At 40.9% G+C, this 56,126-nt stretch carries 71 protein-coding genes and 1 other annotated feature (1 of these 72 running past the window's edge); of the genes, 3 read left to right on the plus strand and 68 right to left on the minus strand.

Going from position 1 to position 56,126, the window contains the following annotated elements; translation table 11 throughout:
- Positions 1 to 401 precede the first annotated feature (401 nt).
- Both J2Z32_RS20055 and J2Z32_RS20060 read right to left on the minus strand, forming a co-directional pair.
- Positions 402 to 632: a hypothetical protein gene (locus tag J2Z32_RS20055; protein ID WP_210090983.1), complete on the minus strand. Its 231-nt coding sequence runs from the start codon at positions 630 to 632 to the stop codon at positions 402 to 404.
- Between the two features lie 248 nt (positions 633 to 880).
- Positions 881 to 1,492, minus strand: a complete 612-nt coding sequence (locus J2Z32_RS20060; protein ID WP_210090984.1) for a stage II sporulation protein M — start codon at positions 1,490 to 1,492, stop codon at positions 881 to 883.
- A 143-nt stretch (positions 1,493 to 1,635) separates the two neighbouring features.
- On the opposite strand from J2Z32_RS20060, the gene pdaB reads away from it, so the two are divergent.
- On the plus strand, positions 1,636 to 2,442 hold the full coding sequence (gene pdaB / locus J2Z32_RS20065) for a polysaccharide deacetylase family sporulation protein PdaB (protein ID WP_210090985.1): 807 nt from the start codon (positions 1,636 to 1,638) through the stop codon (positions 2,440 to 2,442).
- Positions 2,443 to 2,631: 189 nt separating this feature from the next.
- Positions 2,632 to 3,414: a spore germination lipoprotein GerD gene (gene gerD, locus J2Z32_RS20070; protein WP_210090986.1), complete on the plus strand. Its 783-nt coding sequence runs from the start codon at positions 2,632 to 2,634 to the stop codon at positions 3,412 to 3,414.
- Between the two features lie 98 nt (positions 3,415 to 3,512).
- Here gerD and J2Z32_RS20075 read toward each other — a convergent pair whose 3' ends face one another.
- From J2Z32_RS20075 to J2Z32_RS20380, 62 genes are all read right to left on the minus strand, one after another.
- A complete protein-coding gene (locus J2Z32_RS20075) occupies positions 3,513 to 4,604 on the minus strand; it encodes an Mrp/NBP35 family ATP-binding protein (RefSeq protein ID WP_280921166.1) in 1,092 nt (363 codons plus the stop codon).
- A gap of 99 nt (positions 4,605 to 4,703) precedes the next feature.
- Positions 4,704 to 5,507: an N-acetylmuramoyl-L-alanine amidase CwlD gene (cwlD, locus tag J2Z32_RS20080; RefSeq protein ID WP_245251651.1), complete on the minus strand. Its 804-nt coding sequence runs from the start codon at positions 5,505 to 5,507 to the stop codon at positions 4,704 to 4,706.
- Positions 5,508 to 5,647: 140 nt separating this feature from the next.
- On the minus strand, positions 5,648 to 6,040 hold the full coding sequence (gene rpsI, locus J2Z32_RS20085; RefSeq protein ID WP_210090987.1) for a 30S ribosomal protein S9: 393 nt from the start codon (positions 6,038 to 6,040) through the stop codon (positions 5,648 to 5,650).
- A 20-nt stretch (positions 6,041 to 6,060) separates the two neighbouring features.
- Complete coding sequence (gene rplM / locus J2Z32_RS20090) at positions 6,061 to 6,495, minus strand: 50S ribosomal protein L13 (protein ID WP_210090988.1); 435 nt, start codon at positions 6,493 to 6,495, stop codon at positions 6,061 to 6,063.
- A gap of 342 nt (positions 6,496 to 6,837) precedes the next feature.
- Positions 6,838 to 7,203, minus strand: coding sequence for a TFIIB-type zinc ribbon-containing protein (locus tag J2Z32_RS20095; protein WP_210090989.1), 366 nt, complete (start codon positions 7,201 to 7,203; stop codon positions 6,838 to 6,840).
- A gap of 169 nt (positions 7,204 to 7,372) precedes the next feature.
- Positions 7,373 to 8,149 (minus strand): tRNA pseudouridine(38-40) synthase TruA, encoded by a 777-nt coding sequence (gene truA, locus J2Z32_RS20100; RefSeq protein ID WP_210090990.1) that lies wholly within the window; start codon positions 8,147 to 8,149, stop codon positions 7,373 to 7,375.
- A 186-nt stretch (positions 8,150 to 8,335) separates the two neighbouring features.
- Positions 8,336 to 8,701, minus strand: a complete 366-nt coding sequence (gene rplQ, locus J2Z32_RS20105; RefSeq protein ID WP_210090991.1) for a 50S ribosomal protein L17 — start codon at positions 8,699 to 8,701, stop codon at positions 8,336 to 8,338.
- Positions 8,702 to 8,737: 36 nt separating this feature from the next.
- On the minus strand, positions 8,738 to 9,682 hold the full coding sequence (locus tag J2Z32_RS20110; protein ID WP_210090992.1) for a DNA-directed RNA polymerase subunit alpha: 945 nt from the start codon (positions 9,680 to 9,682) through the stop codon (positions 8,738 to 8,740).
- 130 nt (positions 9,683 to 9,812) lie between these two features.
- On the minus strand, positions 9,813 to 10,208 hold the full coding sequence (gene rpsK / locus J2Z32_RS20115; protein WP_210090993.1) for a 30S ribosomal protein S11: 396 nt from the start codon (positions 10,206 to 10,208) through the stop codon (positions 9,813 to 9,815).
- Positions 10,209 to 10,227: 19 nt separating this feature from the next.
- Positions 10,228 to 10,596, minus strand: coding sequence for a 30S ribosomal protein S13 (rpsM, locus tag J2Z32_RS20120; protein ID WP_210090994.1), 369 nt, complete (start codon positions 10,594 to 10,596; stop codon positions 10,228 to 10,230).
- Between the two features lie 20 nt (positions 10,597 to 10,616).
- Entirely contained in the window at positions 10,617 to 10,730 is a 114-nt protein-coding gene (gene rpmJ, locus J2Z32_RS20125) for a 50S ribosomal protein L36 (protein WP_003333770.1), read from the minus strand.
- Positions 10,731 to 10,864: 134 nt separating this feature from the next.
- On the minus strand, positions 10,865 to 11,080 hold the full coding sequence (gene infA, locus J2Z32_RS20130; protein WP_017692098.1) for a translation initiation factor IF-1: 216 nt from the start codon (positions 11,078 to 11,080) through the stop codon (positions 10,865 to 10,867).
- Positions 11,073 to 11,393: a KOW domain-containing RNA-binding protein gene (locus J2Z32_RS20135; protein WP_210090995.1), complete on the minus strand. Its 321-nt coding sequence runs from the start codon at positions 11,391 to 11,393 to the stop codon at positions 11,073 to 11,075. Before J2Z32_RS20135 ends, infA begins: the two co-directional genes overlap by 8 nt.
- Positions 11,394 to 11,409: 16 nt before the next feature.
- Positions 11,410 to 12,156, minus strand: coding sequence for a type I methionyl aminopeptidase (map, locus tag J2Z32_RS20140; protein WP_210090996.1), 747 nt, complete (start codon positions 12,154 to 12,156; stop codon positions 11,410 to 11,412).
- Positions 12,157 to 12,161: 5 nt separating this feature from the next.
- Complete coding sequence (locus J2Z32_RS20145) at positions 12,162 to 12,806, minus strand: adenylate kinase (RefSeq protein WP_210090997.1); 645 nt, start codon at positions 12,804 to 12,806, stop codon at positions 12,162 to 12,164.
- A 98-nt stretch (positions 12,807 to 12,904) separates the two neighbouring features.
- A complete protein-coding gene (gene secY, locus J2Z32_RS20150; RefSeq protein ID WP_210090998.1) occupies positions 12,905 to 14,203 on the minus strand; it encodes a preprotein translocase subunit SecY in 1,299 nt (432 codons plus the stop codon).
- Positions 14,203 to 14,643 (minus strand): 50S ribosomal protein L15, encoded by a 441-nt coding sequence (gene rplO / locus J2Z32_RS20155; RefSeq protein ID WP_210090999.1) that lies wholly within the window; start codon positions 14,641 to 14,643, stop codon positions 14,203 to 14,205. Before rplO ends, secY begins: the two co-directional genes overlap by 1 nt.
- 48 nt (positions 14,644 to 14,691) lie before the next feature.
- Complete coding sequence (gene rpmD / locus J2Z32_RS20160) at positions 14,692 to 14,877, minus strand: 50S ribosomal protein L30 (RefSeq protein WP_210091000.1); 186 nt, start codon at positions 14,875 to 14,877, stop codon at positions 14,692 to 14,694.
- Between the two features lie 12 nt (positions 14,878 to 14,889).
- Complete coding sequence (rpsE, locus tag J2Z32_RS20165) at positions 14,890 to 15,387, minus strand: 30S ribosomal protein S5 (RefSeq protein WP_210091001.1); 498 nt, start codon at positions 15,385 to 15,387, stop codon at positions 14,890 to 14,892.
- A 27-nt stretch (positions 15,388 to 15,414) separates the two neighbouring features.
- The gene (gene rplR / locus J2Z32_RS20170) at positions 15,415 to 15,780 is read right to left on the minus strand and encodes a 50S ribosomal protein L18 (RefSeq protein WP_210091002.1); all 366 of its coding nucleotides are present in this window, start codon (positions 15,778 to 15,780) and stop codon (positions 15,415 to 15,417) included.
- A 77-nt stretch (positions 15,781 to 15,857) separates the two neighbouring features.
- On the minus strand, positions 15,858 to 16,400 hold the full coding sequence (gene rplF / locus J2Z32_RS20175; RefSeq protein WP_210091003.1) for a 50S ribosomal protein L6: 543 nt from the start codon (positions 16,398 to 16,400) through the stop codon (positions 15,858 to 15,860).
- 29 nt (positions 16,401 to 16,429) lie between these two features.
- The gene (gene rpsH, locus J2Z32_RS20180) at positions 16,430 to 16,828 is read right to left on the minus strand and encodes a 30S ribosomal protein S8 (RefSeq protein ID WP_210091004.1); all 399 of its coding nucleotides are present in this window, start codon (positions 16,826 to 16,828) and stop codon (positions 16,430 to 16,432) included.
- A gap of 33 nt (positions 16,829 to 16,861) precedes the next feature.
- Positions 16,862 to 17,047: a type Z 30S ribosomal protein S14 gene (locus J2Z32_RS20185; protein ID WP_013312154.1), complete on the minus strand. Its 186-nt coding sequence runs from the start codon at positions 17,045 to 17,047 to the stop codon at positions 16,862 to 16,864.
- Between the two features lie 46 nt (positions 17,048 to 17,093).
- Positions 17,094 to 17,636 (minus strand): 50S ribosomal protein L5, encoded by a 543-nt coding sequence (gene rplE / locus J2Z32_RS20190; protein WP_210091005.1) that lies wholly within the window; start codon positions 17,634 to 17,636, stop codon positions 17,094 to 17,096.
- Between the two features lie 33 nt (positions 17,637 to 17,669).
- The gene (gene rplX, locus J2Z32_RS20195; RefSeq protein WP_210091006.1) at positions 17,670 to 18,023 is read right to left on the minus strand and encodes a 50S ribosomal protein L24; all 354 of its coding nucleotides are present in this window, start codon (positions 18,021 to 18,023) and stop codon (positions 17,670 to 17,672) included.
- Positions 18,024 to 18,082: 59 nt separating this feature from the next.
- Positions 18,083 to 18,451, minus strand: a complete 369-nt coding sequence (rplN, locus tag J2Z32_RS20200) for a 50S ribosomal protein L14 (protein WP_210091007.1) — start codon at positions 18,449 to 18,451, stop codon at positions 18,083 to 18,085.
- Between the two features lie 40 nt (positions 18,452 to 18,491).
- The gene (rpsQ, locus tag J2Z32_RS20205; RefSeq protein WP_210091008.1) at positions 18,492 to 18,755 is read right to left on the minus strand and encodes a 30S ribosomal protein S17; all 264 of its coding nucleotides are present in this window, start codon (positions 18,753 to 18,755) and stop codon (positions 18,492 to 18,494) included.
- Positions 18,756 to 18,816: 61 nt separating this feature from the next.
- Positions 18,817 to 19,017 (minus strand): 50S ribosomal protein L29, encoded by a 201-nt coding sequence (gene rpmC, locus J2Z32_RS20210; protein WP_210091009.1) that lies wholly within the window; start codon positions 19,015 to 19,017, stop codon positions 18,817 to 18,819.
- Positions 19,007 to 19,441: a 50S ribosomal protein L16 gene (gene rplP / locus J2Z32_RS20215; protein ID WP_210091010.1), complete on the minus strand. Its 435-nt coding sequence runs from the start codon at positions 19,439 to 19,441 to the stop codon at positions 19,007 to 19,009. The genes rpmC and rplP overlap by 11 nt, the downstream gene beginning before the upstream one ends.
- Before the next feature lie 2 nt (positions 19,442 to 19,443).
- Positions 19,444 to 20,112, minus strand: a complete 669-nt coding sequence (gene rpsC, locus J2Z32_RS20220) for a 30S ribosomal protein S3 (RefSeq protein ID WP_210091011.1) — start codon at positions 20,110 to 20,112, stop codon at positions 19,444 to 19,446.
- A gap of 13 nt (positions 20,113 to 20,125) precedes the next feature.
- Positions 20,126 to 20,458: a 50S ribosomal protein L22 gene (gene rplV / locus J2Z32_RS20225; protein WP_210091012.1), complete on the minus strand. Its 333-nt coding sequence runs from the start codon at positions 20,456 to 20,458 to the stop codon at positions 20,126 to 20,128.
- Between the two features lie 35 nt (positions 20,459 to 20,493).
- Positions 20,494 to 20,772, minus strand: coding sequence for a 30S ribosomal protein S19 (gene rpsS / locus J2Z32_RS20230; protein ID WP_210091013.1), 279 nt, complete (start codon positions 20,770 to 20,772; stop codon positions 20,494 to 20,496).
- A 74-nt stretch (positions 20,773 to 20,846) separates the two neighbouring features.
- Positions 20,847 to 21,677, minus strand: coding sequence for a 50S ribosomal protein L2 (rplB, locus tag J2Z32_RS20235; RefSeq protein WP_210091014.1), 831 nt, complete (start codon positions 21,675 to 21,677; stop codon positions 20,847 to 20,849).
- A 26-nt stretch (positions 21,678 to 21,703) separates the two neighbouring features.
- The gene (rplW, locus tag J2Z32_RS20240) at positions 21,704 to 21,994 is read right to left on the minus strand and encodes a 50S ribosomal protein L23 (RefSeq protein WP_210091015.1); all 291 of its coding nucleotides are present in this window, start codon (positions 21,992 to 21,994) and stop codon (positions 21,704 to 21,706) included.
- On the minus strand, positions 21,994 to 22,617 hold the full coding sequence (rplD, locus tag J2Z32_RS20245; protein ID WP_210091016.1) for a 50S ribosomal protein L4: 624 nt from the start codon (positions 22,615 to 22,617) through the stop codon (positions 21,994 to 21,996). Before rplD ends, rplW begins: the two co-directional genes overlap by 1 nt.
- Before the next feature lie 29 nt (positions 22,618 to 22,646).
- Entirely contained in the window at positions 22,647 to 23,267 is a 621-nt protein-coding gene (rplC, locus tag J2Z32_RS20250) for a 50S ribosomal protein L3 (protein ID WP_210091017.1), read from the minus strand.
- A 42-nt stretch (positions 23,268 to 23,309) separates the two neighbouring features.
- Positions 23,310 to 23,618, minus strand: coding sequence for a 30S ribosomal protein S10 (gene rpsJ, locus J2Z32_RS20255; protein WP_017692074.1), 309 nt, complete (start codon positions 23,616 to 23,618; stop codon positions 23,310 to 23,312).
- A 271-nt stretch (positions 23,619 to 23,889) separates the two neighbouring features.
- The gene (gene tuf / locus J2Z32_RS20260; RefSeq protein WP_210091018.1) at positions 23,890 to 25,080 is read right to left on the minus strand and encodes an elongation factor Tu; all 1,191 of its coding nucleotides are present in this window, start codon (positions 25,078 to 25,080) and stop codon (positions 23,890 to 23,892) included.
- 107 nt (positions 25,081 to 25,187) lie between these two features.
- Positions 25,188 to 27,263, minus strand: a complete 2,076-nt coding sequence (fusA, locus tag J2Z32_RS20265) for an elongation factor G (RefSeq protein WP_210091019.1) — start codon at positions 27,261 to 27,263, stop codon at positions 25,188 to 25,190.
- Positions 27,264 to 27,310: 47 nt separating this feature from the next.
- Positions 27,311 to 27,781, minus strand: coding sequence for a 30S ribosomal protein S7 (gene rpsG / locus J2Z32_RS20270; RefSeq protein WP_210091020.1), 471 nt, complete (start codon positions 27,779 to 27,781; stop codon positions 27,311 to 27,313).
- A gap of 48 nt (positions 27,782 to 27,829) precedes the next feature.
- Positions 27,830 to 28,252, minus strand: a complete 423-nt coding sequence (rpsL, locus tag J2Z32_RS20275; protein ID WP_210091021.1) for a 30S ribosomal protein S12 — start codon at positions 28,250 to 28,252, stop codon at positions 27,830 to 27,832.
- A gap of 136 nt (positions 28,253 to 28,388) precedes the next feature.
- Positions 28,389 to 28,640, minus strand: a complete 252-nt coding sequence (locus tag J2Z32_RS20280; RefSeq protein ID WP_210091022.1) for a ribosomal L7Ae/L30e/S12e/Gadd45 family protein — start codon at positions 28,638 to 28,640, stop codon at positions 28,389 to 28,391.
- A gap of 234 nt (positions 28,641 to 28,874) precedes the next feature.
- Entirely contained in the window at positions 28,875 to 32,489 is a 3,615-nt protein-coding gene (rpoC, locus tag J2Z32_RS20285; protein ID WP_210091023.1) for a DNA-directed RNA polymerase subunit beta', read from the minus strand.
- A gap of 118 nt (positions 32,490 to 32,607) precedes the next feature.
- Positions 32,608 to 36,153: a DNA-directed RNA polymerase subunit beta gene (gene rpoB, locus J2Z32_RS20290; protein WP_210091024.1), complete on the minus strand. Its 3,546-nt coding sequence runs from the start codon at positions 36,151 to 36,153 to the stop codon at positions 32,608 to 32,610.
- 392 nt (positions 36,154 to 36,545) lie between these two features.
- Complete coding sequence (locus tag J2Z32_RS20295; protein ID WP_210091025.1) at positions 36,546 to 37,145, minus strand: class I SAM-dependent methyltransferase; 600 nt, start codon at positions 37,143 to 37,145, stop codon at positions 36,546 to 36,548.
- Between the two features lie 90 nt (positions 37,146 to 37,235).
- Complete coding sequence (gene rplL / locus J2Z32_RS20300; protein ID WP_210091026.1) at positions 37,236 to 37,598, minus strand: 50S ribosomal protein L7/L12; 363 nt, start codon at positions 37,596 to 37,598, stop codon at positions 37,236 to 37,238.
- 54 nt (positions 37,599 to 37,652) lie between these two features.
- Entirely contained in the window at positions 37,653 to 38,156 is a 504-nt protein-coding gene (rplJ, locus tag J2Z32_RS20305) for a 50S ribosomal protein L10 (protein ID WP_210091027.1), read from the minus strand.
- 32 nt (positions 38,157 to 38,188) lie between these two features.
- Positions 38,189 to 38,338, minus strand: a sequence feature (ribosomal protein L10 leader region).
- An 80-nt stretch (positions 38,339 to 38,418) separates the two neighbouring features.
- Positions 38,419 to 39,111 carry a 50S ribosomal protein L1 gene (gene rplA / locus J2Z32_RS20310; protein WP_210091028.1) on the minus strand — a complete coding sequence of 231 codons (693 nt, stop codon included), beginning with the start codon at positions 39,109 to 39,111 and terminating at the stop codon, positions 38,419 to 38,421.
- Positions 39,112 to 39,208: 97 nt separating this feature from the next.
- Complete coding sequence (gene rplK / locus J2Z32_RS20315) at positions 39,209 to 39,634, minus strand: 50S ribosomal protein L11 (protein ID WP_210091029.1); 426 nt, start codon at positions 39,632 to 39,634, stop codon at positions 39,209 to 39,211.
- A gap of 68 nt (positions 39,635 to 39,702) precedes the next feature.
- Positions 39,703 to 40,236, minus strand: coding sequence for a transcription termination/antitermination protein NusG (nusG, locus tag J2Z32_RS20320; protein ID WP_210091030.1), 534 nt, complete (start codon positions 40,234 to 40,236; stop codon positions 39,703 to 39,705).
- Between the two features lie 23 nt (positions 40,237 to 40,259).
- Entirely contained in the window at positions 40,260 to 40,451 is a 192-nt protein-coding gene (secE, locus tag J2Z32_RS20325) for a preprotein translocase subunit SecE (RefSeq protein ID WP_210091031.1), read from the minus strand.
- Between the two features lie 21 nt (positions 40,452 to 40,472).
- Entirely contained in the window at positions 40,473 to 40,622 is a 150-nt protein-coding gene (gene rpmG, locus J2Z32_RS20330) for a 50S ribosomal protein L33 (RefSeq protein ID WP_071784256.1), read from the minus strand.
- A 277-nt stretch (positions 40,623 to 40,899) separates the two neighbouring features.
- On the minus strand, positions 40,900 to 41,550 hold the full coding sequence (sigH, locus tag J2Z32_RS20335) for an RNA polymerase sporulation sigma factor SigH (RefSeq protein ID WP_210091032.1): 651 nt from the start codon (positions 41,548 to 41,550) through the stop codon (positions 40,900 to 40,902).
- Between the two features lie 166 nt (positions 41,551 to 41,716).
- Complete coding sequence (locus J2Z32_RS20340) at positions 41,717 to 42,238, minus strand: NYN domain-containing protein (protein ID WP_210091033.1); 522 nt, start codon at positions 42,236 to 42,238, stop codon at positions 41,717 to 41,719.
- Between the two features lie 4 nt (positions 42,239 to 42,242).
- Complete coding sequence (rlmB, locus tag J2Z32_RS20345; protein ID WP_210091034.1) at positions 42,243 to 42,998, minus strand: 23S rRNA (guanosine(2251)-2'-O)-methyltransferase RlmB; 756 nt, start codon at positions 42,996 to 42,998, stop codon at positions 42,243 to 42,245.
- 88 nt (positions 42,999 to 43,086) lie between these two features.
- Positions 43,087 to 43,548, minus strand: coding sequence for a Mini-ribonuclease 3 (locus J2Z32_RS20350; protein ID WP_342453984.1), 462 nt, complete (start codon positions 43,546 to 43,548; stop codon positions 43,087 to 43,089).
- A gap of 26 nt (positions 43,549 to 43,574) precedes the next feature.
- On the minus strand, positions 43,575 to 44,978 hold the full coding sequence (gene cysS / locus J2Z32_RS20355; protein WP_210091035.1) for a cysteine--tRNA ligase: 1,404 nt from the start codon (positions 44,976 to 44,978) through the stop codon (positions 43,575 to 43,577).
- Between the two features lie 55 nt (positions 44,979 to 45,033).
- Positions 45,034 to 45,693, minus strand: a complete 660-nt coding sequence (gene cysE / locus J2Z32_RS20360; RefSeq protein ID WP_210091036.1) for a serine O-acetyltransferase — start codon at positions 45,691 to 45,693, stop codon at positions 45,034 to 45,036.
- Positions 45,694 to 46,180: 487 nt separating this feature from the next.
- The gene (gene gltX / locus J2Z32_RS20365) at positions 46,181 to 47,641 is read right to left on the minus strand and encodes a glutamate--tRNA ligase (RefSeq protein ID WP_210091037.1); all 1,461 of its coding nucleotides are present in this window, start codon (positions 47,639 to 47,641) and stop codon (positions 46,181 to 46,183) included.
- 96 nt (positions 47,642 to 47,737) lie between these two features.
- Positions 47,738 to 48,211, minus strand: coding sequence for a 2-C-methyl-D-erythritol 2,4-cyclodiphosphate synthase (gene ispF / locus J2Z32_RS20370; RefSeq protein ID WP_210091038.1), 474 nt, complete (start codon positions 48,209 to 48,211; stop codon positions 47,738 to 47,740).
- Positions 48,204 to 48,926: a 2-C-methyl-D-erythritol 4-phosphate cytidylyltransferase gene (gene ispD, locus J2Z32_RS20375; protein ID WP_210091039.1), complete on the minus strand. Its 723-nt coding sequence runs from the start codon at positions 48,924 to 48,926 to the stop codon at positions 48,204 to 48,206. Before ispD ends, ispF begins: the two co-directional genes overlap by 8 nt.
- A gap of 98 nt (positions 48,927 to 49,024) precedes the next feature.
- Positions 49,025 to 50,107 (minus strand): PIN/TRAM domain-containing protein, encoded by a 1,083-nt coding sequence (locus tag J2Z32_RS20380; RefSeq protein WP_210091040.1) that lies wholly within the window; start codon positions 50,105 to 50,107, stop codon positions 49,025 to 49,027.
- A gap of 173 nt (positions 50,108 to 50,280) precedes the next feature.
- Between J2Z32_RS20380 and J2Z32_RS20385 the strand changes: the two genes are divergently transcribed.
- Positions 50,281 to 50,676 (plus strand): nucleoside triphosphate pyrophosphohydrolase family protein, encoded by a 396-nt coding sequence (locus tag J2Z32_RS20385; RefSeq protein ID WP_210091041.1) that lies wholly within the window; start codon positions 50,281 to 50,283, stop codon positions 50,674 to 50,676.
- 87 nt (positions 50,677 to 50,763) lie between these two features.
- On the opposite strand, the gene pssA is transcribed toward J2Z32_RS20385, so the two are convergent.
- The 4 genes from pssA to clpC form a co-directional block, all read right to left on the minus strand.
- Complete coding sequence (gene pssA / locus J2Z32_RS20390; protein ID WP_210091052.1) at positions 50,764 to 51,492, minus strand: CDP-diacylglycerol--serine O-phosphatidyltransferase; 729 nt, start codon at positions 51,490 to 51,492, stop codon at positions 50,764 to 50,766.
- Positions 51,493 to 51,538: 46 nt separating this feature from the next.
- A complete protein-coding gene (gene disA, locus J2Z32_RS20395; protein ID WP_210091042.1) occupies positions 51,539 to 52,615 on the minus strand; it encodes a DNA integrity scanning diadenylate cyclase DisA in 1,077 nt (358 codons plus the stop codon).
- 14 nt (positions 52,616 to 52,629) lie between these two features.
- On the minus strand, positions 52,630 to 53,997 hold the full coding sequence (gene radA, locus J2Z32_RS20400; protein WP_210091043.1) for a DNA repair protein RadA: 1,368 nt from the start codon (positions 53,995 to 53,997) through the stop codon (positions 52,630 to 52,632).
- Positions 53,998 to 54,216: 219 nt separating this feature from the next.
- Positions 54,217 to 56,126: the 3' portion of an ATP-dependent protease ATP-binding subunit ClpC gene (gene clpC, locus J2Z32_RS20405; protein WP_210091044.1), read on the minus strand. The gene runs 535 nt beyond the window's last position; the window shows 1,910 of its 2,445 coding nt (coding positions 536-2,445); the start codon falls outside the window, past its right edge; its stop codon occupies positions 54,217 to 54,219.

The following is a 56,126-nucleotide window of genomic DNA, read 5'->3' on the forward strand; positions in this document are numbered from 1 at the left end:
AACTCTCCAATAAAGTTATTGAAAAGAGCGATAAGCTCATTTTGAATCTGACGAGATTAATTCGTTGAAATTAATCTACTTATTTTTGAATTTCACTTTCGTAAAATTCACTCACTCGTTGTTTAGTTTTCAAAGATCAACTTTGTTACTTTTTGTTGATTTGTTTAGTTAAAAACTTTGTTTCATCACCGTTTGTTTTCTCAGCGGCGACTCTTATAATATAACACACTTGTTAGCTTCTTTGCAAGAGTTTTTTTAAAAAGTTTTTTTCATCTTTTAATTTCTCTTGCTTGCTCAGCTTTTATCCTCAAAAGCGGAACGTTTAATACTATATCACATATTTAAAACAAGAGTCAACAACTTTTTCAATACTTTTTATAAATCACCCATCAATAATAAAGTCATTGCTTTATTTGCGGGACTTTGGCTTTACGAGCGTACTTAGATAACTCCTTAGAAGGTGCAAATCTAGCATACATCCGAAAAACTGTCTTATATCTTTTCGCAATCGCTTGTCTAATATCTAAATCAAGTCGATGGTCACTTAAATCAAATAACATTTCGTCTAACTCTTTACGAAGTACATAATCTAGCTCACTGCACTCTTTCTCACTAAATAACATTCCCAGCATCGTACATCTCTCCTTTGTCTACAGTCCAGTAAAACCCCCGCTATCTAATAAACGACAGATCGGCCTATGTTTTTAAACTAATGAATGTTGTCGAGTTATTATAAAATTTGGATTGGCACTCTAGGCACCAACCCTTTAATGAGGATTAACCCTTTTTATCGTAATATAAACTCTAATTTTGGTTTGCTTTACTGTTATGCACACATTTGGAGAAAATTATGATACCTCTTACTAACAAATTTAAATTTTTATTTCACCAGATAAAATGTAATCGTACTTTCTATCACAGCTGCGATACAAAGTAATAATGTTATCCATACCACTGCACGGATTACCTTCTGGAAGTAACCACGCCAATTCACACTCTTTTGTCCTTTACCTGCTCCACCCATTTCACCTAATGACCTAAGAACCAAATAACCGAATTGCAACCCATAAGCTGCTGCAATAATAATTACTGGAAGTTCGATAATACCATGAGGTAAAATACCACGCACTAATATTATCCCCCACGCTTGGCCGCTAGCAGCAGCAACAGCAAGAATATAACCCAGCATCATTCCATTCATAACTAGAAAAAAGGCAGGAACTAATCCAAAAAATCCCCCCAACGCCAACACTGCTAAACTTTTTGTAGCATTATTAATGAAAATAAACTTGAAGAAGCTCCATTCAGGATTATTGGAGGATGATAGATCTGTACTAATTGATTGGAGCTGCGCGATACTGGGCTGAATGATTTGATCGATTAATTGTGAGTTCACCGTTCCTAGTATAATTCCCACTATAAAAAGTGAAACAGCAACCAGCATTGCCTTCTTAAAACTATAAATATCCTTAAAAAATTGAAATAACGACACAGTAACACAACCTTTCTATGTTTTAACTATACAATGCTTACCTTGTAGCGAAAAGCTTATCCCTAAAAAGTTATAAATCAAATGTACGAGCATACATTATAGCAGTGGACAAATCATTTTCTATTGAGAGGGGCTTATATTCCATGAATAATTTCTTCTATGTCCTGAATGGGAGAAAAATCAAAAGGTATTTTTTAATTTTTGCGGCGGCATTGTTTACAGCAGGTATCATTTATGTGGAGCAGGGAAATGTTACGGTATTTTCAGATGAAAGTAGTCCCTCAGCTATTTATAGCGTATCCACAGATAAGAAGATCGTTGCACTTACTTTTGATATTAGTTGGGGAGACAAACGTGCAGAGCCCATACTTCAAGTTCTAAAGGACAAAAACGTACAAAAGGCTACCTTCTTCCTCTCCTCCCCTTGGAGCAAAACTCACCCAGACATTGTAAAAAAAATACAACAGCAAGGATTTGAAATTGGCAGTCATGGACACAAACATGTAAACTATAGCTCATTAAGTGATGAAGAAATTACAGAGCAAATTAAAACTGCTCATACTATTTTAACAGAAGTTACTGGTGCAGAGCCAAAATTAATCCGTCTTCCTAATGGGGATTTTGACAAACGTGTGCTAAATATTGCACAAACCCAAGGATATAAAGTTATTCAGTGGGATACGGACTCACAAGATTGGATGAACAAAGGAGTTCAAACGATTGTAGATCGTGTAGTTAGCAAGGCACACGCAGGGGATATCATTCTCCTTCATGCTAGCGATTCTGTGAATCAAACCCATGAAGCACTCCCTCAGATTATTGATCAGCTTAGACAAAAAGGATTTGAGTTTGCTACAGTCACCGATCTAGTTCAGCAAGCAAGTACAGAAGGTAAGGAAGTTCATGATCAAACTTGGACAGAACAAAAGATGGACCACGCAGCAAATTAAAATAAAGACGGTGGAATACAGGAAAATTGTACTTCAAATTTATTGAAGACATACATCCTGAATGTTCCCCGTTTTTTTGTGTTTCGACGTAACTGAATTATTTTATAATCTGTTATTTCATTTGGATAATTCCCTTTTCTATACACCATAATAAGTACAGCACTAATTTTAGTAAGGAGGCTATCTAATATGAAAAAACAGATGTGTGCATGGTTAGTTATTTGTATGCTCACTTCTCTGCTAACTGCCTGTGGCTCCGATCAAGGCTCATCATCGGCCCAAAGCACTGGTGGATATAAAGAATCAAAATCAATGATCATTGACGTATTAAAAAGTGATGAAGGTAAAAAGGCAATTTACGAGGCGTTAACCGCTGGACCAACACAAAGCAGTTCTCCATCAAGTAGCTCACAATCTGGAGATTCAGAATCCGAAGGTGGACAACAAGGTGGTGGCGGTAGTGGTGGCGGCGGAGGTAGTTCAATGGGAATAAAGATGTTATTACCTTCCCAAACCTCTGAGGATGTCCGTATGGCAGTAAAAGAAACGATAACCTCTCCAGAATACAAAAAGGAAATTGAGAAAATAATGACTGACCCTCAGTTTGCAGGCGATTTTGCCAAAGCGATAAGCGCGCAAAGTAAGGAAATGCATTTGCAGCTTATTAAAGATCCTACGTATCAGAAATCGATAGGGGATATTATGAAATCACCCGATGTCATGAAAATGTTCCTTGAGCTTACAAAAACGCCTGATTATCGCAAGCAATCGATGACGGTCATGCAAGAAGCCATGCAAAGCCCGTTATTCAAACTTCAAGTAATGGAATTATTAAAAACAGTTGTACAGCAGCAACTTCAACCTACCATTGAGAAAGCACCTGGATCTGGTGAAGGTGGTAAAGGTGGCGGAGAAGGTAGTAGCAGTGGCGGTAACAGCAAGGACTCTGGCGGAGAAGGCGGACAATCATAAAATAAGTAAACAAAAATGGCATGTCCTCAGTGGGCAGCCATTTTTTATTGATCATGATTTCATTATAATTTTATTTTTTTATGCTAAGATAAGAATCACTACGTTGATGTAATACTTTCGGCAAGTTGATTATAAACTTGTTCTATTTCCAGTTCTACTTTATGATGATGATTCTCTTCATGAGACCCAACAGGTACAATTGGAATTTGCGCTAGCAGTGTTGTATTTAATTTATCAGCTAAGGCTTGTCCCCCACCTTGGCCAAAAAGATATATCTTATTTTCACAGCCCTCACATTGATAGTAAGACATATTTTCGATAACACCAATAATTTGATGATCTGTCTGTATAGCCATAATACCAGCGCGCACCGCAACATGAGAGGCAGCTGTATGAGGGGTAGTGACAATAATTTCTCGACATTGTGGGAATATTTGATGAACATCTAGTGCAACATCTCCTGTACCAGGAGGCATATCAATGAATACATAGTCAACTTCTCCCCATTGGACCTCCTCTATAAATTGTCGCAGCATTTTCCCTAACATCGGTCCACGCCAAATAACTGGATTGTTATCCTTAATAAAGAAGCTCATAGACATCACTTTCACACCGTCATGTTCTACAGGCAAGATTTGTCCATCCTCAATAATCGGCAACTCATCAATTTCCATAATCGTAGGAATGCTAAATCCATATATATCAGCATCAACGATACCTACTCGATAACCTAATCTAGACAGCGCCTTAGCCAGCTGTACGGTAACTGTAGACTTGCCTACCCCACCCTTTCCACTTGCAACAGCAATAAACTTCACTCCAGCTGACTCATCAAGGATAGATAAATTATCCAATCCTACTCCATGCCCCTTTAAAGCTGTTTTAGAGCCAGTTTGCTCAGTCTCTTCATATTGATTTAGTACAATTCCTGCCTGCTCTTGTTCGTGTACTGATGCTTGTCTAAATCTAAGATGAACATCCTCTATTCCAGCTTCTAACAGACGAAAGCGAATTTCATCACCAAGCTCTTCCTGCAAAACGTCATCTTTATGTAATAAAACTACAGTAAGAGCAACCTTCTGTTCTCTGGGCATAATATCACGAATCCATTTTAAATCCACCAGACTTTGTCCTGTAATCGGTTCAGCGATTGGTCTTAAAATTGCAAGTATATGTTCCTGAGATAGCAATGAACAGCACCTCTACTTCTATGTGATCAATAACTTAGCTAAATATGCTTAGTTAAGTATATTTGGCTTAGTATGACATCTATTATAGCATTTTTACTTTCAATCTGCTGAGCTGTCCGATTGCTTCTCTGCTTTGAATTGTAAAATTCCTTCATAAATAGAAGCGGCTACTTTTCTTTGATATTCAGGATTTCCTAATTGAAGTGCCTCTTTGGGATTTGATAAAAAGCCAACTTCCACTAAAATAGCAGGGGTATTTACGGTGTCTAATAAATACACTGTTTTATCAGAGGTCTTAGCAACACGATTGGTATTCTCTAGCTGATGCACAAGCATTTTTTGTACATAGTTAGCTAACTTTACACTATCCTGATTTTTCTCACCATAAAAGGTTTGTGCCCCATTCCAGCGCGATGAAGGGATACTATTCATGTGAATACTAACAAATAGATCGGCTTGCTTCTCTTCAATAAATCTAGCTCTATAATGTAGATCTTCCGTTTTCCGCTTTTTATATCCCTTTGTCTCAGGATTAGCTAGATCACGATCATCCTCACGCGTCATCACTACAATCGCACCTGCTTGCTGAAGATAATCACGTAAATAGAGGCTTACAGCTAAGTTAATATCCTTTTCAATGATACCTTCCTTGCTCACTGCACCACCATCAGGGCCACCATGTCCTGCATCAATTGCAACCGTAACTCCCGATAATGGCAAACTCCAATAATTCCAAACTGTTGAGACTGAAGGGTTGTACAGCATTAGTACGCTAACCACAGTTAAAAAAACTATAAACATCCCAGACCACTTGATCCATTTTAAATGAATCCATACAAATGGTCCCTGTTTGGCTTGCGGATATTTCAAACGGTCACGATTGATCGTATTTTTGAAAAGCATATTAATCTACCTCCCTCCCCTAATGACATTACTCATCATATGGGACAAGGTAAACAAATATTACTAAAACAGTAATTCTCAAAACAAAGCCCTTGACCAATAAAGGCCAAGGGCTTGTAAACCTTGATAAACAAGGGATATTAACGTTTTGAGAACTGAGGTGCACGACGTGCAGCTTTAAGTCCGTATTTTTTACGTTCTTTCATACGTGGGTCACGAGTCAAGAATCCTGCTTTTTTAAGAGCTGGACGGAACTCAGGATCTGCTTTAAGCAATGCACGAGAGATACCGTGACGGATTGCTCCTGCTTGACCTGAAGTACCACCACCATGTGCAATAACTAATACATCATAGCTGTTCAATGTTTCAGTTAAGTTAAGTGGTTGCTTAACGATTAATTTCAATGTTTCCAAACCAAAATATTCGTTGATATCACGTTTATTAATGACAATGCGTCCTTCACCCGGTACGAGACGAACACGAGCTACCGAATGTTTACGACGACCTGTCCCATAGTATTGTACTTGTGCCATGAAACTGTCCTCCTTTTTTATTATCCGCGAAGTTCGTAAACTTCTGGTTTTTGTGCTGCATGTGGATGCTCAGTACCCGCATAAGCTTTTAATCTTAATTTCATTTTTTCGCCTTGACGAGTTTTAGGAAGCATGCCATGAACGGCAGATTCAATTACACGCTCAGGTTTAGTGTTAAGTAAGTCTTGAGCAACAGTTACTTTCAAACCACCTGGGTGCATTGAGTGACGGTAGTACTTTTTGTTTTCCAATTTCTTACCAGTCAAATGAATTTTCTCAGCGTTAATTACGATAACGAAGTCACCGCCATCAACGTGTGGAGTAAATTGAGGTTTGTGTTTGCCACGAATCAATGCAGCAGCTTCACTAGCCAAGCGGCCTAAAGTTTTACCTTCAGCATCAATGATGTGCCACTTGCGTTCAACTTCTGCTGGCTTTGCCATATAGGTACGCATGTAAAGATCCTCCTTCAATCGATTGAAAATTGTTCATTCATGCCGAATATGATCAACAATTGAGATTGTAAAGCAATTCAGCACATTTATCTTATCGTTGTCATTTGCATATGAAAAACATGAAAAAACATTATTTTAAGTTGTTACTGTATGGTCTTCTTAATTGGGGGCTGTGGGATAGCCATTAAGAAAACACAAACTTTATTTTACAGGAAACAGGGCTAATAAGCAAGCTTTTTTTGCTATGTGTATAACATAAATATAGAGGTAAATAAATGGAAAAGAAATAGCATTTAAAAGGATAAAAATAACCTTTAGTTATAGCAACTAAATCGAAAAAGATTAGTCAAATAAATCCCCAAACACATCTAGGACTGATTTCTTCTTTTTTCGCTTGTAGTAGGATTTATCATTTCCATGTCTGGAATAGGAGTCATCGTAATTGTTTGGTGAATGAGGCTTATCATGGCTTCTGTCATGATTTCTTTCTTGGCTTCTTTCTTGATATTTATCTCTGCTATTATAGTCCTGCTCGTGGTGCTCATACCAATCATTAAAAGCAGGTCTAATCTCACGAACTTCCTGTAATAGCTTGTCTAGCTCACCACGATCTAACCAGACCCCTTTACATTCAGGACAAATATCAATCAATACTCCATCTTTTTCTACTTCTCTCATTTTCACGTCATTACATACTGGACATCTCATATTCCATTCCTCCTAATGTAAAAAATACGAATTATTCAATCAACTTAATCCTCTATTCACTAGTTAAGACATTAAATTTGATTACTTAATTTTTAAGTTATTACGTATAAATTAACACTAGGTTTCAGAGAATGAATCCATTTTACATAAAAGAAAACATTTTTATCAATTAAGCTTCATCGTATTCTACACTCCACAACATCAAGCCATGGCTTTCTGCTGTGGGACCAGCCGCAGCACGATCTTTAGCTTCTAATGCCATTTTCAATGAATCGGGTGATCTTTTACCTTCGCCTATCTCCAGTAAGGTTCCCACAATAATCCTCACCATATGTTGAAGAAACCCGTTTCCAGTAATATAAAAATGAATAATTCCTTGCTCCCGTGTTCCCAAAAATTCACTGGTTGTATCATGTACGATATGTGCATCATATATAGTACGAACATGACTTGCTTTTGTTGAATAACGAGAAGCAAAGGATGTAAAGTCATAAGTACCAATGAGATACGGACAAGCTTCTATCATATCATTAACATTTAGTTTTCCGGGATGATGAAATTGAAAGTTGCGCTGAAAAACATCAGGAACTCGATTAGCATTTATGGAATAACGATAGGTCTTACGTTTAGCAGAGCGTCTAGAGTGAAAACTAAGTGGAACTTCCTGCACATTTGTAATTCTAATATCTTTAGGAAGCCGACCATTAATGGCATATGCCCAACGTTCTATTGGAATATCTGTTGCTGTGACATAGTGAAAGGGCTGAGCTCGTGCGTGGACGCCAGCATCTGTACGGCCAGATGCATGAATTTTAACATCTTCCTCACGAGTAATGGTATAAATCGCCGCCTCAAGGTGGTCTTGAATCGTATTCCCATTCGGCTGGGTCTGAAAGCCATAATAAGCTGTACCTTCATAACAAACCGTCATAAGTAAATTACGCAAAACGAGCTCCTCCAATCACGATGTCAATCTAAAGCAAAAATGAATAAAGCGTGCAACTAAACAAAATAAATAACATTACGATGTTTAAGTTAAATGTAAACAACATGGAAAAACTCCCCGAGCGCAGCCATTAAGGTTCGCTAACAGAGAGTTTAAATTCCGAACAACCATAAGGTTATTTATTCATTAAGCACGATCTACCAATTCCAAGTAAACCATAGGTGCTGCGTCACCGCGGCGAGGACCTAGTTTCAAGATACGAGTGTATCCGCCTGGACGTTCGTTGTAACGAGGTGCGATATCCGAGAATAGCTTCTGGATTGCATCTGTTTGACCGTCGATAGATTCACGACGAACATATGCTGCTACCTGACGACGAGCGTGCAAATCTCCACGTTTTGCTTTTGTGATCAACTTTTCAGCGATAGAGCGAACTTCCTTCGCTTTAGCTTCAGTTGTTTGGATACGTTCATACAAGAACAAATCCGTTACAAGATCACGAAACAAAGCTTTACGTGCACTAGAATCGCGTCCCAACTTTTGATATGCCATGAGTTTTCCCTCCTCTGCTAAAACGATTCAAGACTTCTATTCTTCTGTACGTAATCCTAAACCAAGCTCTTCAAGCTTTTCTTGTACTTCTTCCAAAGATTTACGACCAAGGTTACGCACCTTCATCATATCTTCTTCCGTTTTCGTAGTAAGCTCTTGTACTGTGTTAATACCAGCACGTTTGAGACAGTTATAGGAACGAACTGAAAGGTCCAGTTCTTCAATCGTCATTTCAAGCACTTTCTCTTTCTTGTCTTCTTCCTTCTCAACCATAATCTCAGCGTCTTTCGCTTCATCCGTAAGACCCACGAATAAGAAGAGATGCTCTGTTAAAATCTTAGCACCGAGACTAACTGCCTCTTCCGGTCTGATGCTACCATCAGTCCATACTTCAAGCGTAAGTTTATCGTAGTTAGTTACTTGACCAACACGCGTATTTTCTACTACGTAGTTCACACGTGTAATCGGGGTATAGATGGAATCCACAGGAATTACACCAATTGGTTGATCATCCCGTTTATTCTTATCTGCCTGAACATAACCACGACCACGACCTGAGAAAATTCTCATGTGGAGTCTAGAACCTGGTTCCAACGTTGCGATATGCAAGTCAGGATTCAGAATCTCTACATCGCTATCAGCGCGAATATCACCAGCCGTAATTTTTCCTTCGCCTTCCGCATCGATTTCAAGAGTTTTCTCTTCATCGGAGTGGATTTTTAGCGAGAGCGCCTTGAGGTTTAGAATAATCTCCGTAACATCTTCCATTACGCCCGGGATGGTTGCGAATTCATGCAAAACACCATCGATTTGGACCGAGGTTACCGCTGCACCAGGCAGAGAAGAGAGCAAAATCCGGCGAAGCGAGTTGCCCAGAGTGGTGCCATATCCACGCTCAAGTGGTTCTACTACAAATTTCCCATAGGTGCCATTTTCGTTAACTTCTACGGTCTCAATTTTTGGCTTTTCGATTTCTATCACGAAGTACCCCTCCTTCAAAACGTCTTTCCTTCGAAACTGTCATGTTTACTGAAGTCTATCCATAAGTATGCCTAAACAACCATTATTACCATTTACATTGTTGTTATACCACACTCTAAAAGCAGATTCATTACACACGACGGCGTTTTGGAGGACGGCAGCCGTTATGAGGAATTGGAGTTACGTCTTTGATTACGTTAACTTCAAGACCAGCTGCTTGCAAAGAGCGGATAGCCGCTTCGCGGCCAGCGCCTGGACCTTTAACCATAACTTCTACGGTTTTCATGCCATGCTCCATTGCTGCTTTAGCTGCAGTTTCTGCTGCCATTTGTGCTGCGTATGGAGTGGATTTACGGGAACCCTTAAATCCTTGACCGCCAGAGCTTGCCCAAGAAATAGCATTACCATGTGGATCGGTAATTGTAACAATTGTGTTGTTGAAGGTGGAGCGAATATGTGCCACACCCGACTCAATATTTTTACGGTCGCGACGTTTAGTACGTACGACTTTTTTCGGTTTAGCCATTGTCGTTTATCCCCCCTTCTTATTTCTTCTTGTTCGCTACAGTACGACGAGGACCCTTACGAGTACGGGCATTCGTTTTAGTACGTTGTCCACGAACAGGCAAACCGCGACGGTGACGCACACCACGGTAACAGCCAATCTCAATCAAACGTTTAATATTTAAAGAAATTTCACGACGAAGGTCACCTTCTACCTTAACCTCTTTATCGATCGTTTCGCGTAATTTGCTAACCTCATCTTCCGTCAAATCACGAACACGAGTGTTCGGACTGATGCCTGTAGTGCTCAGGATTTTCTGGGAAGTCGTTTTACCGATTCCGAAAATGTAAGTTAAGGCGATCTCAACGCGTTTATCACGTGGCAAATCCACACCAGCTATACGTGCCATTTTACGCTACACCCCCTTCTTTAACCTTGTTTTTGTTTGTGTTTCGGATTTTCACAAATCACCATGACATTGCCTTTACGACGAATGACTTTGCATTTTTCGCAAATTGGCTTTACAGAAGGTCTTACCTTCATGCTGATTACCTCCTTAAAGTTTTGCCAAGCAAAACTCACTTCATAAGGAAAACTAAACTTTACAACAGTGACAAATATCTTGCAATTTACTCAACCTGAATATCATACCACATATTTTTAAAATGGTACAACTCCTATTTACGGTAAGTAATACGACCCTTAGTTAAATCGTAAGGGGATAGTTGGACAACCACTTTGTCTCCAGTCAGGATACGAATAAAGTGCATCCGTAATTTACCTGATACGTGAGCCAAAATTTGGTGACCATTCTCAAGCTCAACCTTAAATGTTGCATTTGGCAATGGTTCAAGAACCGTACCTTCTACCTCAATGACATCCTCTTTAGCCACTAGTGCAGTCTCCTTTCTCTTCAGCATTTATATTTATGGATTTAACATAAGCCTCTACTGCATATCGCAGCTTAGCGTTAGTTACACGGCCACTATCTTGCAAGCTATGCACAACTTCATTGCTGATAAAAGGAATAAACTCAAGATGCTGTACATTTTTACGTTTAGGTGCGTCGAATTTATGTTTCTGACCATTAGCAACAAGTACATAACGATCATCGATCAATTCTGTGACAACGCAATACGTGTCTGCATCTCGACCTTTTAAAACCTTCACAATTTGACCAAGCTGCGCTTTAGATCGGTGTTTCAAATTTCTCACCTACGCATCAAAGTTTTGTGAGTATTTCCATGCCATCCGGCGTCACAGCTACAGTATGCTCAAAATGAGCACAAAGTGAACCATCCACCGTAACAACAGTCCAATTATCCTCAAGTGTTCTAACGTACCGCTTCCCTACATTAACCATTGGCTCGATGGCAAGCACCATGCCCGGTTTTAAACGTGGTCCACGATCTGGTGTACCGTAATTAGGAATTTGTGGTTCCTCATGTAGATCGGCCCCTACACCATGACCAACATATTCACGTACAACAGAGAACCCTGCATTTTCAATGTGTTGCTGAATAGCGTGCGAGATCGTATACAAACGAACGTCGGGTTTTACAAGTTCTAATCCTGCAAACAACGAGCCTTCAGTCACCTCTAGTAGCTTCTTCGCTTCCTCAGAGATTTCACCAACAGGGTACGTCCAAGCGGAATCACCATGAAACCCACGATATTGAGCACCAATATCAAGGCTAATAATATCGCCTTCATTCAGTTTGCGTTTACTTGGGAATCCATGTACCAATTCTTCATTAACTGAAGCACAAATGCTGTAAGGAAAACCGTTGTAGTCTTTAAAAGAAGGAATTGCCCCTTGACTACGGATGTATTTATCGGCGATGCGATCCAGCTCACCCGTCGTAATTCCGGGCTCAATGGATTGTGCCATGAGCCTGTGCGTTTCCGCTACAATCCGCCCTGCTTCTCTCATAAAGCCTAGTTCCGTTTCGGATTTACAAATGATCATTACATCTAACCTCGCAGTAAGGATACGATTTCTTTGGATACCGTACCGATTTCCTGTTCGCCATTTACCTGACGCAACAGTTGTTTTTCTTCGTAGAACTTGAGAAGTGGTGCTGTTTTGTTGATATATTCGTCTAAGCGAATGCCTACGCTCTCTTCATTATCATCAGAGCGTTGATACAATTCACCGCCGCATTTATCACAGACACCTTCTTGACCCGGAGGATTAAAGATCACATGATAAGTGGCACCACAGGATTTACAAATACGACGTCCCGTAAGACGAGCAAGTAATCTGTCGCGATCCACCTTCAGGTTTATGACATGCTCCAACTTGCGGTTCATTCCGCTAAGCAGTTCCTCCAGCGCTTCCGCTTGCGAAAGAGTTCTTGGAAAACCATCCAATAGAAAACCTTTTTCGCAATCGGACTGCTGTAGGCGCTCACGAACGATGCCGATCGTAACATCATCAGGCACCAGTTTGCCTTGATCTATAAACTCCTTGGCTTTAATTCCAACTGGAGTTCCTTCTTTAATCGCCAAACGAAAAGCATCTCCAGTAGAAATATGGGGAATGCCAAATTCATTGACGATGACCTCGGCTTGTGTTCCTTTTCCTGCTCCGGGAGGTCCCATGAATAAAATGTTCATGAATATCTCTCCCTTCAAGATGACTAGCTGCCAAACTCTAGGATAACAATAAGCACCAGGTGCAGACTTATATTAGTCTCCAACCTGGAACTTATGCATTACTTATTAATAAAGCCTTTATAGTGGCGTTTAATTAATTGTCCTTCGATCGTCTTCATTGTATCAAGGGCAACCCCAATTACAATCAGGATAGATGTACCACCGATTTGAACGCTGTTTGGCAATTTAGCCAATGCACCCAAACCGATAGGTAGGATAGAAATAGCAGCAAGGAAAATCGCACCTGTCATTGTCAAGCGTGTTAATACTCTTGTCAAGTAGGTTTGAGTTGCTTTACCTGGACGAATGCCCGGAATATAACCACCATTTTTCTTCATATTGTCTGCCATCTGTTGTGGATTCATCTGTACAAAAGTATAGAAGAATGTAAAACCAATGATCATTAAAATATAAAGTGTCATACCAAGTGGCATATCATGCGCTAAGTTCTTAGTCACCCATTTTGCCCAAGTATGTGTTGACCAGAAGTTGGCAATCACAATTGGGAATTGTAAAAGAGAAACTGCAAAGATGACGGGAATAACACCTGCCGCATTAATTTTGAGCGGAATATGTGTATTTTGACCACCATACATCTTGTTACCTACAACACGTTTCGCATATTGAACCGGAATTTTCCGAATCGCTTGCTGTACATAGATAACCCCAACAACAATAAGAATTACGACTAGAACGATGGCTAACCATTTCATTACGTTCATGAAGGTTTGGCCTTCCACCATAAACTCAGATGTTGTGATTGTTTGAATATGACCTGGAATCGCAGCTACGATACCTGCAAAGATAATGAGAGAGATCCCGTTACCAATACCTTTATCGGTAATTTGCTCACCAAGCCACATCAAGAATGAGGTACCCGCAGTCAACACTAGTGCGATTAATGCATAATCAGCAAAGGTTGCATTAGGAACCATTTCCGTACCATACAGACGGTTAAAACCAATAGATGTAGCAAAAGCTTGAACAATAGCTAAAATTACTGTTCCATAACGAGTGATTTGAGCCATTTTCTTCTTACCATACTCACCTTGTTTTGCCCATTCTGCAAACTTCGGAATTACATCCATCGACAATAACTGCACTATAATGGAAGCTGTAATATAAGGAAAAATACTTAGGGCGAAGATTGAGAAGTTCTTCAATGCGCCGCCCGAGAAAGTATTCAAAAATCCTAGCAAGTCGTTGCCAGCATTGTTTGAAAGCGTAAATACATCTTTATTAACGCCCGGAACCGGTACAAATGAACCGATCCGGTAAATAATAAAGATAAACAATGTGAACATTATACGGTTTCTTAAATCTTGGACATGCCATATGTTCTTAATGGTTTTAAACATTAGATCACCTCGGTTTTACCGCCGGCAGCCTCGATTTTCTCTACCGCGGATTGGGAGAACTTATTTGCTTTCACTGTCAATTTGACAGTCACATCGCCATTGCCGAGAATCTTGATGCCGCTTTTAGCATTTTTGATGATTCCTTGTGCTGACAACAGTTCAGGAGTTACTTCCGTATCCGCCGCAAAGCTGTTAAGTTCCTCAATGTTGACAATCGCATACTCTTTACGCGTAGGATTTGTAAATCCGCGTTTTGGCAAGCGACGATACAATGGGTTTTGTCCACCCTCAAATCCCGGACGAACACCACCACCGGAACGAGCGTTTTGACCTTTATGGCCTCGACCAGATGTTTTACCAGTTCCACTACCTGTACCACGACCTACGCGTTTGCGTTCTTTGCGTGAACCAGGTGCTGGAGAAAGCTCATGTAATTTCATCGTTCGTTGCACCTCCTTATTTGTTGTTTGACTTACATAGAAGTTAAATTATTCTTGGATTTCTTGAACCGAAACCAAATGACTTACAGTGTTAATCATTCCACGGATCGCAGCGTTGTCGCTTTGAACTACAGATTGATTAATTTTGCGAAGTCCCAAACTTTTCACGGTAGCGCGTTGGTTCTCCGGACGGCCAATCAAACTACGTTTGAGGGTAATTTGTAATTTTGCCATGAGATTCCCTCCTTAACCGAGAAGTTCTTCGACGGATTTACCGCGTAATTTCGCAACATCTTCAGCACGTTTAAGACGGGATAAGCCCTCTAAAGTCGCGTTGACCATGTTGATGGAATTCGAAGAACCTAAAGATTTTGTCAAGATGTCGCCGACACCAGCCAATTCAAGTACAGCACGAACTGGACCGCCAGCGATAACTCCAGTACCTTCTGATGCTGGTTTCAAAAGAACACGTCCAGCGCCAAAATGTCCTACCACTTGGTGAGGAATTGTAGTTCCAACAAGAGGCACGTACACAAGATTTTTCTTAGCATCGTCAATTCCTTTGCGAATTGCATCAGGAACTTCGCCTGCTTTACCGATTCCAGCGCCAACCCAGCCTTTGCCGTCACCGACAACAACAAGAGCACTAAAGCTGAAACGGCGTCCGCCTTTTACTACTTTAGCAACGCGGTTAATATTTACAACTCTTTCAGTTAGTTCAAGAGTGTTAGGATCTATACGCAAGTCGTTTACCTCCTTTTAACAATATTTTTAAAATTCAAGACCTGCTTCACGAGCAGCATCAGCTAGTGCTTGAACTCGACCATGATAAAGGTATCCTCCGCGGTCAAATACAACGTTTTTCACGCCTTTGCTCTCAGCACGTTTAGCGATTAATTCGCCAACCTTACGAGCAGCTTCAACGTTACTTCCGTTAGTGATTTCGCTAAGTTCCTTATCAACTGTAGATGCAGATGCCAATGTTACACCAGCAACATCATCAATCAATTGTGCATAGATATGTTTAGCCGAACGATATACGTTTAATCTTGGACGAGCAGCCGTACCTTCGATTTTTTTACGTACACGCAAGTGTCTTTTCAGACGGGCTTTATTTTTATCCGGTTTAGTAATCATGATTTAATTTTCACTCCCTTCGGTTTACCATACACGTCTTTTAAGACGCCAAAAGGACAAGCTTATGAAGAAGAGGTTTATTTCTTCTTCCCTGCTTTACCTTCTTTACGAATAATACGTTCGCCTTCATACTTAATCCCTTTACCTTTGTACGGTTCAGGTTCACGAACGGAACGAATTTTAGCAGCATATTCACCAACACGCTCTTTGTTAATTCCGTTAACAATGATCTTTGTATTTGAAGGCACTTCAAAAACGATGCCTGGCTCTGGAGTGATTTCCACTGGATGAGAATACCCTACGTTAAGTACGAGTTTTTCGCCGGATTTGCTTGCGCGATATCCAACCCCAACCAATTCGAGCGTTTTGGAATAACCGTTAGTTACGCCATCCACCATGTTACTAACAACAGTACGAGTAGTACCATGAAGTGAACGGTGTGTTTTATGATCAGAAGGACGTTCAACAAGAATTGTATTCCCGTCAACAGATACCTTCATCTCTTTATGAATTTCACGAGTCAAAGTTCCTTTAGGTCCTTTAACTGTAATTACGCTGTTATTAAGTGTTACATCAACACCGCTTGGTATTTCAATTGGTTTACGACCAATACGAGACATTTAGTGCACCTCCTTGTTTTGTGACATTATTACCAGATGTAGCAAACTACTTCGCCGCCAGCTTTCGCTTGACGAGCTTCTTTATCGGTCATAACTCCTTTAGATGTGGAGATAATCGCAATACCCAAACCACCTAGAACACGAGGAACCTCATTGCTCTTTGTGTATACGCGAAGGCCTGGTTTACTGATTCTTTTCAAACCTGAGATAACACGTTCGTTGTTCGCACCGTATTTCAAGAAAATACGAATGATCCCTTGTTTGTTATCTTCGATATATTCTGCATCGCGGATAAATCCTTCACGCTTCAAGATTTCTGCGATCTGTTTTTTAATCGTAGAAGCAGGTAGCTCTACAGTTTCGTGACGAACAGTGTTCGCATTACGAATGCGTGTAAGCATATCTGCAATTGGATCTGACATAGTCATGTTTTGTATACCCTCCTTCCCGTTGTTGATTAATTACCAGCTTGCTTTTTTAACGCCAGGAATCTGACCTTTATAAGCTAATTCACGGAAACAAATTCTGCATATTTTAAATTTTTGCAGTACCGAATGTGGACGACCACAACGTTCACAGCGAGTATATGCCCGCACTTTAAACTTTGGTGTACGTTGTTGTTTAACCTTCATCGAAGTTTTTGCCACTTAGCCTGACACCTCCTAAATAGTTTCGGAGAATAATGAACTCATATTACTTTGCAAAAGGCATTCCAAGTCCTGCAAGCAATTCGCGAGACTCTTCATCTGTTTTCGCAGTAGTTACCAATACGATATCCATACCACGAGTTTTTTCTACCTTATCGTACTCAATTTCAGGGAAGATCAATTGATCTTTAAGACCCAAAGTATAGTTACCACGACCATCAAATGATTTAGTGGATACACCTTGGAAGTCACGTACACGTGGAAGTGTTACGTTTAACAACTTGTCAAGGAAGTGGTACATACGCTCACCACGTAATGTCACCTTCACACCGATTGGCATGTTTTCACGAAGCTTAAAGCCCGCGATAGATTTTTTAGCACGAGTGATTACTGGTTTTTGACCTGCGATTAACTGCATGTCGTTTACAGCTGAATCAAGTACTTTGGAGTTAGCAACAGCGTCACCAACACCCATATTGATAACAACCTTTTCAAGTTTAGGAACTTGCATTACAGTTGTGTAATTGAATTTTTGAATCAAAGCAGGTGTTACTTCGTTCAAATAACGTTCTTTCATTCTTGCTGCCATGAATCATGGACCTCCTTTCTTAACGGTTCTTAATTAGTCGATAATTTCTCCGGATTTTTTAGCAACACGAACCTTTTTACCGTTGTCCAATACTTTGTAACCGATACGAGTTACTTTTCCGCTCTTAGGATCAACATGCATTACGTTCGAGACATGAATCGGAGCTTCCTTTTCAATAATGCCGCCTTGTGGGTTAAGCTGATTAGGCTTTTGGTGCTTTTTAATCATGTTAACACCTTCCACAAGCACACGATTTTCTCGAGGATAAGCAGCAATTACGCGACCTTTTTTACCTTTGTCCTTACCGGAGATCACGATTACTGTATCATCTTTTTTCACGTGCAGCTTATTGCTGTGGGATTCAAGAATCTTTTTTAATCTTGGCATTCTTTACACCTCCTGTTTCAACGATGCTTGACGCCCTATCATTTAGGACTAGTCATAGATTAGATAACTTCCGGAGCCAAGGAAACGATTTTCATGAAGTCCTTGTCGCGAAGTTCGCGAGCAACAGGTCCGAAAATACGTGTACCACGTGGACTCTTGTCTTCTTTAACAACAACTGCTGCATTTTCATCAAATGCGATGTAAGAACCGTCTTTACGACGTACAGAGCGTTTCGTACGAACTACTACCGCTTTAACTACATCACCCTTTTTGACAACGCCGCCTGGTGTTGCTTGTTTAACAGAACATACGATCAAATCACCGATTTGAGCTGTACGACGACCAGTACCACCCAAAACGCGGATACACATCAATTCCTTCGCGCCAGAGTTGTCAGCTACATGCAAACGTGTAAATGGTTGAATCATGGAAATTTCCTCCTTTCAAGCTAAGCTTACGAAGCAATATTTAGATAACTACCGCTTTTTCTACCACTTCAACAAGTCTCCAACGTTTGTCTTTAGACAAAGGACGAGTTTCAGCAATTTTCACGATGTCACCAATTTTTGCAGTGTTGTTTTCATCATGCGCTTTAAATTTCTTAGTATATTTAATACGCTTGTGATACAAATCATGCTTTTTGTAGGTTTCAACAGCAACTACGATGGTTTTATCCATTTTGTCACTGACGACTTTACCAATTTGCACTTTACGGCTATTACGTTCGCTCATGGTTAGCCTCCTTCCTCAAGTTAGAAAGCATCACTATAGATGCCTTACGCTTCATCACAAATTAGCTAGTAATCCCAAGTTCTCTCTCATGTAAAATGGTTTTAGCACGAGCTATATCCTTCCGCACATTACGGATTCGAGTCGGGTTATCAAGCTGACCAGTAGCCAATTGAAAACGAAGGTTAAAGAGTTCTTCTTTGAATCCTGCCACTTTTTGCTCAATTTCAGCAGTGGTCAAGTTGCGAAGTTCATTAGCTTTCATTTGCTTCACCACCCAATCCTTCACGTTTCACAAACTTAGTTTTGATTGGCAATTTGTGAGCTGCAAGACGCATTGCTTCGCGAGCGATCTCTTCAGGAACACCAGCGAGTTCAAACATAATCTTACCAGGCTTCACAACTGCAACCCATTTTTCTACGTTACCTTTACCACTACCCATCCGAACTTCAAGAGGCTTTTGAGTAATTGGTTTGTCAGGGAAAATCTTAATCCATACTTTACCACCACGTTTGATGTAACGCGTCATTGCAATACGCGCTGCTTCAATCTGGCGGTTAGTAATCCAAGTTGGTTCAAGCGCTTGAAGACCATATTCACCGAAGTTTAGTTCAGTGCCGCCTTTAGCTTGACCTCTCAAACTACCGCGTTGTTGCTTACGGTGTTTTACACGTTTTGGTACCAACATGATTAGTTGCCTCCTTCCTTAGCAGCTTGTTGTTTCTTAGCCGTCGGAAGAATCTCTCCACGATAAATCCATACTTTTATACCGATAATACCATAGGTAGTATGAGCTTCAGCTGTACCATAGTCAATATCAGCACGAAGTGTATGAAGCGGAACAGTTCCTTCGCTATAGCCTTCTGTACGAGCGATTTCAGCACCACCGACACGTCCGCTAACTTGTGTTTTAATTCCTTTAGCACCAGAACGCATAGTTCTTTGAATCGCTTGTTTCAACGCACGACGGAAAGAAACACGACGTTCCAATTGTTGAGCAATGCTCTCTGCTACAAGAATTGCATCCAAGTCAGGATGTTTAATTTCGGAAATATTGATGTGTACTTTCTTGCCACCTGCAATTTTAGTAATTTGATTGCGCAGGTTTTCAACCTCAGAACCACCTTTACCAATAACCATACCTGGTTTGTTGGTGTGGATAGTTACATTCACACGATTAGCTGCTCTTTCAATCTCGATACGAGATACAGCAGAATCTTTAAGTTTTTTCTTTAGGTATTCACGAATTTTAACGTCTTCTAGCAAAAGATCACCAAAATCTTTGCCTGCGTACCATTTAGATTCCCAATCACGGATAATACCTACACGTAATCCGATTGGATTTACCTTTTGACCCACACGTTATCCCTCCTTATTTTTCAGATACCACTAAAGTAATGTGGCTAGTGCGCTTATTAATCCGGCTTGCACGTCCCATTGCACGTGGACGGAAACGTTTCATAGTAGGACCTTGGTTTACAAAAACCTCAGAAACGACTAATTTGTTTACATCCAAAGAATAGTTATGTTCAGCGTTAGCAATCGCAGAATTCAACAACTTCTCAACGATTGGGGAAGCTGCTTTAGGAGTGTGGCGAAGGATTGCAATTGCGTCTCCAACTTGCTTACCACGGATCAAATCAACAACCAATTTTGCTTTACGAGGAGCAATTCGGATCGATCTAGCATGTGCTTTAGCTTCCATGTGATGTTACCTCCTTTCAGACAAAGAACTATAAATTAACGTCTTGTTTTCTTATCATCATCCGTATGACCTTTGTACGTACGGGTTGGAGCAAATTCGCCTAGTTTGTGTCCGACCATGTCCTCTGTTACATACACAGGTACATGTTTACGTCCGTCATACACACCAAACGTTTGACCAATGAATTGTGGGAAAATAGTAGAGCGACGAGACCAAGTTTTAATTACAACTTTTTTGTTCGAAGCGCTAACTTCTTCCACTTTCTTGAGCAAATAGGCGTCAATAAATGGCCCTTTTTTAAGACTACGACTCATTTCTGATATCCTCCCTTCATTACACTGCGATTAGATAACCATCTTCACAGCCAAGAAGTGATCCGCTAGGCGGATTACTTCGTGCGGCCACGAACGATATATTTATCAGATGCCTTACCTTTTTTACGAGTTTTGTAACCAAGGGTTGGTTTACCCCAAGGAGACACTGGAGATTTACGTCCGATTGGAGCTTTACCTTCACCACCACCGTGTGGGTGATCGTTAGGGTTCATAACAACACCACGAACTTCAGGACGTTGACCTAACCAACGGTTACGACCTGCTTTACCGATTTTAATCAACTCATGGTCTCCGTTACCTACGGAACCAATTGTTGCACGGCAAACCTTCAACAATTTACGAACTTCGCCGGAAGACAAACGAACAGTTACGTATTTTTCTTCTTTACCAAGCAATTGAGCTTCAGTACCAGCAGCGCGAACAAGTTGTCCACCTTTACCTGGTTGAAGTTCAATGTTGTGGATAACTGTACCAACTGGAATATTTTCCATTGGCAAGCAGTTTCCGATTTTAATATCAGAACCTACACCTGATTCGATAACATCATTAACTTTAAGTCCTTTAGGAGCAATGATGTAACGTTTTTCTCCATCTGCGTAATGAATTAACGCAATATTAGAAGTACGGTTCGGATCATACTCGATTGTAGCAACGCGGCCTGGAATTCCATCTTTATTGCGTTTGAAGTCGATAATACGGTATTTACGTTTGTGTCCACCACCATGGTGACGAACCGTAATTTTACCTTGGTTGTTACGACCAGCAGTTTTGCTTAAAGGAGCAAGCAAAGATTTCTCTGGTGTGTCAGTGGTGATTTCTTCAAAAGTAGATACTGACATATTACGTCTAGCTGGGGAAGTCGGTTTATACTTTTTAATTGGCACTATGTTTCCCTCCTTACTTTAAAAATTTATACTGATTCAAAAAATTCAAGTGGCTTGCTATCTGGAGTCAAAGTAACGAATGCTTTTTTCCATTCCGGCGTATATCCGAAGTGGCGTCCGTAACGTTTTGGTTTTCCAGGAACACGTAGTGTATTCACATTGCTCACTTTCACGTTGAAGATCGCTTCTATAGCTTGTTTGATTTCGGTTTTGTTAGCACGAATTTCTACTTCGAACACATACTTAAGTTCGTTCATATATTCAGCTGTACGTTCCGTAATCACCGGGCGTTTGATAATATCACGAGGATCCTTCATTACGCGAGCACCTCCTCTACCTTCTGAACTGCTTCTTTCGTAATGATCAGTTTGTCGTGTGATAGCACGTCAAGAACATTGATGCCTTCAGCCGCTACAAACGTCACACCTGGAATATTACGAGCAGACAATGCAATGTTGTCATCATAGCTAGAAGCTACGATCAAAGCCTTGCGATCTGCTTTCAAGTTATTCAATACTGCTGCAAATTCTTTCGTTTTAGGCGCATTCAAAGTCAATGCATCAAGAACGATAATGTCTTGATCGATCACTTTAGCAGAAAGCGCTGATTTAATTGCTAAACGACGAACTTTTTTAGGCAATTTGAAAGAATAGCTACGAGGAGTCGGTCCAAATACTGTACCGCCACCTACCCATTGCGGAGAACGAATGGAACCTTGACGAGCACGACCTGTGCCTTTTTGTTTCCAAGGTTTACGTCCACCACCACGAACTTCGGAGCGTCCTTTTACTTTATGGGTACCAGCACGCAATGAAGCGCGTTGTAATAATACTGCATCATGTAGAACGTGTGTATTAGGTTCGATACCGAATACCGCATCATTCAATTCTACTTCACCTACTTGGCTACCGCTAACATTAAAAAGTGCTACTTTTGGCATTTATTGTTCCTCCTTTCTTTAAGAAATAATTATTTTACCGTTTCTTTTACTGTAACGAAGCTGTTTTTAGGTCCAGGAATCGCACCTTTAACCAATAAAACATTACGTTCAGCATCTACACGGATAATTTCAAGGCGTTGTACAGTTACCGTTTCATGACCCATATGTCCTGGAAGGCGTTTGCCCTTTGGTACACGGTTCGCTTGGATAGAACCCATTGAACCCGGTCTACGGTGATAACGAGAACCATGAGACATTGGTCCACGACTTTGTCCCCAACGTTTAATATTACCTTGGAACCCTTTACCTTTAGAAACTCCAGTTACGTCAACAAATTCGCCTTCAGCAAAAACATCTACTTTGACCTCTTGGCCAACTTCATATCCTGCCAAATCAATACCACGAATTTCGCGAACGTAGCGCTTAGGTGTGGTGTTAGCTTTTTTAGCATGACCAACTTCAGCTTTAGTTGCTCTTTTTTCTTTCTTCTCAGAGTAACCAATTTGAATCGCTTCGTAACCATCGTTTTCGACATCTTTCTTTTGAAGAACAACGTTGGAACCAGCTTCAATTACAGTAACTGGAATTACAATGCCTTCTGGTGTGAAGACTTGAGTCATTCCAAGTTTTTTCCCTAAGATACCTTTCATGTTGACACCTCTTTTCCTTTACTGATACTTGCATTTAAAATATTACAGTTTAATTTCAATATCTACACCGGACGGTAGGTCCAAGCGCATCAAGGCATCCACAGTTTGTGGAGTCGGATTAACAATGTCGATTAGACGTTTGTGCGTCCGTTGTTCGAATTGTTCCCGAGAGTCCTTGTACTTGTGTACCGCACGAAGAATTGTAATGATTTGTTTCTCAGTTGGTAACGGGATTGGTCCGGATACACCTGCACCAGAACGTTTTGCCGTTTCAACAATTTTCTCTGCGGATTGATCAAGAATTCTGTGGTCGTAAGCTTTCAAACGAATACGAATTTTTTGCTTTGCCATTTTTATTCCCTCCTTCTATCGCCCAATTTATTATCGGACATACTCCGTGAAAATTTTCCAACCACTCTCCCATGGCAAAGGGGCCGGGTGTGTCGGTAACCTCTCACATCATCGCAACGTCACAGAACAACATTAATTATTATAATGAATAGGCGGAATAATTGCAACTAAAATATGAAAATATTTTTGAAATAAATGAAAAGAAGCGGATATTGCTCCGAATGGAGCTAATCCGCTTCTTATTATAAGAAGACTTAAGAGAAGTCTTATCTTATTTTTCGATGCTAACAACCGCACCTGATCCAACTGTACGTCCACCTTCACGAATAGAGAAACGAGTTCCCTCTTCGATCGCGATTGGAGCAATCAATTGAATTGTAACTGCGATGTTGTCACCAGGCATAACCATTTCAGTACCTTCTGGCAAGTTAATGATACCAGTAACGTCAGTTGTACGGAAATAGAATTGTGGACGGTAACCAGTGAAGAAAGGTTTGTGACGTCCGCCTTCTTCTTTAGTCAATACGTATACTTGAGCAGTGAACTCAGTGTGCGGATTAACAGAAGCTGGTTTAGCCAATACTTGACCACGTTCGATTTGAGTACGGTCAACACCACGAAGCAATGCACCAATGTTGTCTCCAGCTTCAGCGGAATCCAACAACTTACGGAACATTTCAACGCCAGTTACAACGGACTTCTTAGTTTCTTCATGGATACCCACGATTTCAACTTCGTCTCCGACTTTAACTGTACCACGCTCAACACGACCAGTAGCAACTGTACCACGACCAGTGATTGAGAATACATCCTCAACTGGCATCAAGAAAGGTTTGTCAGTTGGACGTTCTGGAAGAGGAATGTACTCGTCGATAGTTTCGAACATTTCAACGATTCTCTTAGCCCATTCGCCATCAGGGTTTTGAAGAGCTTCACGAGCAGAACCACGAGTGATTGGAGTGTCATCACCAGGGAATTCATATTCGTTAAGAAGGTCGCGAACTTCCATTTCAACCAATTCCAACAACTCTTCGTCTTCAACCATATCACATTTGTTCAAGAATACTACGATGTAAGGAACACCTACGTTACGAGACAACAAGATGTGCTCACGAGTTTGTGGCATTGGGCCGTCAGCAGCGGATACTACCAAGATAGCTCCGTCCATTTGAGCAGCACCAGTGATCATGTTTTTAACATAGTCGGCGTGTCCTGGGCAGTCAACGTGTGCATAGTGACGGTTAGGAGTTTCATATTCTACGTGAGAAGTAGAGATAGTGATACCACGTTCTCTTTCTTCTGGCGCTTTATCGATTTGATCGAATGCGATAGCAGCACCGCCATAAGTTTTAGACAATACAGTAGTGATTGCTGCAGTCAATGTAGTTTTACCATGGTCAACGTGACCGATTGTACCGATGTTAACATGCGGTTTTGTACGTTCGTATTTAGCCTTTGCCATTTTAAACAATTCCTCCTTAAATTAGGAAATAATATTTAAGCTAATTAGAAGAGCAACTATAATTTATAGAAGTCTTCTAACTAGCAATTAAACACTTACTTAATTAATTACTCACCTTTGATTTTGGAAACAATTTCTTCGGAGATGCTTCTTGGTACTTCTTCGTAATGAGAAAGTTCCATTGAGAACACACCGCGACCTTGTGTACCAGAACGAAGTGTAGTTGAATATCCGAACATTTCAGAGAGAGGCACTTTAGCACGGATGATTTGAGCACCACCACGAGAATCCATACCTTCAATACGTCCACGACGGGAGTTCAACATACCCATGATATCACCCATATACTCTTCAGGTGCTGTAACTTCAACCTTCATGATTGGCTCAAGAAGGCAAGCTCCACATTTGTCCTTAGCAGCTTTGAGCGCCATGGAACCAGCAATTTTAAATGCCATTTCACTGGAGTCAACATCATGGTAAGAACCATCAACGATGGTAGCTTTAACGTCCACGAGTGGGAATCCTGCAAGAACACCATTTTTCATTGCTTCTTCGATACCTTGTTGTGCTGGTCCAATATATTCTCTAGGAACAGAACCACCGACAATTTTGCTATCGAATTGGTTACCAGTACCTGGTTCAAGAGGTTCAAATTCAACCCAAACGTGACCATATTGACCACGACCACCAGATTGGCGAACAAATTTACCTTCAACGCGTGCAGGCACCTTGAATGTTTCACGGTAAGCAACTTGTGGTTTACCCACGTTAGTGTCTACCTTGAATTCACGACGCATACGGTCAATGATGATATCAAGGTGAAGTTCACCCATACCAGCCAAAATAGTTTGTCCAGTTTCTTCGTCAGTATGAGCACGAAGTGTAGGGTCTTCTTCTGTTAATTTACCAAGCGCAACAGACATTTTGTCTTGGTCCGCTTTAGTTTTAGGTTCAACAGCGATCTCGATAACTGGATCAGGGAAGTTCATGGATTCAAGAATAACCGGAGCCTTCTCATCACATAGTGTATCACCTGTTCCTGTATCTTTCAAACCTACTGCTGCCGCAATATCACCAGCATAAACTTCAGTGATTTCTTGACGGCTGTTCGCATGCATTTGAAGGATACGACCGATACGTTCGCGTTTGTTTTTTGTAGCATTCAATACGTAAGAACCGGATTGAAGAACACCGGAGTATACGCGGAAGAACGTTAGTTTACCAACATAAGGGTCAGTCATGATTTTAAATGCCAAAGCAGCGAATGGCTCTTCATCAGAAGAGTGCTTCTCTACTTCAGTACCATCTTCCAAGTGACCTTGGATGCTTGCTACGTCTGTAGGAGCTGGCAAGTAATCAATAACAGCGTCCAACATAAGTTGAACCCCTTTGTTACGGTAAGAAGATCCACAGATTACAGGGAAGATCTTAACTTCAACAACACCTTTACGAAGTGCTGCTTTTAGTTCAGCGACAGTGATTTCTTCTCCTTCGAGATATTTCATTGTCAATTCTTCATCAAGTTCTGCAACCTTTTCTACTAATTCATTGCGAAGTTCTTCAACTTGTGCAGTAAATTCAGCAGGTACTTCTGTTTCTTCGATGTTTTGACCTAAATCATCTTTGTACATATACGCTTTTTGTTCAACGATGTCAATGATTCCTAAGAAATCATTTTCAGCACCGATTGGCAATTGAATCGCTACAGCATTTGCTTGTAGACGCTCGCGCATATCCTTTACAACATTTAGGTAGTCAGCACCGATAATATCCATTTTGTTGACGTATGCAATACGAGGTACATGATACTTGTCAGCCTGTCTCCATACAGTTTCAGACTGAGGCTCAACGCCCTCTTTTGCACTAAATACGCCTACTGCCCCGTCCAACACACGCAAGGAACGTTCAACTTCAACAGTGAAGTCAACGTGCCCTGGGGTATCAATGATATTAACGCGGTGACCCTTCCAAGAAGCCGTAGTAGCAGCGGATGTAATTGTAATCCCGCGCTCTTGCTCTTGCTCCATCCAGTCCATTGTAGCAGCACCCTCGTGAACCTCACCGATTTTGTGCGTACGACCTGTATAGAACAAAATACGTTCCGTGGTAGTTGTCTTACCAGCATCAATATGAGCCATGATACCGATGTTACGTGTATTATTCAAGGAAAACTCTCTAGCCATAAATAAAGTCTCCCTTCGAAATAATTCTTATGGAATTAAGCTGAATCCTACCAACGGTAGTGTGCAAACGCTTTGTTTGCTTCAGCCATTTTGTGCGTATCTTCACGTTTCTTAACAGAAGCACCAGTGTTATTGGATGCATCGATAATCTCAGCAGCCAAACGTTCTTCCATTGTTTTCTCTCCACGAGAGCGTGAATAGTTTACCAACCAACGTAAGCCTAGAGCTGTACGTCTTTCAGGTTTAACTTCGATCGGCACTTGGTAGTTAGCACCACCAACACGACGTGCTTTAACTTCCAATACAGGCATAATGTTCTTGATTGCTGTTTCAAACACTTCCATCGGATCATTACCCGTACGTTCTTGAATCAATTTAAATGCATTATAAAGGATGCTTTGTGCAACACCGCGTTTACCATCAAGCATAATGCGATTGATCAAGCGAGTAACTAGTTTGCTGTTATACACCGGATCAGGCAATACGTCTCTTTTTGTAACTGGACCTTTGCGTGGCATAGTTATCCCCCTTTCAGTAATAGTTGATTGTGTTTAAGATATTATATCTTATGATTTTTTAGCTTTTGGACGTTTAGCACCGTATTTAGAACGAGCTTGCATACGGTTGTTAACACCAGCAGTATCTAGAGCTCCGCGTACGATATGGTAACGTACCCCTGGAAGGTCCTTTACACGACCTCCGCGAATCAATACAACACTGTGCTCTTGAAGGTTATGACCGATACCTGGAATGTAAGCAGTCACCTCTACACGGTTCGTCAAGCGAACACGAGCATATTTACGAAGTGCTGAGTTCGGTTTCTTAGGAGTCATAGTACCTACACGTGTACATACTCCACGTTTTTGCGGAGATTTCAATTCAGTTGCTTCACGTTTAAGAGCGTTAAACCCTCTTTGCAAAGCTGGTGATTTGGATTTGTACACTTTATCCTGGCGTCCCTTGCGCACTAATTGGTTAATAGTTGGCATGTTGTTGCCACCCCCTTCCTCAATAGTTAAAACTTATTTTACGTTCTTTACTTCAAGCCCACAGACCCAGGCGGTTCATAAAAGAACAAATGAAAAGTCTTTATCAAAGGATCACCTTTAATAAAAACATTTTTCTCTACGGTGTTACAATACTAACCATCGCAGCGCCTACTTGTATTCCGCAAGCTTTGCCGAGATTAGCCATTGTATCTACATAAGTAATCTTTATCGATTTCTCATGACACAGTGCAATGATCTTGGATGTAATTCGCGGATCTGCATCTTCAGCTATATAAACTTCTTTCGCCTGCCCTAAAGCAATCGCACGTAGCGTTTGTTTAGCGCCGACTTTGACATGAGCATCCTGTAATGCTTTTTCATTAGACATACGATACGTCCTCCAAAGTACAGGGATTTCTCTACCTTCTCACGCACTATGACATAGTATCACTTTTAACTTAGGCATGTCAAGCAAATTTTCCTTTATAATGGAACAAATTTTCTGCAAAATCCCTAAGCTGTAACTAGATCTTTGAAATGAGTGAAAATTATGCCGTAAGAAGTAATAATAAACGGCAGCATTTCCCCTATTCCTAGGTGGATGCTGCCGCATTATTATCTATTAATCAACTGAAACTGGCTCTAAACCTTCTTCAGTTGTCTCAGCTTGTTCTGGCTCTTCAAACTGAATGCTGCGATAACGATTCATACCTGTTCCGGCAGGAATCAGCTTACCGATAATAACATTTTCTTTCAAGCCGAGCAATTTATCGACTTTACCTTTAATTGCTGCATCTGTAAGGACACGAGTTGTTTCTTGGAATGATGCCGCAGACAAGAATGAGTCTGTTTCCAAGGAAGCCTTCGTAATACCAAGCAATACAGGTTTAGCAACTGCCGGTTCGCGATCTGAAAGAATTGCTTCTTTATTTGCTCTTTCATATTCGTATAGATCAACAAATGAACCTGGCAAGAGAGTGGTATCGCCCGCATCAACAATACGGATTTTACGCAACATTTGTCTTACCATAACTTCAATGTGTTTATCGTTAATTTCTACACCTTGGTTACGATATACACGTTGAACCTCTTGAAGAATATAGTTTTGTACTCCACGAATCCCTTTGATACGCAAAATTTCTTTTGGATCAATTGAACCGTCTGTTAGTTCGTCCCCAGCTTCAATCTCTTGGCCTTCGCTAACACGTAGACGTGAACCATAAGTAACAGAGTAAACCTTAGTTTCAGCTTCACCTTGTACTTCAACCTCACGACGATCTTTTGCTTCGCGAATTTCTTTAACGACACCATCGATTTCAGAGATAGTCGCTTGACCTTTCGGGTTACGAGCTTCAAACATTTCGACGATACGCGGCAAACCTTGGGTAATATCATCTCCCGCAACACCACCGGTATGGAACGTACGCATTGTAAGCTGTGTTCCTGGTTCACCGATGGATTGTGCAGCGATAATCCCAACTGCTTCCCCAATTTCAACATGTTTACCAGTTGCAAGGTTACGACCGTAACATTTTTTGCAGACACCATGACGAGCACGGCAGCTAAGTACAGAACGAATTTGCAACTTGGCTACGCCAGCATTCACGATAGCATGAGCTTTATCAGAATCAATTAGCTCATTACGTTGAACGATAATTTCACCTGTTTCAGGATGCTTCACTCTTTCGAATGAATAACGTCCTTCAATACGATCGTACAAGCCTTCGATTACTTCTTTACCGTCTTGAATAACTTCAACTGTAAAGCCTTTATCTGTTCCGCAATCCTCTTCACGCACAATTACATCTTGAGCTACGTCTACGAGACGACGAGTCAAGTAACCTGAGTCAGCGGTACGAAGTGCAGTATCCGCCAAACCTTTACGCGCACCGTGCGTAGATAAGAAGTATTCCAATACAGTCAGACCTTCACGGAAGTTAGACTTGATCGGCAACTCAATGATACGACCTGATGGGTTTGCCATCAATCCACGCATACCACCAAGCTGAGTAATCTGAGATTTGTTACCCCGTGCTTTGGAGTCTACCATCAACATGATGGAGTTGTAGCGATCCATGGATTTCATCAAAACATCAGTAATTTGATCTTTCGTTTTAGACCAGATTGCAATAACACGGTCATAACGTTCTTCATTAGTAATCAAACCACGACGATATTGGTTCGTAACTACTCTAACCTTCTCATCGGACTCATGAAGAATTCCTTGTTTTTCGTCTGGAACGATAACATCAGATACCGCAATACTTACACCAGCACGTGTAGAATAAGTAAAGCCGGTTTGTTTGATTCTATCAAGGATAACTGAAGTTTCAGTAGTATGATAAATTTCAAAGCAACGTCCGATAATTTCACCTAAATATTCTTTCCCTACGCCGCCCATTTGTGGAACAGCATCCATACGCTCAGCAATATTAGCACCCTTTTCATGGATGAAATAATGATCTGGTGTACCATAGAACAAGTTAGCTCTTGTAGGTTCATTAATGTATGGGAATGTTTCAGGGAAAATATCATTAAAGATCAATTTACCGATTGTTGTTACTAACATTGATTCTTGTTGCTCAGGAGTAAAGCCTGTTTTGTTTACAGCTTTAGCAGGAATCGCTACACGTGCATGAAGAGATGCTACACCACGTTGGTAAGCAGAAAATGCTTCATGAACTGTACGCAAAATCATACCTGAACCTTCAGCATCTTTATTGTCCATCGTCAAATAATAAGAACCAAGGACCATATCCTGAGAAGGCGTAACAACCGGTTTACCATCCTTAGGATTAAGGATGTTACCTGATGCCAACATCAAAATACGTGCTTCTGCTTGAGCTTCGGCAGATAAAGGTACGTGAACCGCCATTTGGTCACCGTCAAAGTCAGCGTTATACGCTGTACATACTAGCGGGTGAAGACGAATCGCTTTACCTTCAACGAGAATTGGTTCAAACGCTTGAATCCCCAAACGGTGAAGTGTAGGTGCACGGTTAAGTAATACTGGGTGTTCCTTGATTACCTCTTCCAATACATCCCATACTTCTGGACTAACACGTTCAACTTTACGTTTTGCACTCTTGATGTTGTGTGCTAAACCTTTATTTACAAGCTCTTTCATAACGAAAGGCTTAAATAATTCTAACGCCATATCCTTTGGCAAACCACATTGGTACATTTTCAAGTAAGGACCTACAACGATAACGGAACGACCAGAATAGTCAACACGTTTACCTAGCAAGTTCTGACGGAAACGACCTTGTTTACCCTTTAGCATGTGGCTGAGTGATTTCAATGGACGGTTACCTGGTCCTGTTACAGGACGACCACGACGACCGTTATCAATCAAAGCATCCACGGCTTCTTGAAGCATACGTTTTTCATTTTGAACGATAATGTCTGGCGCACCTAGATCAAGCAATCTTTTCAGACGGTTATTACGGTTAATAACACGACGGTATAGATCATTTAAGTCAGAGGTTGCAAAACGACCACCATCTAATTGAACCATCGGACGAAGCTCTGGTGGAATGACTGGGAGTACATCAAGAATCATCCATTCAGGCTCATTACCTGAGTTACGGAATGCCTCGATAACTTCCAATCTCTTAATTGCGCGATTACGACGTTGCCCTTGAGCTGTACGCAATTCTTCCTTTAGGAATTCCAATTCTTTTTCAACATCGATATCTTGAAGCAATTTCTTCACTGCTTCTGCACCCATGCCTGCTTGGAAACCATAACCATATTTCTCACGGTAGCTACGGTATTCTTTCTCAGAAAGAAGTTGTTTCTTCTCGAGTGGAGTTTCACCTGGATCAGTTACAACATAAGATGCAAAGTAAATGATCTCTTCGAGCGAACGTGGTGACATGTCAAGTGCCAACCCCATCCGGCTAGGAATACCTTTGAAATACCAAATATGTGAAACAGGAGCTGCAAGCTCAATATGCCCCATACGTTCACGACGAACTTTTGCTCTTGTAACTTCTACTCCGCATCGGTCACAGACTACACCTTTGTAACGGACACGTTTGTATTTACCGCAATGACATTCCCAGTCTTTTGTTGGTCCAAAAATTTTCTCGCAGAATAAACCTTCTTTTTCGGGTTTAAGCGTACGATAGTTAATCGTTTCTGGCTTTTTAACCTCTCCGCGGGACCAAGAACGAATCTTATCTGGGGAAGCAAGCCCAATTTTCATAAACTCGAAGTTGTTGACGTCCAACAAGGAGCACCCCTCCTTAACCAAGTCCTGATATTAAAACAATTCTACAAAGCACTAAAAAACTCTAATCTATGAACAATATCAGGAAGCCTTCTAGCAGGTAGAAAGCTTCCTAAATATGTTATTCCGCGCCAACCTCTGCACCTTCAAGGTTTAGACTCAGCTTATCTCCAGCCACGTCATCCTCATCATCAATTTCCTTCATCTCGATCTCTTGCTCATCTTCGCTCAAGATTTTAACATCAAGTCCTAAGCTTTGAAGTTCTTTGATTAATACCTTAAAGGATTCAGGCACACCTGGCTCTGGTACATTTTCACCCTTCACAATCGATTCATACGTCTTCACCCGACCAACAACGTCATCGGACTTAACAGTAAGGATCTCTTGTAAAGTATAAGCTGCACCATAAGCTTCAAGTGCCCACACTTCCATCTCCCCGAAGCGCTGACCACCAAATTGAGCTTTACCTCCAAGTGGCTGCTGCGTAACGAGAGAGTAAGGACCAGTGGAACGAGCATGGATTTTATCATCAACCATGTGCGCCAATTTGATCATGTGCATGACACCAACGGTAACCTCACGTTCAAACGCATCACCTGTACGGCCATCGTAAAGAATCGTTTTACCGTTACGTTGCATGCCCGCTTCTTCCATCGTGTCAAACACGTCATATTCATTTGCCCCATCAAATACTGGTGTTGCAACATGAATACCTAAGCGAAGTGCAGCCATACCAAGATGGATTTCAAGCACCTGACCGATGTTCATACGTGACGGAACCCCTAGTGGGTTAAGTACTACCTGTACAGGTGTACCATCTGGCATAAATGGCATGTCTTCTTCAGGTAAAATACGAGCAACTACCCCTTTATTACCGTGACGTCCCGCCATTTTATCCCCTTCGGAGATTTTACGTTTTTGCGCAATATATACACGTACCAATTGGTTAACGCCTGGTGGCAATTCATCGCCATTTTCACGTGTAAATACCTTCACATCAACAACGATACCATCTGTACCATGTGGCACACGTAATGAAGTATCACGTACCTCACGAGCTTTTTCACCGAAAATTGCATGTAGTAGACGTTCTTCAGCAGTTAGTTCAGTTACACCCTTAGGTGTTACTTTACCAACTAAAATGTCCCCAGCAGCAATCTCAGCACCGATACGGATAATACCACGCTCATCCAAGTTGCGAAGCGCCTCTTCACCAACGTTAGGAATATCACGAGTAATTTCCTCAGGTCCAAGCTTTGTGTCACGAGCTTCGGATTCATATTCTTCAATGTGAATAGATGTATACACATCTTCCTTCACTAACTTTTCACTAAGAAGAATCGCATCCTCATAGTTATAACCTTCCCAAGTCATAAAGGCTACAACTACATTACGTCCAAGTGCCAATTCTCCCATTTCAGTGGAAGGACCATCAGCTAAAATATCACCTTTTTTGATGACATCGCCACGTTTAACAATTGGGCGTTGGTTGATGCATGTTCCTTGGTTAGAACGCATGAATTTATGCAATTTATGTTTAACAAGGTCGCCTTTGACTTCCTTGCCATCAATAACTTCTACGCGACGCAGCCAAATTTCATTTGCTGCTGAACGTTCAATAATTCCATCATATTTGGATACAATACATACACCAGAGTCTTTTGCTGCTTTATGCTCCATCCCAGTACCAACAAGTGGTGCCTTCGGAATAAGCAATGGAACAGCCTGACGTTGCATGTTTGATCCCATGAGCGCACGGTTAGAGTCATCATTTTCCAAGAACGGAATAAGTGCTGTCGCAACAGACACAACCTGTTTTGGCGATACGTCCATGTAATCCACACGATCACTAGGCATCGTCAAAATGTTATCAGATTGTTTATTGTAACGAACGATTACGTTTTCGTCTTGGAAAGAACCATCTTCATTAAGAATCGCGTTCGCCTGAGCGATGATGTAGTTATCTTCTTCATCCGCGGTTACATAAGAGATTTGGTCAGTTACTTTCGTTGTCTTTGGATCTACCCAACGATATGGTGCTTCAATGAATCCATATTCGTTAATACGAGCAAATGTAGACAAGGAGTTAATCAAACCAATGTTCGGACCTTCCGGCGTCTCGATTGGACACATACGACCGTAGTGAGAGTGGTGAACGTCACGAACTTCAAAGCCCGCACGCTCCCGCGTCAAACCACCAGGTCCTAATGCAGACAAACGACGTTTGTGGGTAAGCTCTGCAAGAGGGTTTGTCTGATCCATAAATTGAGACAACTGAGAGCTACCAAAGAACTCTTTAATGGATGCAATTACAGGACGAATATTGATTAGCGCTTGTGGCGTAATAATATTAGCATCTTGAATTGACATTCTTTCACGAACGACACGCTCCATACGAGACAAACCAATTCTAAATTGGTTTTGTAGCAATTCACCCACTGAACGCAAACGACGGTTACCTAAGTGGTCAATATCATCTGTGCTACCAATACCATGTAGCAAGTTCAGGAAGTAACTAATGGAGGAAATGATATCAGCAGGAGTAATATGCTTCACTGCTTTATCAATGTTGCAGTTTGCAATAACCTTAACTACTTTACCATCCTCAATTGGTGAAAACACATCAACAGTTTGTAAAGGTACATCAGCTACATCCAATACACCATTAGCAACATGATAGTTTTTAAAGCCAACTCCATTTTCCAAATAAGGTAGAATTTCATCCAACAAACGACGATCTACCATTTGGCCTGCTTCAGCAATAATTTCACCTGTCGTTGTATCAATCAAGCTTTCTGCAAGACGTTGATTGAACAAACGATTTTTAATATGAAGCTTTTTGTTTACTTTGTAACGCCCAACATTCGCTAAGTCATAACGCTTAGGATCAAAGAATCTTGCAACTAGCAAGCTCTTCGCATTATCAAGTGTTGGCGGCTCACCAGGACGAAGACGTTCATAGATTTCAATCAAAGCCTTCTCTGTTGAATCCGTGTTATCCTTATCTAAGGTGTTGCGAATATATTCATCGTTTCCGAGCAAGTCCAGAATTTCTGCATCTGTACCAAATCCAAGTGCACGAAGCAACACAGTTACCGGAATTTTACGAGTGCGATCAATACGAACATATACAATGTCCTTCGCATCAGTTTCAAGCTCCAACCATGCACCACGGTTTGGAATTACAGTAGCAGTGTACGTTTTTTTAGCATTCTTATCGACCTTGGTACTGAAATAGACGCTAGGAGAGCGCACCAACTGGCTGACAATAACTCGCTCCGCACCATTAATAATGAAGGTGCCGGTTTCCGTCATCAACGGGAAATCTCCCATAAATACTTCTTGCTCTTTAACTTCGCCGGTTTCTTTATTAATGAGCCGGACTTTGACCCGAAGCGGTGCTGCATAAGTTACGTCGCGTTCTTTCGCGTCGTCCACTGTATACTTTGGTTCGCCTAGGCTGTAATCGATAAATTCCAAAATTAAGTTACCTGTAAAATCCTGAATCGGCGAAATGTCCTGAAACATCTCCCGAAGTCCTTCATCCAAAAACCACTCATATGATTTCTGTTGGATTTCAATCAGGTTTGGAATTTCGAGTACCTCGTTAATTCGCGCATAACTTCGCCGAGTGCGTCGACCATATTGAACAAGATGTCCTGCCAACTTTAACTCACCCCTCATGTCTACTCACTAAAAATTTATTGCGAACTCGTGTTTGTACCTATATAATAGGTTCAAGACGGTTGCTTCCACAAATAAAGAAAAGCCCTTATCGAATACGATCGAAAAAAGAGCACCATTATCTGTGTTTTCCTGCCTGATGTCTTCGTATTCACTAGATTTACCCAAAATGTTTTTATTATACGTCAAACGATACAATTTTATCCATCATCTACGTAAACTCTTGACATTTCAGTCAACTAAAGCTACGAAGGCCATCCTAATACTGACATTTTATAAGAATATCATATTCATTGACTATAGTCAATATTTATTTCTAATATTTATAATCAATTACATCTACTACATCAATCACGTCTTTTATAACTAGCACATTATTTTATTGCTTTAAAAATTCGATACCCTTTGTCCTTCGTAATTTCTTCGACAACCCTAAACAATTCCTCAAGCTTTGCTTTTGCTGAAGGTGCACCTTGTTTCTTCTGGATCACAATCCATAATGCTCCACCTTGCTTTAATCTATCATATGCTCCTTCAAATATAGCATGTACAACTGCCTTCCCTGCACGTATAGGTGGATTCGTCAAAACTACATCAAACTCGCAATCCTCTGTTAATGCAGCAAATAGATCACTTTCCAAAATAGTTACATTACTAATTCCATTAGCAATAGCATTTTCCTTGGCTAGTTCGATCGCTCTACCGTTTACATCAATCATCGTCACATGTCCGTTGTTCGCCTTCTTCGCAGCAATCAACCCAATTGGACCATATCCGCAGCCAACATCAAGCACTTCATCCTGATCTTCAATCTGCATGGCTTCAATTAAAACTTTACTACCATAGTCCACACCATTTTTTGAAAAAACTCCCGAATCACTATTTAATGTTAAAGTATGACCACCTAGGGTAACAGCTAATGATTTACGTTGATGAGGCGTGCTGGGATTAGAAGTATAATAATGATCTGACATTTTCCTCTCCTTTCTCCTAAAAGACATCACTATACAACAAACCCCTTGAAACAAGTTCAAGGGGTTTATCTGAAAAATTAGAAAGTGAAATTACTTCACTTCTACAGTTGCGCCTGCTTCTTCTAATTTTGCTTTTACAGCTTCTGCATCTTCTTTGCTTACTTTTTCTTTCAATGGTTTTGGAGCGTTGTCTACCAAGTCTTTTGCTTCTTTCAAGCCAAGACCAGTGATTTCGCGAACCACTTTGATAACGTTGATTTTGGAAGCACCAGCGTTAGTCAAGATTACGTCGAATTCGGATTGCTCAGCAGCTGCTTCGCCAGCGCCGCCACCTGCTACAACTACTGGAGCTGCTGCAGTAACGCCAAATTCCTCTTCGATTGCTTTTACAAGATCGTTTAGTTCAAGAACTGTCATGCCTTTAATTTCTTCTAAGATAGATTCTTTACTCATGGTTGAACCTCCATATATATTAGTTTATTAGTTTAAATTACACTGCGTAAAGTTTTACGCGCTTGCTTCTTCTTTGTCTGCAACAGCTTTGACTGCCAAAGCGAAGTTGCGAACTGGAGCTTGAAGCACGCTGAGTAGCATGGATAGCAAACCTTCGCGTGATGGCAATGCAGCAAGTGCATTGATTTGGTCTACGCCAACTACTTGACCTTCAACCACGCCACCTTTAATTTCAAGTGCGTCGTTTTTCTTAGCGAAGTCACTAAGAATTTTAGCAGGTGCTACTGCATCTTCTTTACTGAATGCAATTGCTGTAGGACCAGTTAATACTGAATCCAATTCAGAAAGTTCTGCAGCCGCTGTAGCACGACGAACGAGTGAGTTTTTCAATACTTGGAATTCGATTCCAGCTTCACGAAGCTGTTTACGCAATTCCGTTACTTGAGCAACGTTAAGTCCACGATAATCAGCAACAACAGTGGTTACACTTTCGCGTAATTTAGCTGTAACTACATCAACCGCTTCTTGTTTCGCTTGAATTACTTTTGCGTTTGCCAAACTTGTACACCTCCTGATAGATTTTCCGGGCCATTTCCATTAAAAAAGCCTCCGCAGAATGTACGAAGGCTTGATGATCATCATGTGCAGAAGTCCTGCATGAAAGATTCTATCATAACACCTCGGCAGGAAATTAAGCCTATGATGGCACCTACTGTCTACGGTAAGCATATTCAAATTTATATCCCACGTTAAAAACAACTATTACAGAATAACAATAAACAAAATTATTGTCAAGCAATCTATTATAATAAAAGATTAATTATCTGTAAGAAGCAGTGTTAACACGAGCACTTGGTCCCATCGTCGAAGAAATTGCGATGTTTTTCAAGTATACACCCTTAGCAGCAGCTGGTTTAGCACGATTTAAAGCATCTACAAGAGCTTTAAGGTTATCGTTCAATTGCTCAGCAGTAAAGGAAACTTTACCGATTGGCGCATGAATTTGGCCAGCTTTGTCAAGACGGTACTCAATTTTACCCGCTTTGATTTCTTGGACAGCTTTAGCAACGTCAAACGTTACTGTGCCTGCTTTAGGGTTAGGCATTAAACCTTTACCACCAAGCAAACGTCCCAATTTACCAACTTCACTCATCATATCCGGTGTTGCTACGCAGACATCGAATTCGAACCAGCCTTGTTGGATTTTGTTAATCATGTCTTGGTCGCCAACGTAATCTGCACCAGCAGCTTCCGCTTCTTTGATCTTCTCACCTTTAGCAAATACCAATACACGTTGTGTTTTACCAGTACCGTGCGGCAATACTACTACGCCACGAACAGCTTGGTCTTGTTTACGAGGGTCTACACCCAAACGAACTGCAGCTTCAACGGTTTCGTCGAACTTTGCAGTCGCAGCTTTCTTCACAAGCTCAACAGCTTCTGAAGGCTCATATGTTGCTTCGCTATCAATCAGCTTAGAAGCTTCAAGATATTTTTTACCATGTTTAGCCATGTTATTTCCTCCTGTGTGGTCTTAGCGGAAAATCCTCCCACCTAAGGCCTGATTGTTTAACTGACAACCAGCAAGTTCCAACCAGCCAGTCCCAAGATTAGTCTTGGATTGTAATGCCCATGCTACGAGCAGTACCTTCAACCATACGCATAGCTGCTTCTACAGAAGCTGCGTTAAGGTCAGGCATTTTTTGCTCAGCGATTTGACGAACAACGTCGCGATTAACTGTAGCAACTTTTTTCTTGTTTGGTTCACCAGATCCCTTCTCGATCTTCGCAGCAACACGAAGGAGAACGGCAGCCGGAGGAGTTTTAGTAATGAAGGTAAAAGAACGATCTTCAAATACTGAAATTTCAACCGGGATGATTAAACCAGCCTGATCGGCAGTACGTGCATTAAACTCTTTACAGAATGCCATGATGTTGACACCTGCTTGACCCAATGCTGGACCTACCGGAGGCGCAGGGTTTGCTTTACCTGCAGGAATTTGCAATTTAACAACTTTAATTACTTTCTTTGCCATGTAAGACACCTCCTTGCACTAGTAGTGGTTAACGGACCGAAATCCTCCCACTTTAAAACCCAAGAAACCTAAATCTTCTCCACTTGGTTGTAGTCCAACTCAACTGGGGTTTCTCGTCCAAACATATTAACGATAACTCTTAGCTTACTTTTGTCGACCAATATTTCTTCTATTGCGCCTACAAAATTAGCAAACGGACCAACTTTGATACGTACGGATTCGTTAATTTCAAACTCAACAACTGGCTTCGGCTCATCCATACCCATGTGCTGAAGAATTTGTTCCACTTCTTCCGGCAACAATGCAGTAGGTTTAGAACCTGCCCCTGTAGAGCCAACAAAACCCGTAACCCCTGGTGTGTTGCGTACAACATACCAAGAATCATCAGTCTGAACCATTTCCACCAAGACATATCCAGGGTAAACTTTGCGCATAACAGTTTTCTTCTTGCCGTCTTTGTTTACCACTTCTTCTTCCATAGGAACAAGAACGCGGAATATCTTGTCTTCCATGCCCATAGACTCAACGCGTTTCTCCAAATTGGCTTTGACCTTGTTCTCATACCCTGAGTAGGTATGAACGACGTACCATCTTTTTTCCATATCAAGCCACCTAAGGACCCTTCTTAAATTATCCGTTCGATTACAGCGGAAATACCGATGTCAAGAACCCAAAAGTAAATGGTAACAACCAGAATAGTACCAACTACAACTAAAGTGTAATTCGTCAATTCTTTACGATTAGGCCAGCGAACCTTTTTAAGCTCAGCCCAGCTTTCGGAGAAAAAAGAAAACAACGACTTGAAACCTCGTTTCATGCGCACTTACACCTCCAAAGACTATCTGGTTTCGCGATGAGGAACTTGCTCGTTACAGAACTTGCAAAATTTCTTCATCTCCATGCGGTCGGGGTGGTTACGCTTGTTTTTAGTTGTCGTGTAGTTTCTTTGTTTGCAGTTCGTACAAGCCAACGTAATGATTACCCGCATGATGTGCACCTCCCGAAGACATTCTACACATTAGAGATGTCTCTATATTGACCTAATTAACTATAAATTAGGCCTACCTAAAACACTTTATCATAACGGCATACATTGTGTCAACGAGACTTGATGCTTTGCCAGATTCGCTATACACCAGTATAACACATTTAATTACAGGATAAACCTTATTCTTTCAACCTTCGAGTATGCTTCCTCTTACAGCCTCTAGGGAATAACAAAACCGAAGGAAAATGGCTCCTTCGGTTTCACAATAATATTTTACTTAAATTCCCATATCGCGCACTTCTAAGTAGCGCTCTAATTTCCGTTTTACTCGTTGTAGAGCATTATCGATTGACTTCACATGACGTTTGAGATCTACAGCGATTTCTTGATAGGAACGACCGTCCAGATATAACATTAACACCTTACGTTCTAGATCACTTAAAATCTCAGTCATTTTATATTCCAATCCTGAGAACTCTTCCTGATTAATGATCAACTCTTCAGGATCACATACTTGAGAGCCACAAATGATATCTAGTAACGTACGATCTGAATCTTCATCATAAATTGGTTTATCAAGAGACACATAAGAATTCAGAGGAATATGCTTTTGTCTTGTTGCGGTTTTAATCGCAGTGATGATCTGACGTGTTATACATAGTTCCGCAAACCCTTTAAATGAAGAAAACTTGTCTCCACGAAAGTCACGAATCGATTTATATAACCCAATCATTCCTTCTTGGATAATATCTTCACGATCAGCACCAATTAGGAAATAAGATCTAGCCTTGGCACGCACAAAACTTCGATACTTATTAATTAAGTATTCTAAAGCTTCGCTATCCCCAGCTCGAACCGCTTCGACAATCTCCTCATCACTTCGAACCTCATAATCATAACATATCCATTTTTCGAGGTTGACACTCACTACAAATCCCTCCGGTTGCAACGCACAGTGCCCGTCACCTAGATCAAGTAAAGTAATACGAACAGTATATATGACTAGGCATACTAGCGTCAACAACAAAAGTACCAAAAGATGTAAAGTCGAACTTTGTCAAGGGCAATTGGGAGGATATCGATGGTTTATACTTTTATTCCCTTCTCCAACGCTCAAAGCGTTCTCTAACCTCAGGACTTAGCTTATTGTCTAGTGTATTTCGCTTAGATTCCAAGCTTCGATTTGTAATTTTTTTTTGCACTTCTTTCTCACTGTTCTCGACATTTATTAGCAATTCTCGCGCGGACAATCTTAAGGCGCCTTGGCCAAATATGACATGTTGCTCTACTAAATCACTTGTTGCAACATAGATTTGTCTACCTCGTACGGTTAGATCACCTACTAAACGTTCAATGCATTCATCTGCGGTTTCTTTCTCTTTTGTAAAGTATACCTCAACTTGATTTTGCAAAAATGCTTTTCCTAATCCAGGGACACGGTAAGCATCAAACACAACAATAATTCGCAGACCTGCATACGCCTGATAATCTGCTAAACGTTCTAGGAGCTTATCACGTGCTTCCTGCAGGCTAATTTTTGATAATTCAGCTAGCTCAGCCCAACCACCGATCATATTGTAGCCATCTACGAGCAGCACATCGCGCTTCTGGCGCATGTAATTATCCTTCTATACGGCGTCTGCGAAGCACTTCATACATCACTACACCAGCCGCAACAGAAGCATTTAACGAATTGAGTTTCCCCGCCATTGGTAGCTTAAGCAGCACATCACATTTTTGCGAGATCAAACGACCCATGCCTTTATTTTCATTACCAATAACGATTCCTACTGCTCCATTTAAAACGTCAGCCTCACGATCGTAGATTTCGCCTTTGGCTGCAACGTCAGTACCTACAATCCATACCCCCGCTTCCTTCAGGTCATCGATACACTGAGCCAAATTTGTCACTCTAGCCACAGGAACATATTCTACCGCACCTGCTGAGGTTTTGGACACCGTTGCAGTAATGCTTGCAGACCTACGCTTCGGAATAATTACACCATGAACACCTGTACATTCTGCGGTTCGAAGAATAGAGCCTAAATTATGAGGATCTTCAATCTCATCTAAAATGAGGATAAAAGGTGCTTCATTTTTCTCTTTGGCACGCCCGAGTATCTCATCCACCTCCACATACGCATAGGGTGCCGCTTGAGCAACGATACCTTGGTGCTGGAGACCAGGTACAAGCTGATCAAGTTTACGTTTGTCTACTGTCTGTATGACAATGCCTTGTTTTTTAGACTCTGCCAAAATAGGGGCTGTTAAATGCTTTTGTGCTCCCTCTGCTACCCAAATTTTATTAATTGTTCGTCCTGCTCTTAACGCTTCAAGCACGGAATGCTTGCCGCCAATCCATTCTTGTTCTTCCATCACATTCACCTATTTCACCGTAAACTACGATTACGATGTTCCTCTCCGACTTTTTAGTTGTAGCGCTGAATACTACTTGAGATAATTGTTAGATTTCCTTTTGATCTATCCGTTCAAGGCCAAGCGCTATTAATGCTCTCATGCGATCATGCTGGCCCATATAATACAAATACCCTATTAAGCTTTCTAACGCAGTGGCATAGCGGTAATCAGAAACATTCGCATTTTTGGGAATTGTACCCGACTTCGCATTTCGCCCCTGTCTAACGATATTTTTTTCATCATCAACTAAATCTTGTTCAATGCTAACTAACACCTGTGCTTGTGCCTTAGCTGACACATACTTGGTGGATTGCAAATGCATATGATGTGGACGTAGGTTCGGCTTAGACAACACATGTTGTCGAACTGCCACCTCATACACAGCATCTCCAATATACGCCAAAGCTAATGGCGGCATAAGATTAGGTTTTTTAGCAGGCAACTGAGGGAACCAGAGCTCACTTTTCTTTGAAGTCTTCTCACCTTGCGTTTCTTGATTTTGTGGCATATCTACATTTTCACCCTGTTCATTACTCATTTCCTGCGCCATCTCATTCCTTGGGCTGTATCCTCTAGCACAATACCTTGTGCTGCCAACAAGTCACGAATTTCATCTGCTCGTGCCCAGTTTTTAGCCGCTCTAGCTTCTATTCGTTCAGCAATAAGCGCCTCAATTTCCTCATCTAAAATTCCTTGCTCCTTAGCATCAGCAATACGTAATACACTGTTTATTTCATTAAACAATGTCTCCGCTGCCTTTAGATCAGCCAAGCTTACTTCGTTTTGCTGTAACAATACATTAACCTCGCCAACCCATTCAAACATCACTGTAATTGCATCTGGAGTGTTGAAATCATCCTGCATTTTCTCATGAAAGTTATCGTGAATCGCATTCAACTTGTCTTGCCAGCTTGGTGTAACCTCAGCTGCATTTGACTCCGTCATACCAATGCGGTGACGTAGGTTGGTGATCGCTAGATTTAAACGTTCTACACTACGTTCTGCTTGCTCCATCACCTCATCCGAGAAGTTAGAGGCATTGCGATAGTACGTAGATAACATAAAATAACGAATTGCTTCACGAGAATAATTCGCTCTTAAATTTTTGATTAATACCCCGTTTCCGAGTGATTTCGACATTTTTTCGCCATCAAAATTTATAAATCCATTATGCATCCAATAGTTTGCTAATGGCTTGTTGGTTACAGCGGTAGATTGAGCGCATTCACATTCATGGTGTGGGAACTTTAAATCTTGGCCTCCCCCATGAATATCAATCGTATCACCTAATAAGTGTCTAGACATAGCAGAGCATTCAATATGCCAGCCTGGACGACCTGATCCCCAAGGGCTTTCCCAAGCAATTTCTCCTGGCTTCGCCGCTTTCCATAATACAAAATCCTCTGGATTTTCCTTGCGCTCATCTACTTCTACTCGAATACCAAATTGAAGTTCATCCATCTTTTGACCAGATAGTTGTCCATATTGCTCATATTTGCTAGTTCTAAAAAATACATCGCCACCATTTTCATAGGCAAATCCCTTTTTTTCTAGCTCAGCAATAAAGTCGATAATAAGTGGCATATATTCTGTAACACGCGGATTAGATGTCGCCATTGGAATGCCTAGTCCAGCTAAATCGTCAAAGTAAGCTTGAATAAACGTTTCAGCCACTTCATTCACGGTAGTTCCCATCTCATTTGCTTTACGAATTAGCTTGTCGTCTACATCTGTAAAGTTCACAACATAATTAACCTCGTAATTTTGGTTCTCCAAATAGTTACGAACGATATCAAAGAAAATCATCGGTCTTGCATTCCCAATATGCAAATAACCATATACGGTAGGTCCACAAACGTACATTTTCACCTTACCTGGCTGTTGACTCACAAACTCCTCTTTTTTCCTCGTTAATGTGTTATAAATAGATAAACTCATATCCACAATCCTTTCTCGAATTAAATCCAGTGTTGAATTTTTCTCAACTCAAAGCTTACTCATCAGATTTATTTTCAGTATCTAGCTTTTCTTTTAGGATAGAGACCTCTTGCTTTAACTCCTTAATTTGCTGCTCCATCATTTGCATCACATCAACAACAGGGTCAGGTAGCTGATGGTTTAATCGATCTAATCGTTTTCCACCTAAACGTACTACCTTGCCTGGAATTCCAACAACTGTACTTCCATCTGGAACCTCCCTAAGCACTACTGAATTGGCACCAATATTACATTGATCCCCCACCTTGAAGGAGCCTAAAATTTTTGCACCAGAGCCTATAACTACATTATTACCAATTGTCGGATGACGTTTTCCTTTTTCTTTGCCACTTCCGCCTAAAGTAACGCCTTGATAAATAACGACATCATCACCAATTTCACAGGTTTCCCCGATAACAACCCCCATACCATGATCGATAAAGAGCCTCTTTCCGATTCGCGCGCCAGGATGAATTTCAATTCCCGTAAAAAAACGGTTCATTTGCGAAATGATACGTGCTAGTGTAAACCAGCCTCTAACATAAAAAGCATGAGCGACACGGTGACTCCATATAGCATGTAGGCCTGAATAAGTAAAGATAACCTCAAACCGACTTCTTGCCGCAGGATCATTGTCAAACACCGCCCTAACGTCCGATTTGATTGTATCAAACATATCGCCCCTCCTCCATCGCTTGCCATTTCGTTGTCAATCTTTAATTGCTGTGATGAGTATAAAAAAACGCCCCTGCAGCTTTTGGCTGCAGAGACGTAGTTACGCGGTTCCACTCTGCTTGGATAATGACGATCACATAGATCTATGATCTATGATCTAAAACCATACACATCATCCCATCTTACATGCCGTAACGTGGACATTCTACGTCGAAATCTACCCGTATTTATGATATACGCTCAATCTCGCTGCTCCCGAATGCATTTCAGCCTGCTTCCATATGGATAACTTCCACCCCAAGCAAATTATTTTGCTTTCGATTATCCTCTCTGGTTTATGAAAAGTTAAAGCTTACTTCTTTCGATCCCTGCATTTTTAATAATATATGTCTAGCTATATCTAGCTATATTTATCGTAAAATAATCGTGATCTAATCTTAACCGAATGACGCTATACTGACAAGGTTAAATGTCAATTCTGTAACTGCCTACTTCGCTGCGATTCGTTCTTTCAAGCGTGCAATCACAGCTTCTTGTCCAATCAAATAAATGGTACGATTCAAATCACGTCCATGCATTTCACCTGTAATCGCTACACGAATCGGCATAAACAAGCCTTTTCCTTTTACGCCCGTTTCCTTTTGCACTTCTTTAATTGCTGCTGCAATAACCTCAGGTGTAAATGAATCAAGTGCCACTAGCTTGTTTAAGAAGGCTTCTAATACTGTCGCCACTTGTGGCTCAGCAAGCACTGCCGCTCCCTCTTCATCCACAGTTACCTCTGTCTGGAAAAAGCCTTCTGATAAAGCTACAATATCGGAGGCAGCCGTTAATTGCTCTTGATATAAAGCTACTAAATCTTTAACCCAAGCAAATTGAGTCTCTGTAAGCTCTGCTGGAATTTTCCCTGCTTTTTGTAAATGAGGGACAGCCAGCTTCGCCACTCGTTCTGTATCCGCTGATTTAATATAATGATTGTTAATATGAGCAAGCTTATTTTTATCAAATAATGCTGGGCTTTTTGACAAACGATTTGCATCAAAAATAGAAATTAGCTCCTCTTTCGTAAAGAACTCCTCTTCACCAGTAGGCGACCAACCTAGCAATGCAATAAAGTTAAATAACGCTTCTGGTAAATAACCCAATTCGTCATATTGCTCAATAAACTGGATTACCGTCTCATCACGTTTACTTAACTTCTTGTGATTTTCGCCTACAATCAAGGTCATATGTCCAAAAATTGGCGGCTCCCATCCAAAGGCTTCATAAATCATTAGCTGACGTGGCGTATTGGAAATGTGATCTTCTCCACGAAGCACATGAGAAATTTTCATCAAATGATCATCCAAGGCTACAGCGAAGTTATACGTTGGAATTCCGTCCTTTTTAACGATAACAAAATCGCCACTGACTTCGGATTCAAAAGAAATCTGTCCTTTTACAAGATCATCAAAGGTGTACGTACGTCCCTCAGGTACGCGGAATCGAATACTTGGTACACGTCCTTCTGCTTCAAAAGCAGCACATTGCTCTGGCGTAAGATCACGATGCTTGCCAGAATAACGTGGCGTTTCACCACGAGCCATCTGCTCCTCACGCTCCTGCTCCAATTCCTGCTCTGTGCAATAGCAACGGTAGGCTAAGCCTCTATCCAATAAATCCTGCCAATATTCCTTGTAAATATCTAGACGTTCCGTTTGACGATAAGGTCCATATTCTCCACCTACGTCGACACTTTCATCCCATTCAATACCTAGCCATTTCATGTATTTGAATTGACTTTCTTCCCCGCCAGCAACATTACGCTTCACATCTGTATCTTCAATACGGACGATAAATTTCCCACCATGATGTTTTGCAAATAAATAGTTAAATAATGCGGTTCTTGCGTTACCGATATGTAAATGTCCTGTTGGACTCGGAGCGTAACGAACTCTGACTTCTGACATAGCGATTGCCTCCCGAAAAAAGTTGTATTCTTATATATTAAAACAAGTGCCTGTACAAATCCATGCGTAAATTCATATTAAAATTGAAGGAAACCGTCAGCTGTGTAGCAAAACGACACATTGAGCTGCAATACCTTCTTCTCTACCTGTAAAACCTAACTTCTCAGTTGTAGTAGCTTTGATATTGATTTGGGATTCCTCTGCCTCTAATGCATTCGCTATAATCGTAACCATTTGTGGAATATATGGCGCCATCTTTGGACGCTGTGCAATAATTGTTGCATCTAAATTCCCTAAAGACATCTCTTTCGACTTCGCCATATTCCACACCTGCTTAAGCAGTTCCAAGCTGTCTGCATCCTTAAATTCAGGATCGGTATCTGGGAAATGACGACCAATATCCCCCAGACCTAGTGCACCTAAAATCGCATCTGAGATCGTATGCAACAAAACATCTGCATCTGAATGTCCAAGTAAACCTTTTTCAAACGGAATGGTCACTCCCCCAACAATACATGGCCTACCTTCCACAAGCTGATGAACATCAAAACCTTGTCCGACTCTAATCATTTGCAAGCTCCCCCTTATTATTCCTCGATGTGATAAACTCCGCATAAATCAAATCGTCTGGTGTCGTGATCTTCACATTACTATAATCACCCTCCACCACTTTTACTTGCATCCCTAACCTTTCAATCAGCATCGCATCATCCGTGCCTACAAAGCCTTCTAAGCTTGCTTTCTCATGTGCCCTGACCAAATCACTAGCTCGAAATGCCTGAGGCGTCTGAATCGCCCATAAGCTCTCTCGCTTAGGTGTGTCAATGACCTCGCCGTACTCGTTCACTTGCTTAATCGTATCTTTAACTGGAACAGCAAGCACAGCTGCACCATATTCCTTCGCAGTGACGAAACAGGAGGTTATATGTTCATCCGCAACAAAAGGGCGGACTCCATCATGCACTAATACCCAAGGCGTGCTAATTGCTCGCAAGCCTTGGTATACTGAATGCTGACGTTCATTACCGCCCTCAACAACTTGAACGTTGTCTTGTAATCCATATTGTTTAATCCAGCTTTCACATCTCGATATATCTGCCTTGCCTGTCACTAACACGATTTGTGAAATTAAAGGATGCTGATGAAATTTTTCTAACGTATGCACAATGATTGGCTTAGATTTAAGCATCAAATATTGCTTACTTTCCTTAGTTCCCATACGGGTCCCTCGTCCAGCTGCAACGATAATGACACCAACCTCTTGATTTCCATCCGTCACTTTCATATCCCTGCCTTGCCTACGTAAAATTAGTGCCTTGATCCTTAGCTCCTACACCAATATTTAGTGTGATCAAGGTACGAGTTATATTCATCATACCTAATTTACTGGGCTTTTTCCAACAGTTTTGGTTTGGCAAAGATCATTCTACCTGCGGAAGTCTGTAATACACTTGTCACTAATACTTCAGTAAACATGCCAATGTAATCTCTGCCACCTTCAACAACAATCATCGTCCCATCATCTAAATAGGCTACACCTTGTCCATTTTCTTTCCCATCCTTGATGACCTGAACTAAAATTTCTTCTCCAGGCAGTACTACTGGTTTAACTGCATTAGCTAAATCATTAATATTAAGCACAGAAACACCTTGAAGCTCACATACCTTATTAAGATTAAAATCATTGGTGACTACTTTACCTTGTAGTAATTTTGCTAACTTCACTAGCTTGCTGTCCACCTCAGAGATTTCTTCGAAATCCCCTTCATAGATTAAAACTTGAATATCCAATTCCTTCTGAATCCGATTTAATATATCTAGACCTCTACGCCCACGGTTGCGCTTAAGCAAATCAGAGGAGTCTGCAATATGCTGTAATTCCTCTAATACAAATTGAGGGATTACAATTGTGCCTTCAATAAAACCGGTTTTACAAATGTCTGCGATTCTACCATCAATAATTACACTTGTGTCCAAAATTTTATGCTCCTCTAGTAGGCGCTCTTCAGAAACATCGCTGTTCCATTTTCCGGACTTCCATAACGATGCAATCTCTTCCTTTTTCTCCAAGCACACTTTTAACCCTAAATAACCAAACAATAACGATGTCGCCATTTTAACGAAACTGGACATCTCTCCCAACCAGCTTAATGCAGGATAAAAAATAAATGACATTAAAATCCCACTTGCTAGTCCTATCCCCCCCAATACCATCACATTCATCGGGATTGAACTGAGCATGTCTACCCATTTTGAGATAATTTTGTTGCACGCTTCTGCACTAATTGAGAACAAAAATAAAAATGCCAATGCTCCCACAACGGCAAATACAATACTTTGCAGCAGCCCACTCATCCCATCCATCCATGTTGAAAGGAGATTAGGAAAAGAGGTTAAAACACCACCCATACTATAGCCAAACCAAGCACCACACAAACCAATAAAAAAGAACATATTTCTTTTCATATCTCATTTCACCTCCTAATTTACATTTATTCTTTATCCAGTATTGTCCAGTTTTTGGCTATATAATCGGGTCAAATAAAGTTTTTATCTAAAATCGGTAAAATTCCAAGTTGATTCATAGACAATAACTGGCATATAATGAATGCAATTCTAATATTGAGGTGGATGGAAAAATGAGTACATCAAGTCTTCAATCTTTTCAAGAACAAGTATCTGAATTATTGCTCCGTCACCGCAGCATATTGGATATTTTATCCAAAACAAGTCAAACTAATGCTGCTGTCGTTCGTTCTGTCACTAAAGCCGTCACCGAGTGTGGATGTATAGAACTACACGCCACTAAGCAACATTTTGATGCTGAAATCGATTTACAGCAGGCGAAGGAAATTACACTTCAGCACATCCAAGGTGAGTTATGTGAAAATTGCTTAGATGCAATCACTAATCAGCTTGGCCGCAATTTATTTTATTTGTCTGCATTATGTAACTCACTTGGCATTGATATGGACAAGGTTGTCGAGCATGAGTCGCAAAAATGTTCAACATTAGGATTGTTTAATTTATCTTAATGCAGGTTTGCTTTATGAAATAAAAAATGCACTGCCTCTTGAATAATTCAAAGAGTGCAGTGCATTTACTTTTTTATATAGTCAAAATTAATGTCTTGATCCAAAGCTTTCCTCGGAATCCTCATCATGGCGTTTGTTGCGGCGAAGAAGCTTATCAACATTTTGCTTTAAGCCATATAAAGCATAAATAACAAGGGGAATAAAAATCAATTTAGAGAGCTGATCTGGAAACATAACCGCAATCGCAATCGCAAAAATAATGACAAAAGGAGCATAAACTAAAGCCTTTTTAGGTAAGCCATGCTTCTTAAAATTAGGATATTTCACTGAGCTAACCATAAGATAGGACAATAATAGCATTGCAATCATAAAATAAGGAAAACTAATGTCTTTATGAAATAAAGATAACGTAGCAAGTACACCACCAGCCGCTGGAATGGGCAAGCCCACAAAGTATCCCGGTATCCCTTTATGAACATTAAAACGCGCTAATCTTAAAGCACCACACATCGGAAATATAGCTGTGACAATCCAAGAAAGGCCATGAGGCACATCGTTAAAAGCAATAATATACATAATAATCGCTGGAGCAACACCAAATGAGATGACATCTGATAAAGAATCCAATTCTTTTCCAAATTCACTTGAACAATTTAATGCACGCGCTGCCTGACCATCTAGTCCATCAAGCAACATAGCGACAATTACCATGATGGCGGCTAAGCTATACTTGCCGTCTAACGCCAACATGATGGCTAACATTCCGAGAAACAAGTTACCTAAGGTAAACAGGTTCGGAATTGATTTTGTAATCATCATTTCACCTCTGTTTCATAGTTACCATCCATTGATTGTAGGAGATTTAGATTTGTCTGTCAATGAATACCTGCTCTTGAATTCGTTTCAAGCCTTCTTTTATTGTACGCGCCCGTACTTCCCCTATGCCATCAACCTCATCTAATTGTTCAATTGAAGCTCGAAGCACTTCAGGGAACTGACGAAATCTCTCCACTAAATTATGAATGATCACATTTGGCAAACGAGGTATTTTGTTCAGTACACGATACCCTCTTGGTGATATTAATTCTTCAGACGTCGCCATTGAGGAAGGATAGCCAAGTAGACGGACAATATGATTAACATCTAACAGCTCATCATCACTTGAGCGCTTCAGTCCTAAAATAAGCTCGCGTATAATGTCATCGTTGTCTTCTTTTGCATAATCCTTATACAAAAGCCATGCCTCTTCCTCCATGTTACTCACTAGTTCTTCCATCTGCATACTAATTAATCGACCTTCTGTTCCAAGCTCAGTAATAAACCGTTTGATTTCCAGCTTAATCCGAATCACCATTTCAATCCGTTGAATGACATTAGCTAGCTCGGGAACAGTTACTAGCTCCTCAAATTCAGAGGCAGTTAAGTTCGTTAATGCTTGATTTAGAACAGCTCTATACTTCTCCAACGTCTGAATCGCTTGATTCGCCTTCGTCAAAATGACACCTATTTCTTTAAGCGAATATCGGATTGATCCTTGATACAAGGTAATAATATTTCTACGCTGGGAAATGGATACGACAAGCTTGCCGGTTTGCTTAGCAACACGTTCAGCTGTTCTATGACGAATCCCAGTTTCAGACGACGCAATTGAGGAGTCCGGAATAAGCTGAGCATTCGCATATAAAATCCGCTTTAAATCCTCACTTAATATAATTCCGCCATCCATTTTAGCTAACTCGTATAAATAGTTGGGTGAAAAATCGCAGTTAATGGAAAATCCGCCTTCCACGACCTCCATGACTTCGGGACTATACCCTACAACAATAAGTCCTCCAGTTTTAGCGCGTAACACATTTTCTAGTCCATCCCGAAAAGCGGTACCTGGTGCTACAAGCCTAAGTAAATCATTCATTTTTTCTAATTGATTACTTTCCTTCATCTATGAGTAACCCCCTAATCTAACGCAACAGCTAACGCATCTGCAACGGTATTTATCCCTATTAATTGTATATCCTTTGGACCTTGCCAGCCCTTTAAGCTTTTTTCTGGTAATATCACTCTTTTAAAGCCGAGCTTAGCTGCCTCTCGCACACGTTGCTCAGCTCTTGCAACCGCTCTAACCTCCCCAGTTAGTCCTACTTCGCCAAAAATAACGTCATATGGCTTTGTCGGAATATCCCGAAAGCTTGAAGCGATGCTAACTGCTATAGCTAAATCAACTGCGGGTTCATCTAATTTCACACCACCAGCGAGGTTAACATAAGCATCTTGATTTTGGAGAAACATCCCCATCCTCTTTTCAAGTACCGCAATAATTAAGCCCATCCGATGATGATCTACGCCAGTTGCCATTCTTCGTGGTGAAGGGAAATGTGTAGAAGCAATTAATGCCTGTAGTTCTACAAGCATAGGTCTGGTTCCCTCCATGCTTGCCACAACCGTGGAGCCTGCCACGCCCAAAGGACGTTCAGAAAGAAACAATTGTGAAGGATTCGGAACCTCTACAAGGCCACCTTCATTCATTTCAAAAATTCCCATCTCATTTGTTGAGCCAAAGCGATTTTTAACAGCCCGCAATAAGCGATAGGAATGATGACGTTCACCTTCAAAATATAACACACAATCCACCATATGTTCTAAAAGGCGTGGGCCTGCAATCGCACCTTCCTTTGTAACATGTCCCACAAGTACAGTAGCAATGCCTTGCCCTTTTGCAATTCTCATAAAACGGGCTGTACATTCTCTGACCTGAGATACACTTCCTGGCGCGCTAGCCACGTCCGACAAATAAACCGTTTGAATAGAGTCGATCACTAGAAAGTCAGGCTGTAGATGGTCAATGGCCTCCTCGATTTCGTCCATACTACTTTCACATAAAACGTATAGCTCTGGGGATAACGCACCTAATCGTTCTGCCCGAAGCTTTGTTTGACGAGCCGATTCCTCTCCAGAGATATATAACACTTTACGTCCTGTTGCTGCCATTTCATGTGAGGTTTGCAATAAGAGCGTGGACTTTCCAATACCGGGATCTCCACCAACTAAAATAAGTGAACCTGGCACAACGCCACCACCAAGCACCCGATTTAATTCTCCAATCCCTGTTTGAATTCGAGGTTCTTTGCCACTCTCTATATTTATGATGGAAAGGGGTTTTTCTTTACTCTTGGATATTCCTTGAGAAAAGCCTTTCGTTTTAATTATTTTTTCTGTCTCCTCATTCATGGAGTTCCAAGTTCCGCACCCTGGGCATTTACCATACCATTTTGGCGATTCATATCCACATTCGGAGCACAAAAACTTCACTTTTAGCTTTGCCATTTCTCTCTCCTTGCCATATAAGCAAAATTTGTCATATAAAGTCTATTATCATGTGACATTTTTAGTTTACTTATATAATAACAATCAAAGTGTACCATTGTTTAAGAATTAACGTAAAGTTTTTTACAAATGCATCCTAGTTTACAACAAAAGGGACAGCAACCGGAAAAATTTTCCGAGATGCTATCCCTATTATTAACGGCTAAATGCTATAAAATGTTAAGCGTTTTTAGTGTATTCCCCAGTTTTGACTACAGATAATTTGCCATCCTCTTCATCTATCGTGAGTAAATCACCCTTTTTCACATTTCCTGTTAGTAATTCTTCAGATAAACGGTCTTCAATATGCTTCTGAATCGCCCGACGTAAAGGACGTGCACCATATGCTGGATCAAAGCCCTCTTTTGCAAGAAATGCCTTCGCTTTATCTGTTAAAATGAAGTCCACATCGTATTCGCGTAGACGTTTACGAAGCTCTTCTGACATCAAGCTAACAATTTGCCCGATATGAGTTTCACCTAAGGAGTGGAATACGATCGTTTCATCAATCCGGTTAAGGAACTCTGGACGGAAGCTACGCTTCAATTCTTCCATTACCTTACCCTTCATATCATCATAATCACCTTTGGTATCATTAACGGCAGTAAAACCAAGACGTGTATTACGTTTAATCGCTTCTGCCCCAACATTGGAAGTCAAAATAATTAATGTGTTACGGAAGTCAACGACACGTCCCTTAGAATCTGTTAAGCGTCCATCTTCAAGCACCTGCAATAAAATATTAAACACTTCAGGATGTGCTTTTTCAATTTCATCTAAAAGAACAACAGAATATGGTTTGCGGCGTACTTTTTCAGTTAATTGGCCACCCTCTTCATATCCAACATATCCTGGAGGCGCTCCAACTAAACGAGCCGTAGAGTGCTTCTCCATATATTCTGACATATCGATACGAACAACAGCATTTTCATCGCCAAACATCGCTTCAGCAAGCGCACGCGCAAGCTCTGTTTTACCAACCCCAGTTGGACCTAAGAAGATAAAGGAGCCCATTGGACGTTTAGGATCTTTGAGACCCGCACGCGCACGACGAATCGCACGACTCACAGCCTTCACTGCTTCCTCTTGACCGATTACACGTTCATGTAAAATGCCTTCCATATTCAACAAACGTTCTGTTTCTTCTTCCTTCAGCTTGTTAACAGGAATCCCCGTCCAGATCGCTACGACATGTGCAATATCTTCAGGCGTGACCTCAGAATCTGTTCTTCCCTGCTTTTCTTTCCACTGATTTTTAGTCACATCTAATTCTTCACGTATTTTTTGCTCTGTGTCCCGAAGTGCTGCTGCCTTTTCAAATTCTTGACTTTGTACCGCAGCATCCTTTTCCTTACGAATATCTTCTAAACGGCTTTCTAATTCCTTCAAATTAGGCGGAGCTGTATAGGAATGCAATCTTACCTTAGAGCCTGCTTCGTCAATGAGATCAATTGCTTTATCAGGCAAGAAACGATCTGTTATATAACGATCAGACAATTTTACTGCCTGCTCAATCGCCTCATCAGTAATTTTCACACGGTGGTGTGCTTCATAGCGATCACGCAAGCCATGTAAAATTTGAATCGCCTCTTCGACAGATGGCTGATCTACAGTAATAGGTTGGAAACGACGCTCTAATGCAGCATCCTTCTCAATATATTTGCGATACTCATCTAAAGTTGTTGCACCAATACATTGTAATTCACCACGAGCTAATGCAGGCTTCAAAATGTTAGAGGCATCAATTGCACCCTCAGCGCCACCTGCACCAATGAGCGTATGCAGCTCATCAATGAACAAAATGATGTTCCCCGCTTGGCGAATTTCATCCATAATTTTTTTCAAACGATCTTCAAATTCACCACGATATTTAGTACCTGCAACGACAGAACCCATATCTAGCGTCATTACACGTTTATCACGTAAGGTTTCAGGTATTTCATTATTAATAATTTTTTGCGCTAAACCTTCGGCGATTGCTGTTTTACCAACCCCAGGTTCACCGATAAGGACTGGATTATTTTTAGTACGACGACTTAATACTTGAATTACGCGTTCAATTTCTTTACTTCTGCCGATTACAGGATCAA

Source organism: Paenibacillus turicensis (assembly GCF_017873435.1).
Lineage (GTDB): Bacteria > Bacillota > Bacilli > Paenibacillales > Paenibacillaceae > Fontibacillus > Fontibacillus turicensis.

What these genes read in the sequence shown, in the direction of transcription:
- cysE (WP_210091036.1), bottom strand. Translation starts at nt 45,693, where the DNA reads ATGTTTGATACAATCAAATCGGACGTTAGGGCGGTGTTTGACAATGAT.
- rplW (WP_210091015.1), bottom strand. Translation starts at nt 21,994, where the DNA reads ATGAAGGATCCTCGTGATATTATCAAACGCCCGGTGATTACGGAACGT.
- tuf (WP_210091018.1), bottom strand. Translation starts at nt 25,080, where the DNA reads ATGGCAAAGGCTAAATACGAACGTACAAAACCGCATGTTAACATCGGT.
- rplK (WP_210091029.1), bottom strand. Translation starts at nt 39,634, where the DNA reads ATGGCAAAGAAAGTAATTAAAGTTGTTAAATTGCAAATTCCTGCAGGT.
- rplP (WP_210091010.1), bottom strand. Translation starts at nt 19,441, where the DNA reads ATGTTGGTACCAAAACGTGTAAAACACCGTAAGCAACAACGCGGTAGT.
- rpmJ (WP_003333770.1), bottom strand. Translation starts at nt 10,730, where the DNA reads ATGAAGGTAAGACCTTCTGTAAAGCCAATTTGCGAAAAATGCAAAGTC.
- rplE (WP_210091005.1), bottom strand. Translation starts at nt 17,636, where the DNA reads ATGGCAGCAAGAATGAAAGAACGTTATTTGAACGAAGTAACACCTGCT.
- gerD (WP_210090986.1), top strand. Translation starts at nt 2,632, where the DNA reads ATGAAAAAACAGATGTGTGCATGGTTAGTTATTTGTATGCTCACTTCT.
- secE (WP_210091031.1), bottom strand. Translation starts at nt 40,451, where the DNA reads ATGAAACGAGGTTTCAAGTCGTTGTTTTCTTTTTTCTCCGAAAGCTGG.
- rpsQ (WP_210091008.1), bottom strand. Translation starts at nt 18,755, where the DNA reads ATGAGCGAACGTAATAGCCGTAAAGTGCAAATTGGTAAAGTCGTCAGT.
- rplR (WP_210091002.1), bottom strand. Translation starts at nt 15,780, where the DNA reads ATGATTACTAAACCGGATAAAAATAAAGCCCGTCTGAAAAGACACTTG.
- gltX (WP_210091037.1), bottom strand. Translation starts at nt 47,641, where the DNA reads ATGTCAGAAGTCAGAGTTCGTTACGCTCCGAGTCCAACAGGACATTTA.
- J2Z32_RS20280 (WP_210091022.1), bottom strand. Translation starts at nt 28,640, where the DNA reads ATGTCTAATGAAAAAGCATTACAGGATGCTCATGTCAAAGTCGGCGCT.
- J2Z32_RS20055 (WP_210090983.1), bottom strand. Translation starts at nt 632, where the DNA reads ATGCTGGGAATGTTATTTAGTGAGAAAGAGTGCAGTGAGCTAGATTAT.
- rpsS (WP_210091013.1), bottom strand. Translation starts at nt 20,772, where the DNA reads ATGAGTCGTAGTCTTAAAAAAGGGCCATTTATTGACGCCTATTTGCTC.
- rplX (WP_210091006.1), bottom strand. Translation starts at nt 18,023, where the DNA reads ATGCCAAGATTAAAAAAGATTCTTGAATCCCACAGCAATAAGCTGCAC.
- J2Z32_RS20295 (WP_210091025.1), bottom strand. Translation starts at nt 37,145, where the DNA reads ATGTCAGATCATTATTATACTTCTAATCCCAGCACGCCTCATCAACGT.
- rpsK (WP_210090993.1), bottom strand. Translation starts at nt 10,208, where the DNA reads ATGGCTAAACCGAAAAAAGTCGTACGTACTAAACGTCGCGACCGTAAA.
- J2Z32_RS20350 (WP_342453984.1), bottom strand. Translation starts at nt 43,548, where the DNA reads ATGCCACAAAATCAAGAAACGCAAGGTGAGAAGACTTCAAAGAAAAGT.
- fusA (WP_210091019.1), bottom strand. Translation starts at nt 27,263, where the DNA reads ATGGCTAGAGAGTTTTCCTTGAATAATACACGTAACATCGGTATCATG.
- map (WP_210090996.1), bottom strand. Translation starts at nt 12,156, where the DNA reads ATGATCATTTGTAAATCCGAAACGGAACTAGGCTTTATGAGAGAAGCA.
- rplD (WP_210091016.1), bottom strand. Translation starts at nt 22,617, where the DNA reads ATGCCAAAAGTAGCACTTTTTAATGTTAGCGGTAGCCAAGTAGGTGAA.
- rplN (WP_210091007.1), bottom strand. Translation starts at nt 18,451, where the DNA reads ATGATTCAACCATTTACACGTTTGCATGTAGCTGACAACTCTGGCGCG.
- J2Z32_RS20380 (WP_210091040.1), bottom strand. Translation starts at nt 50,107, where the DNA reads ATGAAAAGAAATATGTTCTTTTTTATTGGTTTGTGTGGTGCTTGGTTT.
- rplQ (WP_210090991.1), bottom strand. Translation starts at nt 8,701, where the DNA reads ATGGCATATCAAAAGTTGGGACGCGATTCTAGTGCACGTAAAGCTTTG.
- J2Z32_RS20145 (WP_210090997.1), bottom strand. Translation starts at nt 12,806, where the DNA reads ATGAACATTTTATTCATGGGACCTCCCGGAGCAGGAAAAGGAACACAA.
- rpmG (WP_071784256.1), bottom strand. Translation starts at nt 40,622, where the DNA reads ATGCGGGTAATCATTACGTTGGCTTGTACGAACTGCAAACAAAGAAAC.
- pdaB (WP_210090985.1), top strand. Translation starts at nt 1,636, where the DNA reads ATGAATAATTTCTTCTATGTCCTGAATGGGAGAAAAATCAAAAGGTAT.
- radA (WP_210091043.1), bottom strand. Translation starts at nt 53,997, where the DNA reads ATGGCAAAGCTAAAAGTGAAGTTTTTGTGCTCCGAATGTGGATATGAA.
- rpmD (WP_210091000.1), bottom strand. Translation starts at nt 14,877, where the DNA reads ATGGCAAAATTACAAATTACCCTCAAACGTAGTTTGATTGGCCGTCCG.
- rpsG (WP_210091020.1), bottom strand. Translation starts at nt 27,781, where the DNA reads ATGCCACGCAAAGGTCCAGTTACAAAAAGAGACGTATTGCCTGATCCG.
- cysS (WP_210091035.1), bottom strand. Translation starts at nt 44,978, where the DNA reads ATGAGTTTATCTATTTATAACACATTAACGAGGAAAAAAGAGGAGTTT.
- rplV (WP_210091012.1), bottom strand. Translation starts at nt 20,458, where the DNA reads ATGGAAGCTAAAGCACATGCTAGATCGATCCGAATTGCTCCTCGTAAA.
- rpsI (WP_210090987.1), bottom strand. Translation starts at nt 6,040, where the DNA reads ATGGCACAAGTACAATACTATGGGACAGGTCGTCGTAAACATTCGGTA.
- secY (WP_210090998.1), bottom strand. Translation starts at nt 14,203, where the DNA reads ATGTTTAAAACCATTAAGAACATATGGCATGTCCAAGATTTAAGAAAC.
- disA (WP_210091042.1), bottom strand. Translation starts at nt 52,615, where the DNA reads ATGAAGGAAAGTAATCAATTAGAAAAAATGAATGATTTACTTAGGCTT.
- rplF (WP_210091003.1), bottom strand. Translation starts at nt 16,400, where the DNA reads ATGTCTCGTATTGGTCGTAAACCAATTGAAATACCAAGCGGTGTTGAT.
- rplO (WP_210090999.1), bottom strand. Translation starts at nt 14,643, where the DNA reads ATGAAATTACATGAGCTTTCTCCAGCACCTGGTTCACGCAAAGAACGC.
- rplA (WP_210091028.1), bottom strand. Translation starts at nt 39,111, where the DNA reads ATGGCTAAACATGGTAAAAAATATCTTGAAGCTTCTAAGCTGATTGAT.
- cwlD (WP_245251651.1), bottom strand. Translation starts at nt 5,507, where the DNA reads ATGCTTTTCAAAAATACGATCAATCGTGACCGTTTGAAATATCCGCAA.
- rpsH (WP_210091004.1), bottom strand. Translation starts at nt 16,828, where the DNA reads ATGACTATGTCAGATCCAATTGCAGATATGCTTACACGCATTCGTAAT.
- rplL (WP_210091026.1), bottom strand. Translation starts at nt 37,598, where the DNA reads ATGAGTAAAGAATCTATCTTAGAAGAAATTAAAGGCATGACAGTTCTT.
- rpsM (WP_210090994.1), bottom strand. Translation starts at nt 10,596, where the DNA reads ATGGCACGTATAGCTGGTGTGGATTTGCCACGTGATAAACGCGTTGAG.
- rpsJ (WP_017692074.1), bottom strand. Translation starts at nt 23,618, where the DNA reads ATGGCAAAGCAAAAAATTCGTATTCGTTTGAAAGCTTACGACCACAGA.
- rplM (WP_210090988.1), bottom strand. Translation starts at nt 6,495, where the DNA reads ATGCGTACCTATATGGCAAAGCCAGCAGAAGTTGAACGCAAGTGGCAC.
- J2Z32_RS20340 (WP_210091033.1), bottom strand. Translation starts at nt 42,238, where the DNA reads ATGCGCCAGAAGCGCGATGTGCTGCTCGTAGATGGCTACAATATGATC.
- pssA (WP_210091052.1), bottom strand. Translation starts at nt 51,492, where the DNA reads ATGATTACAAAATCAATTCCGAACCTGTTTACCTTAGGTAACTTGTTT.
- J2Z32_RS20385 (WP_210091041.1), top strand. Translation starts at nt 50,281, where the DNA reads ATGAGTACATCAAGTCTTCAATCTTTTCAAGAACAAGTATCTGAATTA.
- ispF (WP_210091038.1), bottom strand. Translation starts at nt 48,211, where the DNA reads ATGATTAGAGTCGGACAAGGTTTTGATGTTCATCAGCTTGTGGAAGGT.
- ispD (WP_210091039.1), bottom strand. Translation starts at nt 48,926, where the DNA reads ATGAAAGTGACGGATGGAAATCAAGAGGTTGGTGTCATTATCGTTGCA.
- rlmB (WP_210091034.1), bottom strand. Translation starts at nt 42,998, where the DNA reads ATGGAAGAACAAGAATGGATTGGCGGCAAGCATTCCGTGCTTGAAGCG.
- rplC (WP_210091017.1), bottom strand. Translation starts at nt 23,267, where the DNA reads ATGAAAGGTATCTTAGGGAAAAAACTTGGAATGACTCAAGTCTTCACA.
- rpsL (WP_210091021.1), bottom strand. Translation starts at nt 28,252, where the DNA reads ATGCCAACTATTAACCAATTAGTGCGCAAGGGACGCCAGGATAAAGTG.
- rpmC (WP_210091009.1), bottom strand. Translation starts at nt 19,017, where the DNA reads ATGAAAGCTAATGAACTTCGCAACTTGACCACTGCTGAAATTGAGCAA.
- nusG (WP_210091030.1), bottom strand. Translation starts at nt 40,236, where the DNA reads ATGGAAAAAAGATGGTACGTCGTTCATACCTACTCAGGGTATGAGAAC.
- J2Z32_RS20095 (WP_210090989.1), bottom strand. Translation starts at nt 7,203, where the DNA reads ATGAGATGTCCAGTATGTAATGACGTGAAAATGAGAGAAGTAGAAAAA.